The sequence below is a fragment of the Aeromonas sp. QDB68 genome, from assembly GCF_027707405.1.
GTDB lineage: Bacteria > Pseudomonadota > Gammaproteobacteria > Enterobacterales > Aeromonadaceae > Aeromonas > Aeromonas caviae.
The window spans coordinates 1-56,658 of sequence record NZ_JAPCIQ010000012.1; the positions used below are offsets into that span (position 1 = coordinate 1).

The window sequence follows — 56,658 nt, forward strand, 5'->3', positions numbered from 1 at the left end:
CGCGAGCAGCTATCACCCAGTAATGGGAATCCCCCTCCTGTGACGCGAAGCGCTAAGGTGGGGGAGGATGTCAACATGGCCATCCAGCACGAGTGTTATCACCAGTTCGAACCCGAGCCCCTCGAGGTGATGCAGAACAAAACCGAGCTGGCCCCCGCCTCCTGCTGGGTGGCCGAGCGTCAGGGCAAGGTGCTGGGTTACCTGCTCTGCCACCCCTGGCGTGCCCACCAGCCCCCGCCCCTCTCGGTGCCGATGAAGGCGCTTGCCGGTCACGACGAGTTCTATCTGCACGATCTCGCTGTCTCGAGCAAGGCACGCGGCCTGGGTGTCGGACAGCGACTGCTGGCAAGGGCGCTCGCTTTCGCGAGCCATGCAGGATATCGCCATGCAGGCCTGGTGGCGGTTCAGGATGCCCCCGCCTTCTGGCGCAAGCAGGGGTTTGTGCCCGCCGACACCGGCAAATCGCTGGTGGAGTATGGTGACGGGGCTGTCTATATGCGGTTGCCCCTGGCAGACAGCGGTCCAGAACCGGGAACCATCAGCAGAGTTCAATAAAAAGAATTCAATAAAAAGAGTTCAAAAAAGGCGCCTTTCGGCGCCTTTTTCTATTTCGCGTTGCGCTCCCCACAGGGAGATCAAGCCTTGAACTTGCTGAACACCAGAGAGGCGTTGGTACCGCCAAAGCCGAAGCTGTTGGACATGACGGTATTGAGGTCGGCCGCTTCGTATTCACGCACGATGGGCAGGCCCACGGCTTTCTCGTCCAGATTCTCGATGTTGATGCTGGGGGCGATGAAGCCGTGTTCCATCATCAGCAGGGAGTAGACGGCCTCGTGCACGCCGGCGGCGCCCAGGGCATGGCCGGTCATCGCCTTGGTGGCGGAGAGCTTGGGTGCATTGCTGCCAAACAGGGTCTGAATGGCTTCCAGCTCCTTGGTGTCACCAACCGGAGTAGAGGTACCGTGAGTGTTGATGTAGTCCACCTTGCCGACACCCTGCATCGCCATTTTCATGCAACGCACGGCGCCTTCACCGCTCGGTGCCACCATGTCGTAGCCGTCGGAAGTCGCACCGTAACCGGTGATTTCGGCGTAGATGTGGGCACCACGGGCCAGGGCGTGTTCCAGCTCCTCGACCACCAGGATGCCGCCACCACCGGAGATGACGAAGCCGTCGCGGTCCGCATCATAGGTGCGGGACGCTTTTTCCGGGCTGTCGTTGTACTTGGTGGAGAGCGCGCCCATGGCGTCGAACTGGATGGTGGAAGACCAGTCCAGCTCCTCGCCGCCACCGGCAAAGATGATGTCCTGCTTGCCAAGCTGGATCAGTTCCAGGGCGTGACCGATGCAATGGGCAGAGGTCGCACAGGCGGAGCTGATGGTGTAGTTGACACCCTTGATCTTGAACGGGGTGGCAAGACAGGCGGAGGTGGTGGAGGACATGGTACGCGGCACCATGTAGGGACCCACCCGCTTGACGCCCTTTTCACGGGCAATATCGGCAGATTCGGAGGTGTTCTTGCCGGAGGCGCCGCCGGAACCGGTCACGATGCCGGTACGCTCGTTGGAGACCATCTCTTCCGGCAGGCCGGCATCTTCGATGGCCTGCTGCATGGAGAGGTAGGCGTAGGCCGCGGCGTCACCCATGAAACGCATGACTTTACGGTCGATCAGTTCAGACGGATCGAGTTTGATGTTACCCCAGACACGGCTGCGCAGGTTGTACTGCTCGAACTGCTCGGAATAGGTGATGCCGGATTTGCCTGCTTTCAGGGAGGCCAGCACCTCTTCCTTGTTGTTGCCGATACTGGAGATGACGCCGATACCGGTGATCACTGCTCTTCTCATTAATTCATCTCGTCTGGAAAAACTGGCACCGAGTCTACCCGCTTTCGGCTGCCAAACTGGTCTGCTTTCACGTAGAATGCCCGCGATTTTGTGACGCGAGCCGAGGAAAACGTGAGTCAAACATCCTTACATCATGCCCGATTGGACTGGAACGAAGCGGGAACTCCAGTCTCCAGTGAGTTCGGGGATGTGTACTTTTCCAATGATAACGGTCTAAGTGAAACCCGCTACGTCTTTTTGCAGCAAAATCGACTGCCAGAGCGATTTTCGCACCACGATAGTGACAGTTTCGTGATTGGTGAAACAGGTTTCGGTACAGGACTTAACTTTCTGGCCACAATGGCCGTCTTTCTGGAACAGGCCCCCCTGTCCGGCAACGGATCCCGGCTGCACTTCATCAGCGTCGAGAAATACCCCCTTACCCAGGCCGATCTGCGCAAGGCCCTGGCCGCCTGGCCCGAGCTCTCCCACCTGAGCCAGCCTCTCATCGACCAGTGGCCGTTGCCGGTCTCCGGCTGCCATCGCCTGCTCTTTGCCGATGGCCGCATCCGCCTCGACCTCTGGTTTGGCGACATCAAGGAGATGCTGCCCCAGGTGCCCCATCCGGCAACCGGTCTGGTGGACGCCTGGTATCTGGACGGTTTCTCCCCTGCCAAGAACCCAGAGATGTGGACCCAGGATCTCTTCGACGATCTCGCTCGCCTCGCCCGCCCCGATGCCACCCTCTCGACCTTTACCTGCGCCGGTTTCGTGCGACGGGGGCTGATTGCCGCCGGCTTTGCCATGAAGAAGGTGAAGGGCCACGGCAGCAAGCGGGAGATGCTGGCGGGTGTTCGGGAAGGCAAAGTGCCGCAGCAGAGCATCGCCCCCTGGTACGCCCGCCCCGCAGGGCGGGAGGGAGAGGTGCTCATCATCGGTGGCGGCATCGCTTCCGCCATGACGGCGCTCTCTCTGGTGGAGCGGGGTCGGCACGTCACCTTGCTGTGCGAAGATGGCGAACCGGCCAGCGGCGCCTCCGGCAATCGACAAGGAGCCCTCTACCCCCTGCTCAACGGCGAGCACGATGCCCTGTCGCGCTTCTATTCGCTGGCCTTTGGCTTTGCCAGAAACCGGCTGCTGGCCCTGGCAAAGCACCACCCCGTCGCCTTCTCGCTGTGTGGCGTCACCCAACTCGGCTACGACGACAAATCCGCCGCCAAGCTTGCCAAGATGAGCCAGGGCCCCTTCCCCCCCGAGCTGATGCACCCACTCTCGGCAGCGGAGGTTGAGCAGGTGGTCGGCCTGCCCTGCGATGCGGATGGTGTGAGCTATCCCCTGGGGGGCTGGCTCTGTCCGGCGGATCTCACCCGCGCCGCCATCAGGGAGGCGCAGGCCAGCGGGCGGCTGGAAGTGCTGTTCAATGCCGCTGTAACGCGTATTGCCGAAGAGGCCGATGGCTGGCGAGTGGAGAGCCGGGATGGCCGCCAGTGGCACGCCCCCAATCTAGTGGTGGCGGCCGGGCATCAGTTGCCAGCCCTTCTCCCCTTTGCCGAGCTGCCGCTCTATCCGGTGCGCGGTCAGGTGAGCCATGTGCCGACCACGGCTGGCTTGAGCCAGCTCAAGACCGTGCTCTGCTACGATGGCTACCTCACACCGGCCCATAACGGCGCGCACTGTATCGGGGCCAGCTATGGCCGCAACCAGACCGATCTAGCTTACCGCACCGACGAGCAGGAGCAGAACAGGGCGCGGCTGCAAGCCTGTGTGCCCCAGCAGCGCTGGCCGGCCGAGGTGGATGTGAGCGGTGCTCAGGCCCGCATCGGGGTGCGCTGCGCCAGCCGGGATCACCTGCCGGTAGCCGGGCCCGTCGCCCGGTTGGCGGCGCTGGCGGATCATGACGTCAACGCCCCCGCGGATCAGCAGAGCGCACTACCCCTGCACGCCGGCCTCTACGTGCTGGGGGCGCTCGGCTCCCGGGGTCTGTGCTCGGCGCCCCTGTGCGGCGAGCTGGTCGCCAGCGAGATCTGCGGCGATCCCCTGCCGCTGGCCTCCGATCTGCTGGAGGCGATCCATCCCGCCCGCTACTGGGTGCGAAGACTGCGCAAGGGCAAGCCACTGCGCGACTAACTCCCCAGGAGCCGGGGCTGCCCGCCTCCACACCATTTGGCGCACCAACAAAAAACGGGCTCAGTCAGCCCGTTTTTTATGTTTCCCATGAGCGGCCATGGGCCTGTACACGTGTCATCAGCCAGCCCTGGGCCAGACGACCCCCAGCTTGCGCCCCTGATCGGTCTGGCTGGCCAGGGTGTCGAACCGCGCCCGGGTGGCCTCCAGCACCGCCTGCCCTGCCTGCCAGCCCTGATGCTCCAGGGTTGGGCAATCCCGGGTCACCGGCAACTGGGCGAGGCGCGTGCCAAGCTGGCTCACGCTCTCCAGCAGGATATCCTTGTGACGGCTCTCGTAGTCAAACATGGCGGCCACCAGCTTGTCCCACTTCTGGCGCTCCTTCGTGGGCGCACGGGACTTGTCCATCCAGTTGGGGACCCTGACCTGGATGCGGACACGGACGCTGGCCTGCTCCAGCTCGCAGCGTGTCGCCGTCGCCTTCGTCTGCAACTGCCAGGAGAGCTGATAACTGGCCTTGCCGATGTGCCCGTCCGCCTGGGTGGGCGACAAGGCGGTGATCTGGCGCATCACGGCCCCCACATCGGCCCCGGAGACCCGATAGAACTGGAAGTCGACCTTGATATCGGGGGCGACCTTCACACCGGCATAGTGGGAAGGTACAGCACCGATTGAGGCGGCATAAATGAGGGCCACCGTCACCCCTGTCTTGCTGAAGAGTCCCATCTGTCCGCGGCTTTGCTCCTTGTGAGTCCCGGCTTAATTTCAATTAATAATCAATGAATTAATAACCCGATTGGGAGATTACCCCTGATCCAGCCCCCTGTCATCCGCTCTTGGCACCCGGTTGCTGCAAACGTGCGAGTCATCACCCCGGCTCAGGCGGGGATTTGCAGTCGAGATCACAAGCTGCCATCGAATGGATGGTGAAATACTCCTTAGTGGGTAATATCCGCAGTGTTTTTGTTGGCCGATACCGGATAGTCCAGCGCAACCCTCTGGTGAGCCCTGGCAGGCCACCCCCTCACTTCAACTCTTGGGAAGGTTTTATGATAGAACTCCTGATCGGCACCCTGGTCACCCTGGCCGTGGGTCGCTACATCTTCAAGGGCTACTCCGCCACCGGGGTACTGCTCAGCGGCGGCCTGCTGCTGCTGGCGATCACCGCCCTGATGGGCAAGGCGGTGCTGCCGGCGAGCGTCCCCTCCACCGGCCACATGGCCACCGACATCTTCGAATACGTGCGCTTCCTGCTGGTCGACAGGGGGGGTGGCCTCGGCATGCTCATCATGGTGCTGTGCGGCTTTGCCGGCTACATGAGCCACATCGGCGCCAACACCATACTGGTGAAGCTCGCGAGCAAGCCCCTCGGTGTCATCAAGTCCCCCTACATCCTGCTGGTGGCCGCCTATCTGGTCGCCTGCGCCATGTCGCTGGCGGTGAGCTCCGCAACCGGCCTCGGGGTTCTGCTGATGGCCACCCTCTTCCCGCTGATGGTCAACATGGGGATCTCCCGTGGCGCGGCAGCGGCGGTGTGCGCCTCGCCGGCCGCCATCATCCTCTCCCCCACCTCGGGGGACGTGGTGATGGCCGCCCAGGCCGCGAACATGGAGCTCATCGAGTTTGCCTTCAAGCTGACCTTGCCCATTTCCCTGGTGGCCATCGCCGCCATGGCGGTGACCCACTTCTTCTGGCAGCGTTATCTGGATCAGAAGGCCGGGGAGCACAACGTCGCGGTCGCCCCGAGCGATCTCGTCACCGACGCCCCCGGCTTCTACGCCATCCTCCCCTTCACCCCCATCATCGGTGTGCTGCTGTTTGACGGCAAACTGGGGCCCAAGCTCGACATCGTCACCATCATCGTCATCTGCCTGGTGCTGGCCGCCCTGCTGGAGCTGGTGCGCAAGCGCAACGGCCGCGAGCTGCTGGACGGGCTGCAGGTGTGCTGGCGCAACATGGCCGACGCCTTCGCCGGCGTGGTGATGCTGCTGGTGGGTGCCGGGGTCTTTGCCCAGGGTCTGATGGGGCTTGGTTTCATCGCCAACCTCCTGGATCTGGCCCAGAGCTTCGGTACCGGCGGCATCGTCATCATGCTGGTGCTGGTGGTCATCACCACCCTGGCGGCCTTCACCACGGGTTCCGGCAACGCCCCCTTCTACGCCTTCGTGGAGCTCATCCCCCATTTGGCCACCAGCCTCGGCGTCAACCCAGCCTATCTGGTGATCCCCATGCTGCAGGCATCCAACCTCGGCCGCACCATCTCGCCGGTCTCCGGGGTGGTGGTCGCCTGTGCGGGGATGGGCAATCTCTCTCCGTTCGAGGTGGTCAAACGTACCTCGCTGCCGGTGGCCGTCGGCCTGCTGGTAGTGATCCTCGCCACCCAGATCATGGTTCCCGCCTGACTCTTTACCGGCCCGGCTGCCGCCGGGCTGGTATCCCCCCCACCCCATGCAGTAGACTCGGTGCTCTTTTTTCCTAAGGAGGACCGAGCCTTGAGTATGACGGTTCAACTTGCCCACTTCAGCGACTGCCACTCCCATTTCGATGGCGCCCCCATGCGCTTCTCCCCCGATGGCGAGTCCGAATGGCGCACCCAGTGCGGCGGCTATGGCCGCATCCTGACCCGGCTCACCGCCCTGCGCCAACAGGCCGAGGCAGCCGGCCAGACCTGCCTGCTGCTGCATGGCGGCGATACCTTCCAGGGGTCACTTTACTTCAACCGCTTCAAAGGGCGGGCCAATGCGGACCTGCTGGCCCTCTTGCGACCGGATGCCATGGTGATCGGCAACCACGAATTCGATCTGGGCAACGGGCCGCTGGTGGAATTTTTGCGCCAGCTCGATTTTCCGGTGCTCGCCGCCAACATCGACAACCGTCAGGAGCCCGCCGATGTCCCGCTGCGGCTGCAGGGACTGCCGCAGCTGTTTGACGCGAGCCGCCCCTGGCACAAGCGCGTCATCGACGACGTGCCCTTCGCCCTGCTCGGCATCACGCTGCCGCAGATGGCCGCCATCGCGAGCCCCGATCCCCACACCCGTTTCCACGGTATCGAAGAGACCTTGAGCCGCGCCCTCGAAGAGATCAAGGCCGCCGGCATCCAGCACATCATCCTGCTCAGCCACCTGGGTCTGGCGCAGGACAAGCGACTGGCGACCCGCTTCCCCGAGCTCAGCCTCATCGTCGGCGGGCACACCCACAGCCTGCTGGGGGATCTGGCGCCGCTCGGGCTCGACAGCGAAGGCAGCTATCCCCTCATGGTGAACGGGGTGGCCATCCTGCACGCCGCCCACAGCGCCCTCTGTCTCGGGGTGTGCGAACTCACCTTCGACGAGCAGGGACGCGTGTGCCAAAGCCGCGGCCAGCTGGAGTGGTTACCCTGGGATCCCTGGCCCTTTGCTTCCACGCCTCCTGCGGGGCTGCACTTCTGCGAACCGGCCCCCGAGCTCGAGCTGCATCTGGCCCGGCGTTATCGCCCCGAGCTCGAGACCATGACCCGCCGCATCGTGACCCGCCTCGCCGGGCCACTGCACCATCAGCGGCTGCCCGATGCCACCCAGCCCGCCGGCAGCCAGGTCGCCCCCCTGGTAGCGAGCGCCATGCTGGCCAGTGCCCGCGAACAGGTGGGTCAGGTGGACTTTGCCCTGCACAATGCCGGGGGCGTGCGCTGCTCCCTCGAGCCCGGCCCCCTGACCGAAGCAGACGTTGCCGGACGCCTGCTGCCCTTTGCCATTCCCCTTACCCTCTACCGGGTGCACGGCCATGAACTGGCCGAGGCACTGGAGGGGGCCATCGACAACGCCACCAACAACGGGGTGACGGGCAATGGCAGCGGCAGCTTCCCCTACACCGCCGGGGTGCGCTTCTGCTATCAGGCCGACAGGCCCAAAGGGGAGAGGATCACTCGCCTGGAATGGGAAGCCAGCCCGGGTCAGTGGCTGCACGTCGAGCCGGATGCCATCTATCGCGGGGTCTCCAGTGCCTATACCGCCTCCGGCAAGGAGGGCTACACGGCCCTTGCCCGCACCCTGACCCAGCACAATCAGGAGCTCGGCATCACCCTGGCGGATGCCTTCCTGCGCTGGGCACGCCACCTGCCGGAACTCAGCCCTCTGCCGGCCCTGGTGGAGTATCACGGCCAGTGAATCTGACACCGGCCCATCCCGGGTCGGTGCCGCCTTTCCACCGCATAGGGGAATCCTGATCCGCTCCCAGGCGCAGGCCCCCCTACCATGCAACCTCAGGCTGTGACGCCCGACTGCGCCTGCCCTGTCTTGTGATGGGGCCTGCCAGTGCAGCCAGAGGCGTGAAAACGATACTTTTACGAATTATTTCAGGTGCCTACACTTCTTCCATTGCATCGTGCAGCCCGGCTCGGCAAGATAAGCCCGCTTTTTCAGTCTTTCCCGCAGGAACAGGTCACCCATGAATCATGCCATCCGCTTTACCCCGCACCGCCACAATCCCGGGATCAGGCCGTCGGTCATCTTGCTCACCGCCCTGATGGCTCTGCTGTTCTGTCTACGCAATCCGTTGTTCCACGGCATGGCCCCGGGATTTGATGCCTCCCTGTTTGCGGTGATGGGCAAGATGTGGAGCGAGGGGGGCGTACTCTATCGGGACATGATCGACATCAAGGGTCCCATGATCTTCGCCCTCGATGCACTGGGCTATGGCCTTGGTGGCTTCTTCGGGATCTGGCTGCTGGAGTGGGTGCTCTGCTGGCTGGGCCTCATGGCGAGCTGGCAGGCTTTTTCGCAGCTCGGGCTCTCGGTGCGGGCGCGACTTGGCAGCATGCTGGCCCTGCTGGCGCTCTACAGCACTCGCTACTACTACGGCAACATGACAGAGGACTGGACATTCCATCTGGCCCTCATCGCCCAGTGGGCTTTCATCACCATGCTGCTGGACAAGCGATTCAGCTGGGGACCGGCCCTGGTCGCCGCACTCACCTTCGCCATCGTGGCCTGGATGCGCACCAACAACGGCGCCTTCTGGGGGGCCTGGTATCTGGTGCTCTTCTGTCACTGGTGCCTGCGTGAGCAGTGGCGCTGCGCCTTTGCCCTGCTCTTTTCCAGCCTGCTTGGACTGGCCCTCGTCGGCGGCCCGCTCTATGCCTACTTCCAGCACCACGACGTGCTGACCGAGTTCAAATACTACGCCTTCGGCATCTTCTTTGAAGGGAGCTACGGCAACGGCTTCTCTCCTGAGGTGGGCGCCGTCGGTCTGCTGCGCACCGGCCTCATCATGCTGCTGCCCGCCTTCCTCGTGCTGATGCTCGGGCGCCGCCAGGAGTGGTATCTCCCCGCGCTGTGCGCCACCCTGCTGGGGGTGCTGTTCACCCTGATCGCCAACTCGGTCTCCGGACATGTGTTCGATCACTATGACGTGCTCTATCTGCAGCTTGGCCTGCTGCCGCTCGCCTGCCTGCTGGACAGAAGCGAGCAGCGATCCGATGCCCTGGGGCTGCTTTGCATCTCCCTGGTGGTGCTGACCGCCAGCTGGCTGCTGGCCCAGCAGCTCGGTTACGGCTGGAGCACCAAGGAGTGGTCTCTGGAGCGGGTGCGCGAGGTGCTCGGCAACAGCCTGCTGTGGGCCTTGCCCGTGCTCATTCTGGTCCCGCTCTGGCGCGCCTGGGACGTGCGAAGCGCCACCCCCTGGCTCGCCTCGCTGGCCATGCTGGTACTGCTGGTCAACAACGCCTGGGAAGGCAATCTCAAGGGCAGGCCGTTCAATCCCCCCGCCCAGGTCAGGGTCGATCGTATCCTGGCCGAGACGGCGCCCACCGACAAGATCTGGGTCGATGGCATCCAGCCGCAATACTACCTCTGGACCGATCGCCAGCCGGCCTCCGCCTATCTGTTCTTTGCCAACGTCAACCCGCCCTACGATGTGCGCGAGCGGGTGCTGGCTGACATCCAGCGCCAACACCCCAAATTCATCATCGCCAAACCGGAGCGGGTGGCACAGGAGCTCAAGACTCCGACCTCCCCCTCCCACCTTGCCTTCTACCAGTATCTGACAGACCAGTATGAAGAGGTGGATCCGGGCCTGTACCGGCGCCGCTAATCAGGCACACAGAAGGGGCCATCCTGGTGATGGCCCCTTTTCGTTGCCGTCATAAAGAAGGGGCCGACCATATTCAAGGCGCCCCATCCTGACTACAATGGCGCTCTTTTTCGCGGCAGAGGAAAGAATCATGGCGGAGCTGACTTATCTGGGGGGCTATCCGGAGCCACTCAAGGCTCAGGTACAGCAGTTGATTGCGGCGGGCAAACTCGGCGAGATGCTGGCCAAACGCTACCCGCAAACCCACCTCGTCCAGAGCGACAAGGCGCTGCTCGCCTATACCATGGAGCTGAAGAACCGCTACCTGAAAAGCTCGGCGCCGCTTTCCAAGGTGATCTTCGACGGCAAGATCAACGTGATCAAGGATGCTCTGGGACTGCACACCTATGTCAGCCGGGTGCAAGGCAGCAAGCTCAAGGCCAAGAACGAGATCCGCATCGCCGCCCTGTTCAAGGAGGCCCATCCCGCCTTTCTCAAGATGATAGTGGTGCACGAGCTGGCCCACCTGAAGGAGAAGGATCACAACAAGGCTTTCTACCAGCTCTGCCAGCACATGGAACCGGACTATCATCAACTGGAGTTCGATCTCAGGCTCTGGCTCACCTGGCGTGACATCGAGCGTACCGCCCGCTGATCCCCTTGCAAGGAGGCAAGATGCGCCCATGGCACACACCTGTCCAGCCCGTTCGCCATGGGCACTGGTTGCTCCCGGGGCTGATGCTCTGGCTCTTCTCCCTGCCGCTGTCGGCCACCGAACGCTGGCAGCGTGATGACTACCTTGTCCAGAGCTTCATGGAAATCGCCATGAAACGGGAGTATGGCCATGAACAACAGGAGCACTTCTCCCGCTGGCCGGGCCCCGTGCGTCTCAAGCTCGTCAACGAATTCGGCGACAAGCCGCTGCAGGCCGAGGTCGTCAAGGTACAGACCCGTCACCTGAGCAGGATCACCGGTCACCCCATCGAGATTGTCAACGACAACCCCAATCTCACCCTCATCATGACCCGGCACAAACAGATGGCGAGCTGGGCTGCGCGCACCATGCGCCAGGACGAGTCGGTGCGCATCGCCCTCAAGGAGGGGATTTGCCTGGCCAATTTCGCCACCAACGCTCGCTACGAGATCACCCGTGCCACCATCATCATTCCGGTGGATTACAGCCGGGCAAAGGGTCGTTTTCTGGATTGCGTGGTGGAAGAGCTGAGCCAGGTGATGGGGCTGCCCAACGACTCGGACAAGGTGTTCCCCTCCATCTTCAATGACAGCAGCATCGACAGCTTTCTGACCGGGCTCGACTACGTGTTGCTCAAGCTTGCCTACCACCCGGCATTGCAACCGGGTATGACGGCGGACGAGGTGCGCGCAGCGCTCCCCACGGCCCTCAAGGCACTGCGTGTCAATGGCGACATCGCACAGGCCACCCAACGGGTGCAGGTCGACAGCCTCAAGCGCTGGGCGGGACTCTGAGCGCAGCCAGAAACATGACTCTTTCGCCTTTCGCCTTTCGCCTTTCGCCTTTCGCCTTTCGCCTTTCGCCTTTCGCCTTTCGCCTTTCGCCTTTCGCCTTTCGCCTTTCGCCTTTCGCCTTTCGCCTTTCGCCTTTCGCCTTTCGCCTTTCGCCTTTCGCCTTTCGCCTTTCGCCTTTCGCCTTCATGGTCATGCGCTTACCCCATCAACGCAACACGCAGCCCATGGCTGCGTGTTTTGAAGAGCGGTTCGGCAAAGCCGGTACAGGGATCATCACCCGACTGGAGGTTCCTCCTCGCGCCCTGGTGGATCACGACGATGCTTGCCGCTGAGAGCCTATCTTCAGGCCTCCAGAGCCTCTTCTTCCGGCATCCAGCTATCGGCGTTTTCCCACACCTCCTGCACCATGGCTTCGGCCAGCTCCTTGTCTTCCTTGCTGGCGCGACTGACCGTCAGCGCCATGGCACTACCCGGTGCCACCCGCACATGCAGATCGGGAAAGCGCTCACCCAGTTGCTTGAGCAGCTCCTGGCGCAAGGCCTCCATGGTCGAGGTGGGGATCTGGTGTTTTCTGTCGATGATGATTTCCAGGCGCATAAGGTACGTCTCCATGATAGTTTACTGTATTTTTATACAGCACTTTTAAAAAGTAAAGATGGTGGCTGCACATAGGCCCTCACCGCTCACACCTTCTCGCTGACGATGTGCAGCCGAACGGCCCCGATTTTCCCCCATCGCTGTCATCATGGAAAAAACAGTTGATATTGATTCTCATCCATCGCATTATTCACCTCTTGTTATAACATAACAAAAGAGGCAATCATGCGCCCCCATATTCACCCTGAATACCGCAAGGTTCTGTTCCGCGATCTCGCCAGCAATACCTACTTTCTGATCGGCTCCACGCTGGCCACCGATCGCACCAGAGAGTGGGAAGATGGCAACACCTACCCCTATGTGACGCTGGATGTCTCCAGCGCGTCCCACCCCTTCTATACCGGCAAACAGAAGCAGGTCGGCAAGGAAGGTCAGGTCGCTCGCTTCGGCCAGCGATTCGGTCAGTTCTTCAGCAAAGGAAAAGAGAAACAATGAAAGTCCTCGCCTCCCTGAAATCCGCCAAGTCGCGTCACCCGGATTGCCAGATCGTGCGTCGACGCGGCAAGCTGTTCGTCATCTGCAAGAGCAATCCCAGGTTCAAGGTTCGTCAGGGCTGATTGCGCATCCGCCCCTCATGGATAACAAAAGCCCTCGTCATGAGGGCTTTGTCATCTCTGGGCTCTGCTCACAGCGGGGTGGCGCACTTGCGGTATTCGGTGGGGCTGACCCCTACCCGCTTTCGGAACACCCGCGAGAAGTAGAGCTGATCGTCATAGCCCACCTGCTGGCCTATGGTGGCGACCGACAGCGGCGTGGTCTGCAGCAGCAGCTTGGCCCGCATGATGCGCTGATCCTCACGCCAGCGCACTATGCTCACCCCCACCTGCTCGCGAAACAGGTGCGCGAGGCGCGAGGGGGACAAGAACACCTGCTCCGCCAGCGCTTCCACCGAGATCTCGGCCGAGAGGGACTCGCTCAGGATCTGGCATGCCTCGTGGACCCGGTGATCGATGGCGGGATAGGCATTCTGGGACGATGCCTCGTAGCAGCGGATGAGCAACCGCTCCAAGAGGTTCATGGCCAGTTGCTCCGACATGGGCCGCAGCTGCTTGTGGGTCTCCTCGATGTCGAGGAAGAGGGCGTCGAATTCGGTGAGCAGCTGGTTGTCCGCCAGTTGCAGCCGCCCCACCTGCTCCGTCACCTGGGGCCACTTGAGCCAGTCAGCCCAATAGGCCCGCGGCCGGAAATAGACCCAGCGGTGATACCACTCCCGGGCATCCGGCGCCCGGCCGTAATGGTGCACCGCCGCTGGAGGAAAGAGCAGCAGGTCGCCGGGTTCCACGGTGAAGGCCTTGTCCCCCTGAAAGATCTGCCCCTTGCCCTTGATGGTCAGGTTGACGATGAACCCCTTCATGCCGTGGGGCCTGTCGATGGTGAAATCCAGCGCGCTCCCCTGCTCGATGGGAGTCATCCCCGAGACCAGGAAGACGTCGAAGGCATAGCCAGGCAGCAGGGGATTGAGTTGTTTCGGCTTCTCTTTTTGCATCGAGGACATGGCGGAAAACAGGGTTTCGGTAAAAAAGTCGACATGGGCCATTGTAGAGATCCGGCGTAGGAACCCCCTAAGTTCGCAAGCTGTGCGTTGTGAAATTGTTGAACTGGCTCACAGCTTGCCGGGGAAAACACCGGGCCGGCGCGAGGCCGACCCGGTGACGAGGAAAGACATCGCTCAGATACGGGCTTTGCGCACCTGCTTGTAGCGGTCGAACAGCACGGCGGCGAGCAGGATGAGGCCACGCACCACGTACTGGGCAAACGGGGAGATGTTGAGCAGGTTCATGGCGTTCTCCATCAGCCCCAGGATCAGCACCCCGGCGATGATGTAGGAGATCTTGCCGATCCCCCCCTTCATGGAGACCCCACCCAGCACGCAGGCGGAGATCACCACCAGCTCGAAGCCGATGGAGGTCATGGGCTGACCCGAGGTCATGCGGGATGCGAGGATGATGCCGGCGAGCGAGGCGATGAGCCCGGTCATGGTGAAGATGATGATCTTGGTGCGCACCACGTTGACCCCGGCCAGACGCGCCGCCTCCTCGTTGCCCCCCATGGCCAGGGTATTGCGCCCGAAGGTGGTCTTGTTGAGCAGCAGACCGAACAACACGAAGCAGACAGCCGTCAGCCAGATGGGCGTCGGGATGCCGAGCAGGGCGGAGTTGCCAAGCTCGAAGAAGCCCTCCTCCACGATGCCCACCGCCTTGCCGTCGGAGATGATGTAGCCCACCCCGCGCGCCATCTGCATGGTGGCAAGGGTGGTGATGAGGGCGTTGATCTTGAATTTGGCCACGACGATGCCGTTGATGAGGCCAAAGACAAGGCCCACCGAGAGACCGGCCAGAATACCGAGGGGGATGCTCTCGGTGGCGTTGATGCCCACCGCGCAGGCAACCCCGGAGCAGGCCACCACGGAGCCCACCGACATGTCGAACTCGCCGGAGGCGAGGCAGAACAGCATGCCGCAGGCCACCATGCCCGACATGGAGACGGCAAGCCCGAGCCCCCGCATGTTGATAAGGCTGGCGAAGTTGGGGACCAGCACGCAGGCGAGCAGAAACAGGATGGCGAAGATCACCAGCATGCCGTACTGATCCCAGATGCGGGTCAGTTGCAGGCGGGTACCGCTCGCCGCGGTGTCGTTGGCGGCTTGGCCGACCGAGGTCGTTGTTGTCATGGTATTTCTCCTGAAAATTCCGGGTGCTATCTCGTTGCGGTCAGCAGATCAACGGGCCGGCATGGCCAGATTGAGCGCCTTGACCTCGTTGGCCTCGTCGTGGGAAAGCTCGCCGGCGATCTCCCCCTCCCGCATGACCAGGATCCGATCCGCGATGCCCAGCACCTCCGGCAGCTCGCTCGAGACCACCACCACGGCGATGCCCACCTTGGCCAGATCGTAAATCACGTTGTAAATCTCGTTCTTCGCCCCGACGTCGATGCCCCGGGTCGGCTCGTCGAGCAGGATCACTTTCATGTCTTCCGACAGCCAGCGTCCCAGAATGGCCTTCTGCTGGTTGCCGCCGGAGAGGTTCATGATGGCCTGCTGGGGAGACGGGGTCTTGACCCGCATGTCGCGGATCCGCAGCCTCGCGTTCTCGTCCTCCCACTTCTGGTTGATCCAGAAGCCTCCCCACGCGTGGTGGCGGCGGGCGCTGATGTTGATGTTCTCCTGCACTGAATGGATGGGGATGATGCCGAGCGCCTTCCTGTCTTCGGTGCAGAGCATGATGCCGCTGCGAATAGCATCGATGGGGCTCTGAATGACCACCTGTTTGCCAAACACCGATATCTCGCCCCCTCGAGGTGTCTCGGCGCCGAAGATAAGCTTCATCAGCTCGCTGCGCCCGGCCCCCACCAGCCCGAAGATGCCGAGGATCTCCCCTCTCTTTACCTCGAGCGACACCGGCGCCTTGAGGCCGGGTCCCATCAGGTGTTCCACCTTGAGGCCCGCCTCGCCAAGCGGCCTTGGGCTGTAACCATAGATGTCGGTCAGCTCGCGCCCCACCATGGTCTTCACCAGCAGATCCCGGTCCACCTCGGCCATGGAGGCGAAGGTGCGCACGAACTGGCCATCCTTGAACACCGTGATGGCATCGCACAGGGCGAAGATCTCATCCATGCGGTGGGAGACGTAGAGAATGACCTTGCCCTCGTCCCGCAACTGGCGGATGACCCGAAACAGCTGCTCAATCTCGCGGGACGACAGGCTGCTGGTCGGCTCGTCGAAGGCGATGACGCTGGCGTCCCGGGTCAGGGCCTTGGCGATCTCCACCATCTGCCACTGACCCAGGGACAGGTACTTGAGCGGCGTCTCGGGGGAGACGTCCATCCCGAGGCGCGCCAGCTGCCTGGCTGCATCCTGATAGAGCTTCTCCCGATCGATGACGCCGCGCCGGGTCGGCAACTGCCCCAGGTAGATGTTCTCCGCCACGCTCATTTCAGGGACCAGGTGCAGCTCCTGATAGATGATGGCAATCCCGCTCTCAAGGGCATCGACCGTGTTTTGGAACACTTTCTCCTGACCCGCCAGCTTCACCACCCCGCGGGTGGGCGCCTGAAAACCGCTCAGGATCTTGAGCAGGGTGGACTTGCCGGCCCCGTTCTCTCCCATCAGCGCGTGTACCGTGCCCTGCTGGCAGGCGAAGGAGACGTTCTGCAGCGCCTTGACGCCGGGAAACTCCTTGCTGATGCCGCAAAACTCCAGATATGGAACTTGATTCATGAGATGACTCCAGCCAGCCGGCACGGCGCACTCCGCCATGCCGGCATGGGTATCAAGGGATGGGGATCACAGCCCTTTCTTTTGCAGCTCGGCCTTGAAGTTGTCGCGGGTGATGAGCACCACGTCGGTCACCTCGGTGAACTTGGCAGGCTCGGCGCCGTTGACGACCCAGTCATGGAGCATCTGGATGCTCTTGTAGCCGTGTACGTCCGGGCTGGGCAGCAGGGAGCCGAGGAAGCCGGTGGCGCTGGACTTGGAGAGCTCGTTCACCGCATCCACCCCGTTGATGCCGATGCCGATGACGCTCTCCGCCTTGAAGCCCTGCCCTTCGGTGGCGCGCACGCCGCCGAGCACGGTGTTGTCATTCATGCCGACGATGAGCCAGTTCTTGACCTCGGGGTGTTGCACCAGCATGGAGTTGGCGGCATCCAGCGCCCCCGGGATGTCGTTGCTCTTGGTGGGCGCGCGGAAGATCTGGCCCTCGGGGAAACCGGCGGCCTTGAGCGCGCCCAGGGAGCCCTCGACCCGGCGACGGGCGGTGTCGAGCTCGTCGGCGGTGATGGCGAGCACCCCGGTCGCCTTTACGTCCCACTGGCGCTTTTGCATCTCCTTGTAGAGCTCCTGCCCCTGACGCTCGCCAATCTTGGTGGCGGCCATCATCACCAGCGGCACCTGCTCCATGGGCTGGCCCTTGGCGTTGACGAACTGGTCATCCACCGTGATGACCTTCAGATCCATGCTGTTGGCCTTCGCCATGATGGCGGCACCGAGTTTGGGATCCGGGGTACAGATGACGAAACCCTTGGCGCCATTCGCCGCCAGACTGTCGATGGCATTGAGGGTCTTCTCCCCGTCGGGGACGGCTATCTTGATCACCTCGAAGCCCAGATCCTTGCCCGCCTTGTCGGCGAAGTTCCACTCGGTCTGGAACCAGGGCTCCTCGGGCTGCTTGACCAGGTAGCCCAGCTTCAGCGCTTCGGCCGAGAAAGCAGAATTTGCCATACCAAGGGCGAACCCCATCGCGATCATGCCTTTAACGATTTTGTTCATGCGAATGTCTCCAACGGTTCTATCAATCCATGTATCCACGCAGTGCTGCTCGTTGAGTCAATCAAGTCGCAGCCATATAAAAACATGCTTAAACAGGACGTTATTGTTGTTGCTGGTTGAGCGAACCAAGTTGTAATCGTTTTCACAATTAAAAATGGAGAGCAGGATCACGCCATGAGATTGCAGCCATTTCGTCTATATAATTAGCAATTTCGTCACATATTGAATTTTAGAGAGCCGTCACCCTGTCGCACTGACAGCGTTAAAATCCATATTTCCAGCAGCCAATGGCTAACCGCCCCTCCTGCCCATCTCCTATGGTTCCCCCCAGTCACCCCTCATTGATGGTCAGGAGCACTTATGTCTGAGCACATCGTCATCGGACTCGATTTCGGCAGCGACTCGGTCAGGGCACTCGCCGTGCGCTGCCAGGACGGCGCCGAGCTGGCGACCCATGTCGTCTATTACCCGCGCTGGCAGGCAGGCCACTACTGCCAGCCGGTCAACAACCAGTTCCGCCACCACCCCCTCGACTATCTGGAGTCCATGGAGCAGGCAGTGGTGGCGGTGGTGAGCCAGCTCACGCCGAGTCAGCGCACCGCCGTGCGCGGCATCGGGGTGGACAGCACAGGCTCGACGCCGGCCCCCATCGATGCAGAAGGGCGTGTGCTGGCCCTGCGTCCGGAGTTTGCCGACAACCCCAACGCCATGTTCGTGCTGTGGAAGGATCACACCGCCATCGAGGAGGCCGAGGCCATCACCGCCCTGTGCCACGGCGGCCAGTTCCCCGACTACAGCCGCTACATCGGCGGCATTTACTCCTCCGAGTGGTTCTGGGCCAAGATCCTGCACGTCTCCCGCGCCGATGCCGCCGTGCGCGCCGCCGCCTGCAACTGGGTCGAGCTGTGTGACTGGGTCCCCGCCGTCCTGAGCGGCACCCAGGCCCCGGCCACCCTCAAGCGCGGGCGCTGTGCCGCCGGCCACAAGTCCCTCTGGCACCCGAGCTGGGGCGGCCTGCCCCCCGCCGACTTCCTCAATGCCCTGGATCCCCTGCTGACGGAGGATCTCGACTTCCCCCTCTTTACCGGCAGCTGGACCGCCGATCTCCCGGTCGGCACTCTGACCCCGGAGTGGGCGGAGCGGCTGCACCTCTCCTGCGAGGTGGTGATCGCCGGCGGCGCCTTTGACTGCCACATGGGGGCGGTGGGAGCCGGGGCCGGCAACAATGCGCTGGTGAAGGTGATAGGCACCTCCACCTGCGACATCCTGATCGCAGATGAGGCCACCATCGGTGATCGGGCCATTGCCGGGATCTGCGGCCAGGTAGACGGCAGCGTGGTGCCGGGCATGGTGGGGCTGGAGGCAGGACAGTCCGCGTTCGGTGACATCTATGCCTGGTATCAGCGCCAGCTCGGCTGGCCCCTGGACAGCCTCGCCGCCCAGTATCCGGAGCTTCGCACCGCCATCGAGCGCCACAAGCAGGCCCTGTTACCCAGCCTCGCCGCCGCCTGGGATCAGCAGCGCGACCTGGCGCACCTGCCGGTGGTGCTCGACTGGTTCAACGGCCGGCGCACCCCCTATGCCAACCAGCGCCTGCAGGGCACCCTCACGGGGATCAACCTCGGCACCGATGCCCCCGATCTTTTCGGCGCCCTGGTGGCCTCCACCGCCTTCGGTGCCCGCAGCATCATGGAGTGCATGACCAGTCAGCAGGTGCCGGTGGAGCAGGTGATCGCCCTTGGCGGCATCGCCCGCAAGTCCACCACCGTGATGCAGACCTGCGCCGACGTGATGAACAGGCCTATCCAGGTGGTGGCCTCGGATCAGTGCTGCGCCCTGGGGGCGGCCATTTTTGCCGCCGTGGCGGCCGGGATCCATCCCGATGTGGCCAAGGCCCAGCACCACATGGCAAGCGCCGTGGAGCGCACCCACCAGCCACACCCCGAGCGGGTCGCCGAATACGAGCGCCTCTACCAGCGCTACCTCGCCTGGGGCGCCGCCGCCGAACCCCTCTACAACCGGGGGGTACCGGCATGAACCTCAAGACCCTCAAGGAGCAGGTGCTCGCCGCCAATCTGGATCTGCCGCGCCATGGCCTGGTGACCTTCACCTGGGGCAACGTGAGCGGCATCGACCGAGAGCGCAATCTGGTGGTGATAAAGCCAAGCGGCGTCAGCTATGAGCGGATGCGGGTCGAGGACATGGTGGTGCTGGATCTGGCGGGCAAGCAGGTGGAGGGGGACCTTCGCCCCTCCTCCGACACCGCCACCCACCTGGTGCTCTATCGCGCCTATCCGGAGCTTGGCGGCGTGGTGCACACCCACTCCACCCATGCCACCGCCTGGGCCCAGGCGGGGCGCCCCATCCCCATTTTCGGCACCACACAGGCCGACTACTTCCACGGCGAGATCCCCTGCTCCCGCCTGCTCACCCCGGGTGAAGTGGAGGAGGATTACGAGGGGCTGACCGGTCATCTCATCGTCGAAACCCTCAAGCAGACCCCCATCCTCACCATGCCGGGGGTGCTGGTGGCCAACCACGGCCCCTTCAGCTGGGGCAAGAGCGCCGAGGACGCAGTGCACAACGCCGTGGTGCTGGAAGAGGTGGCCCGCATGGCCTGGCTCACCGGCCAGATCAACCCGGGGGCCCGCCCCCTGCCCGATTACCTGCTGGAGAAGCACTACCAGCGCAAGCATGGCAAACACGCCTATTACGGCCAGACAAAAGCCTAAAAGAGGACAAACTCATGGAATTGATGAAACAGCTGGAAGTGTGGTTCCTGGTCGGCAGCCAGCACCTGTATGGCGCAACCACATTGAAGCAGGTGGCCGATCACGCCCACACCATCGCCAGCCAGCTCAACGAGGGGGCGAACCTGCCCCTCAAGATAGTGCTCAAACCCACCGGTACCACCCTGGATGAAATCAGCGCAGTGGCCCGCGATGCCAACCACGACCAGCGCTGCGCCGGGCTCATGGTGTGGATGCACACCTTCTCCCCCGCCAAGATGTGGATCCCGGCGCTGAGCCAGTTGCAAAAGCCCCTGTTGCAGTTCCACACCCAGTTCAACCGGGATCTCCCCTGGAGCGAGATCGACATGGACTTCATGAACCTGAACCAGACCGCCCACGGCGGACGCGAGTTCGGCTTCATGGGGGCCCGCCTGCGGCTGCCCCGCACCGTGGTGGTGGGTCACTGGCAGGATGAAGAGGCAAGACAGAAGATTGGCAACTGGATGCGCATCGCCGCCGCCATCCACGACAGCCGCCACCTCAAAATCGCCCGTTTTGGCGACAACATGCGCAACGTGGCGGTCACCGAGGGCGACAAGATTGAGGCCCAGATCCAGTTCGGCTATCAGGTGAACTACCACCCGGTCGGCGATCTGGTCAAGGTGATCGATGCCGTGCCCGAGAGCGACATCGAGGCGCTGCTGGCCGAGTATGAGGCGACCTACACCCTGACCGAGGCGGTGCAGGCGGGTGGGGGGCTTCGTGCCTCCCTGTATGAGGCGGCGCGCCAGGAGCTGGGGATGAAGAAGTTCCTCACCGACGGCGGCTTTGGCGCTTTCACCACCACCTTTGAAGATCTCTATGGTCTGCACCAGCTGCCGGGCCTCGCCTGCCAGCGCCTGATGGAGCAAGGCTTCGGTTTTGGGGCAGAAGGGGACTGGAAGACCGCGGCCCTCTTGCGCACCCTGAAAGTGATGGGATATGGCCTTGCGGGGGGCGCCTCCTTCATGGAGGACTACACCTACCATCTGGAAGCGGGCAACAACCTGGTGCTGGGGGCCCACATGCTGGAAGTCTGCCCCTCCATCGCCGCAGGCAAACCCGTGCTGGACGCCCAGCATTTAGGCATAGGCAAGAAGGCCGATCCGGCCCGCCTGCTGTTCGCGGCCCCGGCGGGCAAGGCGGTCAACGCCAGCCTCATCGATCTCGGCAACCGCTTCCGCCTGGTGGTCAATCAGCTGGAAGTGGTGGACCTGCCAGAGGCCATGCCGAAACTCCCGGTGGCCAGCGCCCTGTGGAAACCCCTGCCGGACCTGCAGACCAGCGCCGAGGCCTGGATCCTGGCGGGCGCCGCCCACCACTCGGTGTTCACCCAGGCGGTGGACATCGAGCAGCTGCGCACCTTCGCCGACATCATGGGTATCGAGTTTGTGGTCATCGACGAGCACACCCGCATCCCCGCGCTCAAGGAGCAACTGCGCTGGAACGAGGTCTACTACAAGATCTGCCAATGACCCTTTAATCGGCCAGCGGCCATCACCATGACAACAGCCCCGCCCGCGGGGCTGTTTCATTTCGCGTCCCCTCAGGGATGACCCTCCCCCTCCAGCAGCCAGTGACAGACTCGCTGCACCCCGTGGCGCTGGCTGTCGGGCCGGGCGATCAGGGCGTATTCGTGATCCGTCTCCAGCACGGGGGTGAAGGGAGCGACCAGGGCGCCGCTCTCCAGCTCCTCGGCCACTATGGTGGGATCCCCGAGAGAGAGGCCAAACCCCTGCAAGGCGGCATTCATCGCCAAGTCCAGGGTATCGAACAGCTGCCCCCCCTGGGGCTGCCAGGGGATGTCGAGGAAGGCGGCAAACCAGTTGCGCCAGTCCCGCCTATCGGCGCTGGCATGGATGAGAGGCAGCAGGGGCAGCTCGTTCAGGTCGCGCTCGAACAGACGATGCTTGGCAGCAAACGCCGGGGCGCAGACCGGGGTCAGCCGTTCCCGAAACAGGGGCTGACTGTGGGGATAGCGCCCCAGGCAGGGCTGGTAGACGATGGCGAGATCGAAGGGCTCCCGGGAGAAGTCGATGCCATGGCTGTGGCTGCCACGCACCTCCACCGCCTCCCCCTCGAACGCCTGCAACCGCCGCAGCAGCCAGCGGCTGGCGCAGGAGGGCACCTTGATGCTGATGGCCTGTTCGTGGGGCAGGGTCTGCAAGGCGCTGAGCCCCTCCCCCATGCGGGCCAGCCCTTCACGAACGAAAGGCAGCAGCCGCTCGGCGGCGGGGGTCAAGGTGAGACAACGGGTGCCGCGCACGAACAGCAGGTGGCCCAGGCGCGCCTCCAGCTGGGCGATCTGCTTGCTCACCGCCCCCTGGCTCACGCACAGCTCGTCGGCAGCCAGGGTAAAACTCAGGTGGCGGGCAGAACACTCGAAGACCTGCAGGCCATAGAGAGGCAACTGAGTACGCGGCTGGGTAGACAACATGACAAGCCTCCATGCTTGAGAAAAACTCATGCGTACCATGCCGAATAATCCGTTGTCCGGCAAGCCTTGGGGGGGCTAAAAAGGGACCTCTTTCACACACGCAGGTGACGGCCCCATGTCCATCCCCCAGGTTTCCAGCAAACTGCCCCAGGTGGGCACCACCATCTTCACCGTGATCGGGGATCTGGCCGCCCGCCACCCCAGCATCAACCTCTCCCAGGGGGCGCCGAGCTTCCCCTGCGATCCCGAGCTCATCCGGGTGACCCACGAGGCCATGCTGGCCGGTGAAAACCAGTACGCCCCCATGACGGGGCTGCCTGCCCTGCGCGAACAACTGGTGGCCAAGATAGCAGCCAGCTACGGCCATCACTATGACGCGGGCGACGAGATCACCATCACCGCCAGCGCCAGCGAAGCCCTGTTCTGCGCCATCACCGCCCTGGTTCACCCCGGCGACGAGGTGATCATGTTCGAGCCGGCCTTCGACAGCTACCGCCCCATGATCCAGTTGCAGGGAGCCACCCCTGTGGTGATCGCCCTCAAGGCGCCGGATTTCGCCATCCCCTGGGACGAGGTGGCCGCCCGCATCACCCCCCGCACCCGCATGATAGTGCTCAACACCCCCCACAACCCCACCGGCACCGTCTGGCAGGCAGGGGATCAGGAGCGCCTCGCCCGCCTGGTGCGCGGCACCGACATTCTGATCCTCTCGGACGAGGTGTACGAGCACGTGGTGTTCGACGGCGCCCTGCACCAGAGCGTCATCCGCTATCCGGAGCTGGTGGAGCGCTCCGTCGCCGTCTTCTCCTTCGGCAAGACCTTCCACGTCACCGGCTGGCGGGTGGGCTACTGCGTGGCTCCCCGTCCCCTGATGGAGGAGATCCGCAAGGTGCACCAGTTCGCCATGTTCGCCGCCGACACCCCCATGCAGTACGGCTTCGCCCACCTGTTGCAGCAACCGGCCCACTATCAGGGGCTGGCAGCCTTCTATCAGCGCAAGCGCGACCTGCTCGCCTCGGCCCTGGCGGATTCGCGCCTGACCCTGCTCCCCTCGGCGGGCAGCTTCTTCATGCTGGCGAGCTACGAGCGGGTAAGCGACGAGCCGGACAGCCTGTTCGTGCAGCGGCTCATCCGCGATCACGGGGTCGCCACCATTCCGGTCTCCGCCTTCTATCACGACGGCACGGATCAGCGGGTCATCCGCCTCTCCTTCTCCAAGGATGACGACACCCTGCTGGCGGGCGCCGAGCGCCTGTGCGCCGTCTAGGGGGCACCATGGATTCATTGCGCGTTGCCGTCCTCCAGATGGTCTCCGGGGATGACCTTGACCACAACCTGACCCAGGCCGAGGCGCTGCTGCGTCAGGCCGCGGCCGAGGGGGCAGAACTGGCCCTGCTGCCCGAATATTTCTACCTGATGCCGGTTGATGAGCGGGCGCGGGTGGCCCTGGCCGCCCCCGCTGGCGATCACCCCCTGCTGGCCTGGGTACAGAGGCTGGCCCGGGAGCTCGGCGTCTGGATCCTGGCCGGCACATTGCCGCTTGCCAGCCACGAGCCCGGCAAGATGCACAACAGCAGCCTGCTCATCGACCCGCAAGGGCAGCTCGCAAGCCGCTACGACAAGCTGCACCTGTTTGGCTTTTGCACCGGGCAGGAGCAGTATGACGAGGCCGCGACCATGACCCCGGGCCGGGAGGTGGTGAGCCATCCCCTGCCCTGGGGCGTGCTGCGCCTCGGGATCTGCTACGACCTGCGCTTCCCGGAGCTGTTTCGCCTGGGGCCCACCCCCGATTTCATCGCCCTGCCCGCGGCCTTCACCCACACCACCGGGCTCGCGCACTGGGCGCTGCTGCTGCGGGCCCGGGCGGTGGAAAACCTGGCCTTCGTGTTTGCCAGTGCCCAGGGGGGGCACCACCCCGGTGGGCGGCGCACCTTCGGCCACAGCATGATCATCGATCCCTGGGGCCGGATACTGGCCCAGGTAGAGGAGGGTCAAGGCATGGCCATCGCCACCCTGGATCTGGCAGCACAGCGCACGGTGCGCAGCCAGTTGCCGGCCCTCACCCATCGCAAGATAGCCGTCGGCCCTTGAGGCCGGCACCCTTTAGCACGCTAGGAATGACACCACACTTCAAGGGACTGACCATGAAACTCAACACCGCAATGATGCTGATGGCCCTGGCCACCGCCGGCCAGGCCGCCGCCAAACCCCTGGTGATCGCCACCGATGCCACCTATCCCCCCTTCGAGATGGTCGACAGCAACGGCCAGCTCGGCGGCTTCGAGGTCGATCTCGCCTATGCCCTGTGCGCGGCCATGAAGACCGAGTGCGAGGTGATCAACCAGCCCTGGGATGCCCTGCTGCCCGGCCTGCAGGTGCGCAAGTACGACGCCATCATGTCCTCCATGAACATCACCGACGAGCGGCGCCAGAAAGTGGACTTCAGCCAGGTCTACTACATGATGCAGAACCGCTTCGTGGGGCGCAGCGACAAGGCAGCCGACTTTGCAGACGATCCGGCCCACTTCAAGGGCAAGGTGATAGCAGTGCAGGAGGGCACTCCCCAGGACAACTTCATCACCGCCCGCTACGGTGAGGTGGCCAAGATCAAGCGCTACGTCAATGCCCAGTCCCCCATGCTGGATCTGCAGTCCGGCCGCGCCGACTACACCTTCGGCAACATGGTGCAGTTGAAGGTGGGCTTCCTCGACAAGGAGATGGGCAAGCAGTTCGCCTTCGTCGGTCCCCAGTTCAACGGCACCCAGGACAAGATCCTGGGAGAAGGGGTGGCGGTGGCCCTTCGCAAGCACGATGACAAGCTCAAGGCCCGCTTCGATGCCGCCATCGAGAGTGTCAAGGCCGACGGCACCTTCAACACCCTGCTCAAGAAGTACCAGCTCGAAGATCTGCTTTGATCCCGGCATGCCGGCCCCCTGGACAGTTGCAAGGGGCCACGGCAACAGGGCGGCCATTGGCCGCCCTGTGTCGTTTTCCCAGCCTCTCGCCGTTATTGGGCCAGGCCCAGGTGCCCGGCAATCTCCTGATACAGGGTCTGGTAGTTGTCGTCGAAGTGGTGGGAGCCCGGCAGGGTCACCGTCGTCACGTTCGGCTGCTGCAAGCGCGGACAGAGTTTGACCGGGGAGTCATCCTCCGCGCCCTGCACGCAGAGCAGCGGCAGAGTCTGAATGCGTGTCACCTCCGGCAGGGTGGGATAGCGGCCTCCCTTGTCGTGCACCACCATGTCGCTGACGTGGATCTCGAAATCCGACGCCGTCGAGGGGGAGAGCATCACGGCCCCCGCCAGGCTGTCACGATAGGCTGGCGGCAGACGATTGATGACGAAGGGCACTATCTCGGCACCAAAGGAGAAACCCACCAGCAACCAGCGCTGGCGCCCCCAACGGGACTGGTACTCGGTGAGGATGCGCACCAGATCCGCCGTCGCCTGCTCCGGCGTCTTCTTCTTCCAGTAATAGGAGAGCGAGCTCCAACCCACCACCGGCATGCCGTGGGCCTGCAACTGGGCGCTGAGCCCCTTGTCCAACGCCGCCCAGCCGCCATCCCCGCTCATGAAGACCACCATGGGGGCAGACGAGGCTTGCACTACCGGCAACTCCACCAGCCCCAGATCCGCGCCGACCCGCCCCGGCTGGGCGGCCACTGCCGGCAAGGTGAACGAAGAGACGAAACAGCAAATCAACAGCAACAACATGGCTCTCATGGGCCAACTCCTATTTCTTCATGAGCCCGAAGGGGCCGCGACTGATGAGGGAGACGAGGTGGGTCAAGGTGCGGGGCAGCACCAGATGACCGGTACAGAGCAGGTAGCGGGGCTCCCACCTTGGGCCGAACTTCTCCTTGTAACGCCGCAATCCCTGGAAGTTGTAGAAACGGCTGCCCCGGGTGAACAGGGTGTTGCCAAGGCGGGCCCAGTAACCGCCGAGGGGGTTGTCGTTGAAGCCTGACATGGGGGCCATCCCCAGGTTGAAGCTGGCATACCCCTCCTGCTTGCCCCACAGCAGGAGCTCGACAAACAGGAAATCCATGACCGGCGCCGCCCCCGTGTCCAGGCTGTAGCGCATCAGATCGATGGAGAGGCTCTCCTTGTTGTCGCTGGTCCAGAGGTTGGCAAACCCGACGATCTGCCCCTCCCGCCGCACCAGCGCCATCGGGTTGAGGGTGAGGTAGGCGGGATCGAAACTGCCCACGGAGAAGCCCTTCTCCCTGCCCTGCTTGCTGTGCAGCCAGCTGTCGGAGATCCCCTTCAACTCGGGCAGCAGGGGGGCAATCTCACCGGGGGCCACCACCTCGAAGCGCAGCCCTTCCCGCTTGCCCTTGGCGTGGCTCTGGCGCAGGTTGCGCAGGCGACTGCCGGCAAGTTCGAAGCTCGGCAGATCCACGATGGCCTCCTCCCCCAGCTTGAAGGGGATGAGCCCGAGATCCAGATAGACAGGCAGATATCGGGCCGACACCTGGTAGAAGACCGGGCTGACGTCGTGCTCGTCACAGCGCTCGCGAAACTGCCAGAGCAGCTCCTCCACCAGGGAGGGCTGGCCGACGGGATCCCCCATCACTATCCAGCTGCTGCCCTCGGCCCCGTACATGAGGAAGGCCTCGCCGCTTGGGTGGAACAGCAGGGACTTGTCCCCGAGCTGGGCCAGGTAGCCGTGGCCTCCCCCTGCCCGCATCACCAGCCCATGGGCACGGGAGAGCGCCTCGGCATCCGGCTTGCAGGCGGCGAGGCGCAAGGGCGCCAGCAGATGGGCCACCCCGACCACCGCCAGCACGCCGATGACGCTCCCCATGGCGCGCAGGGCACGGGAGGCGGCCCCGGGCCCGTGGGCCGAGACGTGCAGCCAGAGGGAGGGGTCGTACTCCACATGGCGGTAGGAGAAGAGCAGCAACCACAAGGCCCCCAGCAGCACGGCCCCCACCGACATCAGCCAGGAAGGGGTAAACCGGGCGTGAAGCAGGGAACCCTTGCGATAAAAGAGGGGGCGGCAGGGGGTGATGATGAGCAAGAAGCCCCCGAGCAGCAGGGCCGACTCCCAGTCAAACCCTTTGAACAGGGAGAACAGCATGCCAAGCCCCAGCAGCCACTGGGTGATCCTGAATGCCCCGTCATGACGGCGGTAGAGGCTGTGGGCCAGCAACAGCAGCAACACGCCGCTGACGCTGCCGAGCACATGGGAGAGCTCCAGCAGGTGCAGGGGCAACACCTGCAGGAAGGCTTCGATGCGCCCCTTCATGGTCGGGATCATCCCGGAGCAGAGCAGCAGGGTGCCCGCCGCGAAGGTCCCCATGCTCACCAGGGCGGGCACAAACTCCCGGGTCGCCATCATCACCCCCTGCAACCGGTGCAGGCGGGCCCGCTGTTGCAGCAGCTCCTGACCTGCGAACAGCAGCAGGGCACAGAGGAAGGGCAGGAAGTAGTAGGCGCAGCGGTAGATAAGCAGGGAGGCGAGCAGCTTGTCCACCGGCAGATAGTGGGTGAGCAGCAGGCTCATGCTCGCCTCGAAGACCCCGATGCCCCCCGGCACATGGGCCAGCACCCCGAGCAGGCTGGAGAGCACGAAGGCACTGAGCAGCACCGGATAGGGCACGCTGCCCGATGACAGCAGCACATAGAGCACGGCGGCGGCGGCCATCCAGTCGAGCAGGGCGATGAGCAGTTGCAGCAGGCGGTATCTGATGCGCGGCAGGAACAGCGGGTGCCCGCGCCAGACCAGGGCTGTCCCCGGCCACACCAGATACGCCAGCACCGTCAGCAGGGCCAGGCCCCCCGCCAGTTGCAACAACCCGGTCGCCCAGCGGGGCCAGTCCACCAGCAGGGCCGCCCCCTGCCCCAGCAGCAGGGCACTGCCTCCCCAGCCCAGCAGACCGAGGAAGAAGGTGATGGAGCAAAAGAGGATCACCCTGGCCACCTCCCCGGTGCCAAGCCCCAGGGAGGAGTAGAGCCGGTAGCGTACCGAGGAGCCGGTGAGCAGCGCAAAGCCCAGGGTGTTGGAGAAGGTGTAGGCGATGAAGGAGGTCATCCCCACCTGCTGCCAGGGCAATCGCTTGTCCAGCACCTTCAGGGCCAGCAGATCGTAGCAGCAGAGGCAGCCATAGCTGAGCAGGGTGAGCAGCAGGGCGCCCCCCAACTGCGGCAAGGGTTGTGACCAGATGGCCTGGCGGATGTCGTGCCAGTGCCACAGGTGGGTCAAATGATAGAGGACGGTCAAGGCCGTCCCCAGCAGCAGCAGGCTGCACAGGGGGCCTATCCAGATCAACAGCTGACGCCGCATTCAAGATTCCTGTCAAAAAGCGTGGAGAAAGAGAGGCTCCGAAAACGGGCGGACAAGGCGCCCTCCCGGAGTGACTCCCCCACAGGCGGCGCGTGACGCCGCACGTTCACGGGGGCAATCCTATGATTTACCAGGCCCTGCCCGCTCGCCACTTTTCTTCTGTAACCTTATGTACAGGCAGACAAAACATCCCCGTCCGGGATAGAGGCAGGAGACGCCATGACACCCTCCCCCCTGATAAGACGCTTCCCCCAAAACACCCTGGGGCGCGATCTGGCCGTCGGCGATATCCACGGCCACTTCGCTCTGTTGCAGCAGGCCCTCGACACCCTGGATTTTGATCCCGCCCGGGACCGTCTCTTCTCCGTGGGGGATCTGACGGATCGCGGGCCCGAGTGCAGCGAGGTGATCCACTGGTTGGCCAGGCCATGGTTTCACCCGGTCTGCGGCAATCACGACGACTACGTCTGCCGTTACAAGAGTTGCGATCGGGAGAACTGGGTCCGAAACGGCGGCGGCTGGTTTCAGCAGCTGACCCCTGCCGAGCAGGCGGCGTTCGCCGTCTACTACCGCAGCCTGCCCCTGGCCATCGAGGTGGCCACCCCGGCCGGTCCGGTCGGGCTGCTTCACGCCGATTGCCCCTTCTCCTCCTGGCAGGGGCTGCTGGACCAACTCGATGCCGGGGTGAGCGGCGGACGGCCTCGGGCCATCAAGAACGTCTGCCTCTGGTCAAGGCGTCGTATCGAACGGCTGGACGAGGACGGGGTCGCGGATCTCGCCGCCCTGGTGGTGGGCCACACTCCGGTGAGGGTGCCGGTGCGCCTTGGCAACGTCCACTACATCGACACCGGCGGCTGGTATCCCGAGGAGGGCGGCTACTTCACCCTGCTGGACCTCAATACCCTGACCCCTCACTTTCCCCTGCCCTGAGCCGGACCGATGGGATGACCAGGCTCACGGACAACGCCCACTGCCCATTAAAGCGCCAGGCGAACGCCCCGGACTTCGCTCTGCCAGCGCGATGGTTTACCATGCAGGCAATTGCGGTGCATGGCACCCCCACCCAGGCGCCAGGCGCCGCCGTCATCGGATACTCCTTTCGAGCAACATGAGCACATCAGCGCACCCGGCCAGCGGGCCCACGTTCTACTTCCACGACTACGAGACCTTCGGCATCAGTCCGGCCAAAGACAGGCCGTCGCAGTTTGCGGGCATTCGCACCGACGGGGATTTCAACGTCATCGGCGAGCCGCTGGTGATTTACTGCAAGCCGCCGGCGGATTACCTGCCGGAGCCGGAAGCCTGCCTCATCACCGGCATCACGCCGCAAAAGGCGATGAAGGACGGACTGTGCGAGGCGGACTTCATCCGCCAGATCCACGAGCAGTTCGCCACACCGGGCACCTGCGTGCTCGGCTACAACAGCATCCGCTTCGATGACGAGGTGACCCGCTACACCCTCTATCGCAACTTCTATGACCCCTATGCCTACGCCTGGCAGAACGGCAACTCCCGCTGGGACATCCTCGACATGCTGCGGGCCTGCTACGCCCTGCGCCCGCAGGGGATAGAGTGGGCGTTTGACGAAGAGGGCAAGCCGAGCTTCAGGCTGGAGAAGCTCACCGTGGCCAATGGCGTGGCCCACGCCAACGCCCACGATGCGCTCTCGGATGTGCTGGCCACCATCGAGATGGCCAGGCTGGTGAAAAAAGCCCAGCCCAAGCTCTTCGAGTACCTCTTTGATCTTCGCAACAAGAACAAGGTAAAGGCCCTCATCGACGTGGTGACCATGAAACCCCTGGTGCACGTCTCCGGCATGTTCTCCCCCTGGCAGGGGTGTGCGAGCTGGGTGTCGCCGCTCGCCTGGCACCCCAGCAACCAGAACGCGGTGATCATGGTGGATCTGACCCGTGACCCGACTCCGCTTATCGAGCTCTCCTGCGAGGAGATCCGCGAGCGCCTCTACACCAAAAAAGAGGAGCTGGGGGATCTGGCTGGCATTCCGGTCAAACTGGTGCACATCAACAAGTGCCCGGTGCTGGCCCCGGCCGCCACCCTGACGCCGGAGCGGGCGGACGAACTGGGCATCAATCGGGCTCAGTGCCGCAAGAGCCTGGATCTGCTGCGGGCCCACCCCGAGGTGCGGGAAAAACTGGTGGAGGTGTTCAACCAGGAGTTTGCCGGCAGCACCGACGGCGACCCCGACACCCAGCTCTACGCCGGCTTCTTCGGCCACGGCGACAAGTCCACCATGGATCTGGTGCGCGCCACTCCGGCGGATCTGTTGGGGGAGCGGGAGTTTGCCTTCACGGATCCCCGTCTGCCCGAGATGCTGTTCCGTTACCGCGCCCGCAACTGGCCCCACACCTTGAGCGAAGCGGAGCAGAAGCGCTGGCGCCTGCACTGCAGCGACTACTTCAGCCGCCGCCTGCCGGATTATGTGCCGCGCCTGGAAGCCCTGGCGGAACAGAACCAGGGGAACGAACGGAACTTTGCGATTCTAAAGAGTCTCTATCACTACCTTGAAAATCTGTGAGATGTGAGCCGTTTCACAGTTAAAAACCGATGCGTTTCCCCGGCTCGCGACATAATGGGCAGGGAGCCCAAGCTCCTGATAGTGTGAATATTTAGATGCGCTGACGGCATGGATGCCGTGCTTTCGACTGTTGGGGAACTCTCGTTTTATGCGTTCAGCTCTGCCTGCTTTGACACTCGTCACCTGTGCCCTGCTGCCCCAGGCCGCCCTCGCTGGCGCCCGGTTCGAGGTGCCAGACTACCTCCTGCGCCTGCCGGAGCAGACCTACCGGCTCATCGAGCGCAATTTCAGCACCCTCTACCAGCAGACCGACTTCACCCCGCAAATCACCAACAGCTATTTCAACCACTCGGATCTCTACCGCTTCGCCGGCATTCCCCTGGCCATCACGCCGCAAAACGGCTTCCAGATGGAGGTGTTCGGCCAGCTCTACAACAAGTCGTCCCAGATCTATGCCCAGATGAGCCAGGATCTCTCCCTCTATCGCACCCTGCGGGTGGACATGATGGGGGATCAGAGCGACGAGATCGCCATCGGCATGGGGCTCGGCATCCCCCTGACAACCCGCCTCACCGTCAAGGCACTCGCCTCCAGCAACGAGATCCCGGGCTATGGCTCCGCCAATTACGCCATCGGGATGGAGTGGCACTTCTAGAGACCATTTCGCCATGTAAAAAAGGCTCCCGAGGGAGCCTTTTTGCAGTGCAACGCCATCAGGGGTAGCGGATCACCGCCCCCTGCCCCCCTTGCAGCACCAGGGTGCTCCCCAGGGGCGTCTCGTCCCAGAAGTCCGTGCCCCCCGGCGTCAACGGGAACTCGCAGGCGTGCTCCCCCCAGTTGAACAGGCAGAGCAGCTCGCCGCCCCCGTGCAGCGCCACCCGCCCGCGCTCGAATGTCATCCCCTCGAAGCGGGCCGCCGGGGTACGCGCGGCGCACAGGGCGAGCAATTTGCCAAGGCGCGCCCCTTGCGCCTCGTCCAGATCCTGCAATCTGTCCCCCGCCAGCACCATGCCACCGCTCGCCACCAGGGCGGCCAGGTGGAAGTCGTACTCGGCGCGGCTCCCGTGCTGGCCCGGGATATCCCGCAGGCAGACGCAGTCGGGGTCCAGCACCCAGAGCCGCTCGTGCTGCCAGGCGCGGCAGAAGGCTTCTCGCGCTATCTGGCGAAAACGGGGGCCCTGGCGCTCCACGTCATCGCTCACCCGCATGCCGTGCACCAGGCCGAGGCTCGGCCACAGCGGCGCATTGCAGCCGAGCAGGAAGGACCCCTCCCCGGCGCCGCGCAGGATGGCGGCCATGCCGCGCCGATAGGCCTCCACCCTAGTGGCGGCGGGGTCGTGGAAGCGACCACCGTGGATGGCCCCCCAGAAGTTGGCATCGAGCTTGAAGTAGTGAATGCCCCACTGGGTACGCAGGGTGCGAAATACCTGCTCCAGGTGCGTCTGCACCTCGGGGTGGGTGCCATCCAGCACGTACCAGGGGGTGCAGCGCCAGCCCCCGTAGGTGACCCGCTCCGAGGGGAGCGGCAGGCCATCCTCCCCTTTCACGAACCAGTCAGGGTGCTGCTGGAACACCCGGGAGCCGGGCTCGGCGATAAAGGGGGCGACCCAGAGCGCCGGCTCGCAACCGGCGGCGCGGATCTCCCCTGCCAGGGCCGCCACCCCCTCCTCGAACTTGGCGGAAGGGGTGAGCCAGTCTCCCATCCTGGCCTGATAGCCATCGTCTATCTGCACGTAGCGCAGGGCCGGGAAACGCTCGGCCCGCACCGCCAGGTTCTCGCGAATGTCCGCCGCGCTCACGTTCGCGTAGTAGTGATACCAGGAGCACCAGCCGCTCGGGCGCGTGGGCACCTCCCCCACCAGGGAGCCGTGCTCGGCGGCGATATGCTGCGCCAGCGTCGCGAGCAGGGCCTCCCTGTCCGACCCCTCCAGGCAGATCAGCGCCTCGCTCTGCCAGTGCGCACCCGGCGCCAGGGTGCGCCCTTCGGTGTTCATCACGATCTCGAGGCGCCCGTCGGGATGGAGGCGAAACTCCCCGCCAAAGCGCTGGCAGCTCGCAAAGGCCAGCAGCAGCCAGCCCCCCTCCTGCGCCACCAGAAGCAGGTTGTGCACCGTGTGGTAGCCATGGTCGGCGGTGATGCGATAGACAGACGCATCGGGGCAGCGGCCCAGGTGCTCGGGGGCATTCCAGCGCCCCCCGGTCTGGGCCAGCATCTGGAACCCCTCTCCGTAGATGGCCGCGTCGGGCGCAAGTCCGAGATCCCCCTCAAACAGCCGCCAGTGGTGGACGGCCTCGGACTGCTTCCCGGTGTTGTCGAGCCTCACCCGGCAAAGCGGCCCCTCCCACTGGCGGGTTTGCAGCAGGGTGTCAGGGAAGGCGGGATCGGCGGGCAGTTGGCGCAACCGGGCCAGGAGAGAGGGGGTCGACATGGGAACTCCTTCTTGTGAATGGGGTTGAAGCCGGGCCATTGTATCCCCTGCGGGCCAGTTGACCCTGTTCCCTCCCCCCCGTGCCTGTTAAACTGCGACCTTGCTCACACTTGCCAAGATGAGGCCCCCGTGCTGCTGCAACGCACCCTGCGCTACCTTCGTGATTTTCTGGTCATCATCGCCTGTCTGCTGGCAGGCAAGGCCGTGGCGGCCATCCTGCCCTTCGCCTTCCCCGGCAGCATCATCGGCATGCTGCTGCTGTTCGTGCTGCTCTCCTTGCAGCTCGTCCGCTTCTCCTGGGTCGAGCTGGGGGGCGGCCTGCTGCTGCGCCACATGGGGGTGCTATTCGTGCCGGTGGCGGTGGGCCTGGTGGCCTGGCTCGAGCCCCTGCGCCAATCCTTCGGTCTCATCATGCTCTGCGTCGTGCTCGGCATCGTGCTCATCCTGGGCGCGGTCGGCCACCTCTATCAAAGGATGAACAAGCCATGATCCTCTGGTTCGCCCTGCCCCTCACCCTGGCCCTCTATTTCATGACCCGGGCCCTCTACCGCCACCTGCCCTGGCCCGTCATCAATCCGGTGCTGATCCCCACCGCCGTCATCATCGGCCTGCTGCTCTGGCTCGATCTGCCTCTGGATCAGTACCAGCAGGGGGCTTCGCCCCTGACCGCCCTGCTGGAACCCGCCGTGGTAGCCCTGGCCCTGCCGCTTTACCAGCAGGCGCGCCAGATCCGCGACAAGCTCACACCCATCCTGGCCTGCACCCTCACCGCGGTGCTCATCTCGGTCTGCACCACCCTGGGGGTCGGCCACCTGATGGGGGCGGATCCGGCGCTGCTCGCCTCCATCGCCACCAAGTCCATCACCACGCCGCTCGCCATGAGCGTCAGCCAGTCCCTCGGCGGCATTCCCGCCATCGCCGCCGCCGTGGTGGTGGTGGTGGGGATCCTGGGGGCCCTGGCGGGCTACCCCCTGCTCAAGCTGATGCGGGTCACCGACCCCGAGGCCCAGGGGCTCGCCATGGGAGCCTGCGCCCACGCCATCGGCACCGCCGCCTCCGCCGAGCAGGGGGTGACCCAGGGCGCCTTCTCGTCGCTGGCCATGGTGGTGTGCGGTGTGCTGACCGCGGCCATCGCCCCCCTGCTGTTCACCCTCTACCACTGGCTGACCTGATCCCCGTTGCCATGGCCGCCCCTGCGGCCATGGCCTCTGTGCCCTTTCACCGTTTCCATCCGATACCCTCGCCTCCCTGATGCCGGGAGCTGGCGCACAGATTGCGAAAGACAAACGTTTCCTTTACCATCCCCGCCCCTTTGCCCATCAAGGCGTGAGCGCGCTCACACAATTCGACGCGCTTGCTCCCTACAATGGCCCCCCAATTGGCCTTTGAGGACACAGTATGCATCCCCGCTTTGCCAAGCCATTCGAGACCCTTTCCGCCCCGCTCCAGGCCGCCCTGCTGCCCATGCTGGGGGACGATTTCCAGGCCCGTTTCACCCCGGACCAGGTCGCGACCCTGAAAGCCGCCACCGGGCTGGATGACAGGGCCCTGCGTCTGGCCTTGCTGCCGCTGGCGGCCGCCTGCTCGGTGGCCCCCATCTCCAGGTTCTTCGTCGGCGCCATCGCCTGCGGCCTGAGCGGCACCTGGTACTTTGGCGCCAACATGGAGTTCGCGGGCCAGGGGCTGTTCCACTCGGTCCACGCCGAGCAGTCCGCCATCTCCAACGCCTGGCTGGGTGGCGAGACCGGGATCTCCGAGATCACCGTGAACTACACCCCTTGCGGCCACTGCCGCCAGTTCATGAACGAGCTGAGCACCGCCAAGACCCTGAAGGTCTCCCTGCCGGACGATCTCAGCGAGCTGCAATCCTTCCTGCCCCACTCCTTCGGCCCCGCCGATCTCGAGATCACCGATGCCCTGATGAGCCCCCAGGCCCATGACGAGCTGGTGCTCGAGAGCGACGACCCCCTGTGGCAGGCTGCGCTCGCCGCCGCCCGCCAGAGCTATGCCCCCTACAGCCAGGGCTATGCCGCGGTGGCGCTGCAGTTCGAGGACGGGCGCATCTTCTGCGGCCGCTATGCCGAGAACGCCGCCTTCAACCCGAGCCTGCCGCCGATGCAGATGGCCTGCGCCCACGCTGTGCTGGGTGGCGAGGATCTCGCCACCGTGCGCCGCGCCGTGCTGCTGGAGAGCAAGGATGGCCAGATCAGTCAGCGGGATTCGGCCCAGTCCACCCTGAAGGCCCTGGGCTCGGTCGAGCTTGAGTACAAAGCCGTCTGACCCCGGCATCCACCAACGGGAAGGGGAGCTGCGGCTCCCCTTCTTGCTCTCTGCGGCTCTCATCCTGCCCCTCACCCCCTTTCTCTGCGCCTCTGGCGCCGTGCATCAGATGCCCCCCTGCCCCATGTGAGGGCGGTCTCCCTCCGATGACCTTATTGGCAGACCTCCTCTGCGGCAGCGGGAAGCGTCGGTGAAGGGGTCAATGCCCTGCCCTCGCCTCTTGCGGCCCCCGTGTGTGACCCCAAGATTCATTTGCCAAGCCACTGGGATCCCGCCTTTCCATGGATTTTGCAAATGCCTTTCCCTGCCTGTTCCCTCGCCGCGGGGCGGCATGGCGGCAGCAGGAAACGTCGGTGAAGGGGTCAATGCCCCGCCCCCGCCCCTTGCGGCCCCCGTGTGTGACCCCAAGATGCATTCGCCCAGCCACTGGGATCACCCCTCTCCATGGATTTTGCAAATACCTTTCCCTGCCGTTCCCTCGACGCGGGGCGGTATGGCGGCGGCGGGAAGCATCGGAGAAGGGGTCAATGCCCCAGCCCCGCCCGCCCCCTGTCGGCTTGCTTCCCCCTGAAATACAGCGGGGGAGCCACTGGCTCCCCCGACTGTCATTGATGTGGCCCATATGGCGGCACCGACCCCTGTCAGGACTCCCACAGGATGCGCTGGCTGCCGGACCAGCGCTCGCCGATGTCCGCGTATTTTTGTTCCAGCAGGTGGCGGCGGATCTTCATGGTGGGGGTCAGCACCCCGTTCTCGATGTTCCAGGGGCTCTTGACCACCAGGATGCCCCGCAGGCGAGCATGGGATTCCAGCTTGTCGTTGACCCGATTGAGGGCAGCCTCCAGCTGGGCCTCCACCCCGGCCTTGTTCCCCTTCATGGCGCTCTCGGCGAGCTGCACCAGGGCGACCGGCTGCGGCATGCCGTAGCCGATGACGCAGAGCTGCTCGATGATGGGCTCCTGCCCGAGCATCCCCTCGATGGGCACCGGGGCCACGTACTTGCCCTTGGCGGTCTTGAAGACGTCCTTCATGCGGCCGGTGATGGTGAGGTAACCCTCCCTGTCCAGCTTGCCCATGTCACCGGTGTGCAGCCAGCCCTCGGCGTCGATGGCCTCTGCACTGTGCTCGGGATCCTTGTAGTAGCCCACCATCATGCCGTCGCAGCGACAGAGGATCTCCCCCTCGTCGGAGATCTTGATGGTCACCCCGGGCCCGGCCTTGCCGACGGTGCCTATCTTGTCCGCCCGGAACGGGTAGTTGAGAGTGGAGTAGGCGTGGTTCTCGGTCATGCCCCAGGCCTCGGTGATCTCGAGGCCGATGCTGTGGTACCACTCCAGCAGCGCCGGGGCCACCGGCGCCGAGCCGCAGCCCAGCACCCGCGCCTGATCCAGCCCCAGCCCCTTTTGCAGCTTGCTCTTGATGAGGCTGGAGACGAGGGGGATCTTGAGCAGCAGCGCCAGCTTTTTCTGGGGCAGCTTCTCGTGGATCTTGATGCGGAACATGGCCCAGAGCCGCGGCACCGAGATGAAGACGGTGGGACGGCAGCGCTTGACGTCCTCGATGAAGGTGTCGAGGGACTCGGGGAAGGCGATGGTGGCACCGCTGAACAGGCTGCCGCCGTAGATGTAGACCCGCTCGGTGATGTGGGCAAGGGGCAGGTAGGAGAAGCCGCGATCCTCGGCGGTGAGGGAGACCGCCTCCACCAGCTTCTCGCAGGACCAGGCGTAGCGCTCCACGCTCAGCATGGCCCCCTTGGGCTTGCCGGTGCTGCCGGAGGTGTAGACCAGGCTCAGCAGGGCATCCGGCGCCTGCACCGGGCTGTCCGGGATGGGGTCGTATTGCGCCAGCAGATCGTCCCACTGGTGGGCGGCCGGCATGGTGTCGTAAGGCAGGGCGATACGCAGCAGATCCCCGGGCACCCCCGCCTCCTGGCTCTTCCAGTCGTCCAGCTTGCCGACGAAGATCGCCCTGGTTTCGCTGTGGCGCAGCACGTATTCGATGGTGTCGACGTTGGCGGTGGGGTAGATGGGCACGCTCACGTATCCCCCCATCTGCATCGCCAGATCGGCGATGAACCACTGGGCGCAGTTCTTGGAGAGCAGGGCCACCTTGTCACCGGGCACCAGGCCCAGGGCGCGCAGTGCCGTCACCATGCGCCGCGCCTCGTCGGCAACCTCACCCCAGGTGAAGTCGACGTATTCGCGGTGGATGGTCTGACGCAGGTAGATTCGGTCGGGACACTGCCGCTCCCAGTGATAGAGCATCTCGAGCGGCAGTCTGGTGGCAATGCGTGAGGTGGAGGCCATGGTTTAATCCCTGAAACAAAAGGCGAGCCTCATTATTAACCTTTTGATAACACTCAGGGAAGCAGATTACTTAAACTTGTGTTTGAACTGCGAATGGGATCAAGCTTCCGCCTGGGCCTGCAGACGCTTCCACATCTCCTGCACCAGCACCTCGTCCTGCTCGGAGAGCTCACCCTGCAAGATGGCCTCGTTCAGGCTGCGCAGCACATAGCTCTTGACGTCCCGCACCAGGGTCTTGCCCTCCAGCTCGGCGCGCGCCACCGCAAGGGAGATGTGCCCTCGCAGATAGCCACCCGCAAACAGCTCGTCTTCGCTGGCCGTGGCGACCATGGCGTCGATCAGTCCCAACAACTTGTGTTCAAAATCGTGAATCGTCATTTAACGCAGCCTCATTTCCGGGGTTGCCGGCAAAAAATTCGGGGAGTGGAACCGCGATCCGGTTGATCGCGGCTCTCTGGCGCCAGGCCAGCCGCATCCTTGATGTCCTATTCCGGGTTGGCCACCGGGTAGATGACCTGATCCTTGTATCCCGTGGTTATGCGCAGATAACCACTCAACGACCGGTTCAGTGCCGGATCGTCGGTGTCCACCAGCAGCGGACGGCCTTCTAGCGCCGCCAGCTTGGCTTTGGTGGCGAGCACCTGGATATGCTCGCGCCCGACGGCCCGGATCACGTCTGGACTCAATTGCTGATTTCCGCGCCCGAACAGATGTCCCTGACCGCCGATCAGGGTGATGATCAGACGGCAGCGACGGCCGCGGATCCGGGTCAGGATCTCGGCGGCGCTGAGATCCTGCCCGATAAGTTGGCCATTTTCCACCAGATCCACACCGAGCAAGGTATTTTCCAGACCCAGCTCACCCATGCAGGCGGCCACCGTGCTCCCCGACCCCATCAGGTAGAGGGTATCGAGCTCCATCTGCTCCACCACACCGGCGGCAAGATCGGCGAGCACCAGCTCCTCGGACTCCCGCCCCCCCTGCTTGACCGCCTGCACGTAGCGCAGCTCCCCGGGCACCAGCAGCTGCCCGTAGTGGCGGGCGCGCACCTTGCCGGCGCGAAACGCCTCCTCGTCGATGTCCATCACCTCCGCATCCACCAGGCTCAGGAGCTCCCCTGCGATCATTCTGGCCGCCACCCGGCCGCTTGCCGCCGGCGTCACCCCGTAGACCCCGGAGTGGATTTTGCACCCCGCCGGGATGCCGAGCACATGGCAGGACTCCCCCACCGCCGCGCAGATGTCACGGGCGGTGCCATCGCCACCGGCGAAGAGCAGCAGATCCACCCCGGCATCGCGCAGGGCCAGGGCGGCGGCCCGGGTATCCTCGGCGCTCGTCTGCGCCCCGGCAGGCCGATGGACGATGCGATGGGGCAGCCCGAGCTCTGCGGCAAGCGTCTCCCCCATCTCACCGGCCACCGTCAGCAGCTCGAATGACGTGGTCAGCTCGCACAGGGGCAACAGGGCCTGGCGGGCCCGCTCCCGGGCCTTGGGGACGGCCCCGCGCGCCAGCGCCTCGGCGACCATACCGTCACTGCCCTTGAGACCGACGGCCCCGCCGATGCCGGCGACGGGGTTGATGATGAGCCCTAATCGAAACATGTTTCCCTCCTGTTGGATCGCCGCCATTTTTATCTTTTCCCGCCACTGGGACAAGCCATGACCCCCTGCTAAAATGCGCGGCTTCTACCTCAATCACTGTTCAACCAAGGTTCAATCATGCTGGAATGGATTGCTGACCCCTCCGCCTGGGTCGCGCTCGCCACCCTGACCCTGCTCGAGATCGTGCTCGGCATCGACAACATCATTTTCATCTCCATCCTGGTGGGTCGCCTGCCGGAAGCCCAGCGCCAGAAAGCGCGCATCCTGGGGCTGGGGCTCGCCATGGGCACCCGCATCCTGCTGCTGCTCTCCCTAGCCTGGGTGATGCGCCTCACCGAGCCCCTCTTCACCGTGCTGGGGGAAGCCATCTCGGGACGGGATCTCATCCTGCTGGTGGGGGGTCTGTTCCTCATCGCCAAGAGCACCCACGAGATCCACCAGAGCCTGGAAGGGGCCGCCGAAGAGGCGGGTGTGGTGAGCAAGACCGCGGGCTTCCTGTCCACCCTGGTGCAGATCGCCATCCTCGACATCATCTTCAGCCTGGACTCCGTCATCACCGCCGTGGGCATGGCGGATCATGTCCCTGTCATGGTGCTGGCCATCATCATCGCCGTCGGCGTCATGATGTTTGCCGCCAAGGCCATCGGCGACTTCGTCGATACCCACCCCACCATCAAGATGCTGGCCCTCTCCTTCCTTATCCTGGTCGGGGTGGCGCTGATGGCCGAAGGGCTGGATCTGCACATTCCCAAGGGTTACATCTACTTCGCCATGGCCTTCTCGCTGGTGGTGGAGATGATCAACATCCGCCTGCGCGGCCACCAGGAGCGGGCCAAGTAAACCGCGACCTGCCGAGAGATGGCCAAACAAAAAGCGCGACCCAGGGTCGCGCTTTTTTATTGCCCCGCCAACGGGGCGCCTTGGGCTCAGAGGGCGTTGCGAGCGGCCACGGCGTCCGCCAGGTTGCGCAGCAGCACCTCGGTATCGGCCCAGCCGATGCAGGCGTCGGTGATGCTCTGGCCGAAGGTGAGCTCGCACCCGTCCACCAGATCCTGACGCCCTTCCACCAGGTGACTCTCCACCATGACGCCGAACACCGCCTTGCTGCCGGCACGCAGCTGACCGGCCACGTCCTCGGCCACCAGCATCTGGTTCTTGAACTGCTTGCTGCTGTTGGCGTGGCTGAAGTCGATCATCACTTTCTGGGGCAGACCCGCCTTGTCCAGACCACTCACCACCTCATCCACGTGACGGGCGCTGTAGTTGGGCTCGCGGCCACCGCGCAGGATGATGTGACAGTCCGGGTTGCCAGCGGTCGAGACGATGGCGGAGTGGCCGTACTTGGTCACCGACAGGAAGTGATGCGGGGCGCTGGCGGCGCCGATGGCGTCGATGGCCACCTTGATGGTGCCGTCGGTGCCGTTCTTGAAGCCCACCGGGCAGGAGAGACCGGAGGCCAGCTCGCGGTGTACCTGGGATTCGGTGGTACGGGCACCGATGGCACCCCAGCTCATCAGATCCGCCACGTATTGCGGGGTGATCATGTCGAGGAACTCGGAGGCGGTCGGCAGCCCCATGTCGTTGAGATCCAGCAAGAGCTTGCGACCCAGGCGCAGGCCGTCATTGATCTGGCAGCTGTTGTCGAGGTAGGGATCGTTGATCAGCCCCTTCCAGCCCACTGTGGTACGGGGTTTTTCGAAGTAGACCCGCATCACGATCTCCAGCTGATCTTTCAGCTCGTCGCGCAGCACCTTGAGGCGTTTGCCGTATTCCAGGGCGGCGACCGGATCGTGGATGGAACAGGGGCCGATCACCACCAGCAGGCGATCATCGTCGCCGGCCAGGATGTTGTGGATGGCCTGACGGGATTCAAACACGGTGGCCGAGGCGGTGTCGGTCGCCGGAAACTTCTCAAGCACCGCAACCGGGGGCAATAACTCTTTGATTTCACTGATACGAACGTCGTCGGTTTGATGCTGCATGACCAAGTTTCCTGCTAGATGACTGCGATAAAGAGATCTCAATCTAGCCCTGTGCCGGGTCGGTGTAAATAGAAAATTACATTCTTCGACAAGGAATTTTATTATCGCACCTTGCAAGTTTGCATAATGCTGCTAGGAGGCATGAAAAAAGCGGGGGCAGAGATGAAAAGGCCCGCACGAAGCGGGCCGAAAGGGCTCAGGCCTGACTGACGCTGGCCAGCTTGTCGAAGTAGTCCGGGAAGGTCTTGGAGGTGCAACCCGGATCATTGATGGTGACCGGCGTATCGGAGAGTGCCACCAGGGAGAAGCACATGGCGATGCGGTGATCGTTGTAGGTGTCGATGGCCGCGTGTTTGAGCTGTGCGGGCGGGATCACGGTGATGAAGTCGTGCCCCTCCTCCACTTCCACGCCCAGCTTGCGCAGCTCGGTGGCCATGGCGTGCAGGCGGTCGGTCTCCTTCACCCGCCAGTTGTAGATGTTGCGGATAGTGGTGGTGCCCTCAGCAAACAGCGCCGTGGTGGCGATGGTCATGGCCGCATCCGGGATGTGGTTCATGTCCATGTCGATGCCGTGCAACGGCCCCTGCTCGGCCTCGATGAAGTCATCGCCCCAGGTGATGCGGGCCCCCATCTTCTCCAGTACGTCGGCGAAGTGGATGTCCCCCTGGATGCTGTGCTTGCCGATGCCGGTAACCCGCACCTTGCCCTTGATGGCGCCCGCCGCGAGGAAGTAGGAGGCGCTGGAGGCATCCCCTTCCACCAGGAAGTCCCCCGGGCTGACATAGGTCTGGTTGCCCTTGATGTAGAACACCTTGTAGTCGTCGTGCTCGATGACCACCCCGAACTGCTTCATGATGTGCAGGGTGATGTCGATGTAGGGCTTGGAGACCAGCTCCCCCTTGATGTGGATGCGGGTGTCGCCGGCCGCCATGGGGGCCGCCATCAAAAACGCCGTCAGGAACTGGCTGGAGACGGAGCCGTCGATGTGGACATCGCCACCCCAGAGCCCCTTGGCATCCACCACCAGAGGCGGATAGCCATCTTTCTTCAGGTACTGGATGTGGGCACCCGCTTCGCGCAGGGCATCCACCAGGTGGCCGATGGGGCGCTCTTCCATGCGCGGCTCGCCGCCCAGGGTGTACTCGCCGGAGCCCAGGCACAGGGCGGCGCACAGGGGGCGCATGGCAGTACCGGCATTGCCGAGGAACAGGTTGACCGGTGCCGAGACCGCGAAGCTGCGACCCAGACCGTGCACGGTGCACTCGGTCTTGTCGGCGGAGAGCTTGTACTTGACGCCGAGCTGGGTCAGCGCCGCCAGCATGTGGCGGATGTCATCGCTGTCGAGCAGGTTGGTCAGCCGGGTGGTGCCCCGGGCCAGGGCCGCCAGCAGCAGGGCCCGGTTAGAGACACTCTTGGAGCCGGGCAGATTGACCACCCCGGCCACGCTAGAAATGGGTTCCAAACGCAACGAATTCATAGACTTCCTGTTCGATCTCAATTAAATCACCTGACCGGACGTTAACAGCCCGCGTCCCCCGCGGCAAGTTCGACAGTGGCACGACCGCGGGAGAGGGCGGCCTGGGTCAGGATGGGTCTGAAAAACAGACGCCGGGGAGTCCCCGGCGTCTGGCAATGGGGAGACACGCCTCAACCGTGGCGTTTGGCAAAGTCATCCATAAAGCTGACCAGGGCCTTGACCCCTTCCAGGGGCATGGCGTTGTAGAGGCTGGCGCGCATGCCACCGACGATGCGGTGTCCCTTGAGGGCCAGCAGACCGGCCGCTTCCGACTCCGCCAGGAACAGCTTGTCCAGGGCCTCGTTCTTCAGCTGGAAGGGCACGTTCATGCGGGAGCGGCAGGCCACATCCACCTTGTTGCCATAGAAGTTCGACTGATCGAGGTAGCCGTAGAGGAAGTCGGCCTTCTCCTTGTTGCGTGCTTCCATCGCCGCCAGGCCACCCTGCTCCTTGAGCCACTCGAACACCAGACCGGCCAGATACCAGGCGTAGGTGGGGGGCGTGTTGAACATGGAGTCGTTCTTGGCGGTGAGCTGGTAGTCGAAGATAGACGGCACATCGGCGCGGGCCTGGTTCAGCAGGTCGTCGCGCACGATGGCGATGGCCAGACCAGAGGGGCCGATGTTCTTCTGGGCACCGGCGTAGAGGATGCCGAAGCGGCTCACGTCGAGGGGACGGGAGAGGATGGTGGAGGAGAGATCCGCCACCAGGGGCACATCGCCGGTGGCCGGGATGTCGAACATCTCGATGCCATCGATGGTTTCGTTCGGGCAGTAGTGCACATAGGCGGCATCGGCGCGAAACGCCGGCGTCGGCAGCAGGTGGGAGACCCCCTGCTCGTTCTTGGCCACCCCCTGGAAGGTCTGGATGTCACCGTATTTCTGGGCTTCATCCACGGCGCTCTGGGCCCAGACGCCGGTCACCAGGTAATCCGCCTTCTTGTTGGCGCCACCCAGCAGGTTCATGGGCACGGCGGAGAACTGGCCGCGGCCACCGCCGTGCATGAAGAGCACCTTGTAGTTGTCCGGCACCGCCAGCAGGTCGCGCAGGTCCGCTTCGGCCTTCTCGGCGACCGCCATATAGGGCTTGCCGCGATGGGAAAGCTCCATGACCGAGGCTCCCAGCCCCTGGAAATTACAAAATTCGCGCTGGGCGCGCTCCATGACTTCAACCGGCAACATGGCAGGGCCGGCGCAGAAGTTGTAAATCTGTTTGCTCATGACGCTTTCCGTGAATGGATGTGTGTGATCGGTGACTCGAACGTTTTTACACGACAGCCCCCCGTGGGGGCAAAGGCTTTTTGGGATCCAGCGCAACCTTTTGCCCCGGCGCCACCGGGCACCCATCAGACAAAAGCCCTGAACGGGCCAGGGCTTGCAGAGAATATGCATGGAAACGGGGGCGAGACAGCACGGACGGCTTTGTTCGCCCCTTTGTGGCAAATTTACAGCTTGGCGGTGAGCTCCGGCAGCAGGGTGAAGAGATCCCCAACCAGACCGTAGTCCGCCACCTGGAAGATGGGGGCCTCCGCGTCCTTGTTGATGGCGACGATCACCTTGGACTCCTTCATCCCCGCCAGATGCTGGATGGCCCCCGAGATGCCCACCGCGATGTAGAGCTCGGGGGCCACCACCTTGCCGGTCTGCCCCACCTGCAGGTCGTTGGAGACATAACCCGCATCCACGGCGGCCCGCGATGCCCCGACGGCAGCCCCCAGCTTGTCCGCCAGGGCGTCGATGAGGGCAAAGTGCTCTTTCGAGCCGAGTGCCCGCCCGCCGGAGACCACCACCCGGGCCGCCCCGAGCTCGGGTCTGGCGGAGCGCACCGCACGCCGCTCGATGAGCCGGGTACGGCAGCGCACCTCGGCCACCGGCAGCGATTCCATCACGGCACGCTCCTCCCCGGACCCGGCCTTGGCGAACGCGGTAGGCCGCACGGTGAGCACCTTGACGGGGGCGCTGCTCGCCACCCGGGCGATGGCGTTGCCCGCATAGATGGGACGCAGGAAAGTGTCGGGCCCCTCGATGCCGGTCACCTCGGCGATCATCTCCACCCCGAGCCTGGCCGCCACTCGCGGCAGCAGATCCTTGCCCTGGCTGCTGGCCGCCATCAGGCAGTGCTGGTAGTCCCTGGCCACCTCGGCGAGCAGTCTGTCGACCCCGTCGTTGAGCCCCTCCGCCAGCATGGGATGTTCTGCCAGCAGCACCCGGTTTACCCCCGTGAGGGCGGCGGCCTGCTTCCCCGCCTCCGTCAGCCCCTGCCCCAGCAGCAAGAGGTGCACCTCGCCCCCCAGGCGCCCCGCCGCCGTGACCAGCTGGGCCAGGTTGTCGGCGATCCGCCCCTGATGATGTTCCGCAATCACAAGTACGCTCATGGCAGCACCTTCATGTCATCCATTGATCCCTTGCTCCCCGGGGCCGCTGCCCCATGCATGGCGCTCACGCCTGCGGGAGGCATCCCTCTCATGCCCCTGCCCATCAGAGCACCTGGGCTTCGTGCTTGAGCTTGTCCAGCAGCTCGTCCACCGAGCCCACCCTGATGCCGGCGCTGCGCACCGGCGGCGCCATCACCCCGAGCTGCCGTGTCTGGTCGGCCGGCACCACCCCGAGGGCGGCGAACGGCTGGCTCTCCAGCGGCTTGCGCTTGGCCTTCATGATGTTGGGGAGGGAGGCGAAGCGCGGCTCGTTGAGGCGCAAGTCCACGGTCACCACGGCGGGCAGCGCCATGCCGAGGGTCTCGAGGCCACCGTCTATCTCGCGGGTCACCTGCAATTCCCCCTCCACCAGCCTGATGGCGGAGGCGAAGGTGGCAAGCGGCCAGTCATTGAGGGCGGCGAGCATCTGCCCCACCTGGTTGTTGTCGGAATCGATGGACTGTTTGCCGAGCAGCACCAGATCGGGCTGCTCCTGCCCGCACACCGTTTGCAGGGCCCGGGCCACGGTGAGCGGAGTCAGGGTCTCGTCGGTAACATAGTGCAGCGCCCGATCCGCCCCCAGCGCCAGGGCATGGCGCAACTGCTCGGCCGCCGCCTCGGGGCCGAAGGTCACCACCACCAGCTCGGATGCCACGCCGGCTTCCCGCAGCGTGACCCCCTCCTCCACCGCGATTTCACAAAACGGGTTGATGCCCATCTTCACATTGGCGAGCTCCACATCGGAGCCATCCCCCTTGACCCGGATCCTGACGTTGTAATCAACGACCCGTTTGACTGCGACCAGCAGCTTCATGGCGGTCATCCCTCATACCTGTTGTGTGGGTCCACCTTGTCGTCACTCACTTTTCTGCTGACAAAGTGGTTTACGTTTACGTAAACTACCAGCACTACCCTAGGCCAAGTCGAGCACAGAGGCAAGATGGAACGCGAAGCAATGGAATTTGATGTCGTCATCGTGGGTGGCGGCCCGGCAGGCCTGAGCGCCGCCATCGCATTGAAGCAGCAGGCCCCGGCCCTCTCGGTCTGCCTGCTGGAGAAGGGGGCCGAGATCGGCGCCCACCTGATCTCCGGCGCCCTGCTCGATCCCGTCGCCCTCAGGGAGCTGCTGCCAGAGAGCTGGCAGGAGGCCCCCCTCGGCGTGCCGGTGACGGATGATCAGGTCCATCTGCTGCAAAGCGACAGCCGCTCCCTGCAGCTGCCCCACTGGGCGGTGCCACCCCGCATGCACAACGACGGCAGCCACATCATCAGCCTCGGCACCCTCTGCCGCTGGCTCGGCAAGCAGGCCGAGGCCCTCGGTGTCGAGATCTACCCGGGCTTTGCTGCCAGCACCCTCATCGTGGAGGAGGGCCGGGTGCGCGGGGTGGTGACCGGTGATCTTGGTCTCGACAAGGAGGGCAACCCCAAGCCGGATCACGTGCCCGGCATGGCCCTGTATGGGCGCTATACCCTGTTTGCCGAAGGGGCGCGCGGCCACCTCGGCAAACAGCTGATCGCCCGATTCCATCTGGAAAATACCGCCCAGCCGCAGCATTACGCCATCGGCTTCAAGGAGGTGTGGCAGGTGCCAGCGGGACAATCCCATCCTGGGCGGGTGCTCCATGGCAGCGGCTGGCCCCTTGGGGAGGGAAAGGGCAACAAGAGTCAGGGGGGCTTCTATCTCTATCATCTGGCCCAGGATCAGGTGGCGGTCGGCCTTATCGTCGATCTCAACTACCAGAATCCCTGGCTCAGCCCCTTTGACGAATTCCAGCGTCTCAAGCACCACCCCCTCATCGCGGCAACGTTGCAGGGGGGCGAGCGCATCAGCTACGGCGCGCGGGCCATCACCAAGGGGGGCTGGCACTCATTGCCGCGCATGCACTTTCCCGGCGGTCTGCTCATCGGTTGTGACGCGGGCACCCTGGACTTCTCCCGCATCAAGGGGATCCACACTGCCATGAAGTCCGGCATGGTGGCGGCCGCGACGGTCGCCATGGCACTGCGAGGAGGGGATGAAGGGGGACGGGATCTGGCCGAGTTTCAGGACGCGCTGCTGCAAAGCTGGCTGACCCGGGAACTGAAGAGGGCCCGCAACGTCGGGGCCGCCCTGCACCGCTTCGGCCCCTGGCTCGGCGGCGCCTTCAACTGGCTGGAGCAGCGACTCTTTGCCTTGACCTCTCCTTTTACTCTGCTGGACAAGGAGCCGGATTACCGCCAGCTGCGCCTGGCCAGCCGTTGCCAGCCCATCGACTACCCCAAACCCGACGGCAAGCTCAGCTTCGACAAGCTCTCTTCCGTCTATCTGGCCAGCACCAGCCACGACGAGGATCAACCCTGTCACCTGACCCTTCAGGACGCGCGCATTCCGGTCGAGGTCAACCTGCCCACCTGGGCCGAACCCGCCCAGCGCTACTGCCCGGCGGGGGTGTTCGAGATCCTTGATGGGGATACCCGGCCAAGGCTGCAGATCAACGCCGCCAACTGCATTCACTGCAAAACCTGCGACATCAAGGATCCCAGCCAGAATATCGTCTGGACGCCGCCCCAGGGCGGCTCGGGCCCCAACTATCCCAATCTGTAACAGGCTTGCCCACGCACACCAGAGCAGATAACAAGGAGACGCAGCCCCGGAACACCGCCCGGAGACCGTTTCCTGCGCTTGGCCGGGGGCTGTCGCAGGGCGACCAGCAACCCGCCATTCCCGCCGGTGAGCCCGGGCCCTCCCCCACACCAGGGCGAACAAAGAAGGCGACGCCGGGATCGCCCGCATCGGGGTCGCCACGGCTGATCCGACCTCGCCGATTTTTTGAGCGAACAGGCTGAACCCCTGATGAATAGGCCCTGACAAGCGGGTCCCGCCCCTGTATAGTTCGCCGCATTCAGGTTGTCCATCGGCCTCGTTATGCTATTTCATGGGATCGCTTTCCGTGCGATCTAAGGCCGCATGAACCTGTGCAACCATCCCTGATTACCCATGACTTCTTAAGGGGGGACAGATGATCACCGCCTACATTCTCAACAACAAGGTGCTGGACATAGTCACGCTCGGGCCGGATGACATCGTTCCCGACAACACCGTCTGGCTGGATGCCTACAAGCCGGACACAGCGGAGCGAGAATGGTTGACGGGCCTGTTCTTGGAGGAGGTGCCGGACAAGGAGGAGCTCGATGACATCGAGGCATCCGCCCGCTTCTACTGGGACACCGACGGTCTGCACATCCACTCCCTGTTTCCCCAGCGCATCGGTCGCGACACCAAGGGTGTGCACGTCTCTTTTACCTTGCGCAACAACCTGCTGATCAGCATCCGCGAGGATGACATCGGCCTGGTGCGTTTGCTGCGCCACTACATGCGTCAGGACAGACTGGAGGTCGAAGATGCCCTCGACATCCTGCTGGAGGTGCAGAACCTCAAGGTGGAGTACCTCTCAGACCTGATCGAGGATGGGTACAAGACCCTGGAGAACACCGCCGATCAGATCTTCGAGCCGGACCAGATCAACCCCATGCTCAAGGAGCTGATGGCCCAGGAAGAGGCCAACGGCCAGATCCGTCTCTCCCTGCACGATACCCGCCGCGCCCTGCGCTTTCTCAAACGCAGCCTGCGCCAGCGCATGACGGGGGAGCAGAACAAGTGGATCGACGAGATGCTGCACGACGTGGAATCCCTGCTGCCCCATACCCAGTTCCTGTTCGACAAGATCAACTTCCAGCTGGAGGCCTCCATGGGGGTGACCAATCTGGAGCAGAACAAGGTGATCAAGATCTTCTCGGTAGCCGCGGTCATCTTCCTGCCGCCGACCCTTATCGCCAGCATCTACGGCATGAACTTTGGCCGCATGCCGGAGCTCGCCTGGGAATACGGCTATCCCCTCTCCCTGGTGCTGATGGTGATGTCATCGCTGGGCACCGGTCTCTTCTTCAAGCGAAAAGGCTGGCTGTGACGCCGGAACCCGGCAACTAAAGACTGCGGATTGGGGGGCATGGCCCCCCGATTAATTCCCGGCCGTTGCCGGCCTTGTAATGGCCTGCCCTGTGCCCCATATCCCCTTCATCACTCGCACTGCATGAATGGATACCGGGCCACCATGACCCTCTACCCCGAACACCGTTACGACGATCACGGCCAGTTGCGCCCCCCGCTCTGGTTCTGGCCCATCGCCCTCTTGCTGACCCGCTCGGTCTGGCTGTTTCTGATGGCGGGGGTCACCCGGGAGAGTGGCAGCGCCATCCTGACCCTCTTCTACCCGGACAAGCTCACCCTCTATATCAGCCTGCTGACGGACGTGCCCGCCATGCTGGCGCTGCTCGCCTGCGGCGGCACCCATCGCCAGACCCACAGTGCCAGAGCCTGGCTCAGACGCCACAGTCCCTTGCTGCTGCTCTGCTCTGCCGTCAGTGGCCTGCTGATGCAACTGCACAGCCTCAATCTGCAGCAGTGGTCGTTCAACTGGCCCACCGCCCTGGTGCTCATCGCCAGCCTCTGGGCGCTCTGGTATCTGCTGAGAAGCCGCCAGTTGCGGGATTATGCTCTGGATCAGCCCCACTGACAGGCTGGTTCACTGGCGCGTGACCCGGATCTGCAGAGTCTGGCGTTCGCTGCCGCTGGCCCCGCCCATGCCTGATGGATTGGCGATCGCGGCCTCCCGGCTGCCTTGGGTTGTGGAAAGCTCCCCCACCGTCAGCCACTGGCCCGGGGCGCCGCTCACCTCGGTGGCACTCTGGCCGGTGTGTATGTTGCCTCGCTCCACTCTTGCCTGTTCACTGCTGAGGGCCACCTGCACCCTGTCCCCTATCAGGGTCGCGGTGGCGTAGAGACCGTTCATCAGCGGCATCATGCCCACCACCCTTCCCCCCTGCCACTGGTAAAAGGTGACCGGCTGATAGGACCCCATCTGCAACAACACGGGCCGTCCGGAGAGGCCACGCACCTGCCAGTTGTCACTCTGGCTGCGTTCATAGTGCCGGGCATCCCCCTCCAGCAGCCACTGCCGTTTGGCATCCAGGCCCAGCCCCACTCCGGCCTGCTGACGGCTGGAGGCGCCATCCACCCGCCACTCGATGAGCAGGCTTTGGGGCGGCTGGTTCACTTGCGCCAGGGTACGCTCGGCCTCCTGCAACTGGGCGGGGGTTCCGCTCAGTACCAGCTGGTTGCCCATGGCGCTCACCCCGAGATCCGGGTAGATCTCCTTGAGCGTCTGCACCGCGGCATCCGCCTCGAATACCGGTATGACCTTCACTTCGGCCCTCAGGGGCAATGCCAGCAACAGGCAGCACCCCAGCCCCCAATACCCTGATCCAGCGCGCATCTTCTCCTCCCGGCGTTCACCGCCACCCTCTCGCTTCCTGCCATCATGGTCCATGACGCCCCGATTGCAACGGGCCTAGTATGCAACCCCACACAGAGGCACCTGATAAAGACTCGTTAAGATACCAATCAATACAAATAAAAATGGTTATCATTTGTTGTCACAACAAAAACCCTCGGATACAATTCGGACTCATTTTTTCGAGTCAGCCTCTGATGAAGCCAGAATCCGTCGCATCCACCCCTGCCGCCATCCACCTTGCGCTGCTCATCAACATGCTCTCCATGGGCTGCATGATGATGGTGATGCCCCTTGGCCCGGAACTGGTAACCCGCCTGGGGATGCTGCCGGAGCAGACAGGTTACTTCAGCGGCGGCGCCACCCTGGGAGCCGCCCTGCTGGGCCTCCTGGCCGCCCCCTGGCTCGATCGGGTCAACCGCAAACCCGCCCTGCTGGTACTGCTGGTCCTGCGCTTCCTGCTCTTGATGGCTTGCGCCCTGGCCGAGGATAGCCAGACACTGCTGCTGCTTTTCATCCTGTCCGGCTGCGTGGCCGGCCCCCTGGGGGCCATCCTGATGGCGGCGGTGCTGGATCTGGTACCGCCCGCCGAGCGGGGCCGCCGTCTCGCCTACGTGGGCATGGCGTTTTCCCTGGCCGCCATTCTGATCGTGCCCGCGGCCCTCGTGCTGGCCCAGTGGTCTGGCTGGCAGAGCCCCTTCCTCTTGTTTGGTGCAGGCGGCCTGCTGCTGGCCCTGCTGTGTGCCATCTGGCTGCCGTCCCTGCCGGTCAACCGGGCCCCGGCAGGCCAGGGGATGCGCCAGTTGCTGGGGTCACCGCTCTGCCAGGGAGCCCTTTTCATCCTCTGCCTGCAGATGTTCGGCCACTTCCTGCTCATTCCGCACTTTGCCAACTACTTCCAGTTCAACCTGGGTTTCCCGCGCGAGCAGATCGCCAGCCTCTATCTGTGCGGCGGCCTTGCCAGCATGGCCACCATGCGCCTGTGCGGCGGCTGGATCGATCAGGGCCGCGCCCAGGGCGCCATCCTGCTCACTAGCTTGGCCCTGGCCCTGATCACCCTGGTGGGCTTTGCCTTGCCGGCAGGCCTGCCTCTCTATCTGCTGTTCACCCTCTTCATGGCCCTGAGCTCCGCCCGTGCCAGCACCACCCTCGCGGTCACGGCGGCCATTCCGGCCCCCCATCAGCGCGCCGCCTTCATGTCTTTCCAGGGCTCGGTCACCAATGTGGCCGCGGGCCTAGGCAGCCTGTTCTCCGCCAGATATCTGGTCTCCGACGAGGGGGGCGCCCTGCACGGTTTCCCCACCCTGGCCTGGATCAACATTGCGTGCACCCTGGTGGCCTGCGCCGGTGTCTGGTTCCTCATCCGGGGCCTGAAGAGCACAAGAGATAACAATAATCCTGCCTCTGGCACCGCCAGACAAGGAAGTCAGTGAGCACCGGATCAGAAGAATCCGGACCCCATAACCTCAGTTATATCCATGGAGTTTTTGACAATGCAGTTGCAGCACGGCCTCTTTAAACTGAACCCCATTCTGCTCTCCCTTGGTCTGCTGGCCGTACCGGGCCTGGCCCAGGCCGAGTCCGTCAAGGCCAACGAGACGGTGGTGGTCACCGCCACCCAGACCAAGCACACCGAGCTGACCGCCCCGGCCAGCGTCTCCGTGGTCACCCGCGCCGATCTGGACAAGATGAACGTCAACAACATCGGCGATGCCCTCAAGCACGTGCCCGGTGTCAACATCATCGGCACCAACCCCACGGGTCGCAACGAGATCAAGATCCGCGGCATGGGCGGTGACTACACCCTGCTGCTGGTCAACGGCAAGCGGGTCAACGCCCGCGAGACCCTGGGCAGCTCCTTTGGCAACGACTTCGACTTAAGCTCCATCCCCATGGCCGCCATCGAGCGCATCGAGGTGATCCGCGGTCCCGTCTCCTCCCTGTACGGGGCCGATGCCCTCGGCGGCGTGGTCAACGTGATCCTGCGCCAGGCCAAGGAGAACACCGAAGCGGCCGTCGGCTACACCCACACCATGCCCACCAAGGGGGATGGCGGGGATGCCAACCAGGGTAGCGCCTTCGTCTCCGGCGCCCTGATCGACAACAAGCTGCTGGGCAGCGTGGTGGTGGAAGGCTATCAGCGGGATCGCTGGAAGAGCGAGCAGTCCAACAACCCGGATGCCGACGCCCTGGAGAAACGGGAAGTGGTCAACGTACTCTCCAGCCTGAAGTGGCTGGTGGCCGACAACCAGGACATCGACTTCGATCTGGGTTACAACCAGAACGACATGGACAGCTACTTCAACAACGTGCCCCGTGCCCCGACCGCACCGGCCACCCCCCACAACGTGCAGAAACTCGATCGCCTGAGCCTGGGGCTGACCCACAACGGCCGTTGGGAACACTTCGACAGCCGCGCTCGTTACTACTTCGAGCAGACCGATCTGATGGATGACTCCCAGCTCAACGGTGGCGCCGCCGACATCACCCAGACCAACAACACGGTGGATGGCCAGTTGAGCGGCTACCTCGGGGATCACCTGCTGACCTCAGGTGCAGAGTTCCGCAAGACCGAGCTGGAGCACAGCCGCAGCATCCAGAACGGCAGCGTGGATGCGAGCCAGAGCGCCCTCTACCTGCAAGACGAGTTCGGCTTTGGGGATTTGGCCCTGACGCTCTCCGGCCGTCTGGATCACCACGAGACCTATGGCAACGAGTTCAGCCCCCGTGCCTACGCCCTCTACTCCCTGAGTGACGAGTGGGTGATCAAGGGCGGCGCCGGCAAGGCGTTCAAGGCCCCGACCCTGGCCCAGTCCAGCGAAGGGTTCGCCACCACCGCCTGCCGCGGCGCCTGCAAGGTGATCGGCAACCCGGATCTGAAGCCGGAAACCTCCGTCAGCTACGAGCTTGGCACCGCCTACAACGCCGATCGCTTCGGCGCAGGGGTGACCGGCTTCCACAACGAGATCGAGGATCTGATCCAGAGCGATCAGTGGGGCCCGGGCTACCGTCCGACCGTCATGACCTACCTCAACGTCAAGAAGGCCCGCATCAAGGGGCTGGAGCTGACCGGCTGGTTCGACGTGCTGGACAACGTGCAGCTGACCGGCAACCTGACCCTGCTGGACTCCGAAGACAAGAGCACGGGTGACGATCTGGCCAAGACCCCGGATCACACCGGCAACATCGGCCTGGACTGGAAGGCGAGCGACGTGGTCAGCGCCAACCTGGCCTGGCAGTATGTCGGCAGCCAGGTGATCAAGGTGCCGGCCCGCAACGCCCAGGCATTCACCTCCAAGCACTACCAGACCCTGGACGTGAACACCAAGTGGACCGTCACGCCGGCCCTAGACTTCAAGCTCGGCATCACCAACCTCACCAACACCCAGCGTGACGAGGTGGCGACCGACGCCGACTTCATCCTGGAAGGTCGCACCGTCTACGCAGGGGTCGATTACAAGCTGTAATCCATCCTGTATGCGGGAGCCCCGGTCGCGGGGCTCCCTTTTTGCGTTTCTGCCTCCCCGAATTCAAGGAGTCATTGAGTGCTCAGATACCAAGCTCGGCTGTTCTGGCTCGGCGTGCTGCTCCTCTTCCTGCTGATTTGTCTGTCACTGGCCACCGGGGCCGGTGTCTATGGTGGCCGCGAGGTCGCCGGTTTCCTGATGGGCGATCCCGCCTTCGTGGCCGATGAAAAGCTCGCCATGATAGTCCATACCCTGCGCCTGCCCCGTACCCTGGCAGCCCTGGTGGTGGGGGCGTCACTCTCCCTGGCGGCCTCCATGCTGCAAAGTGCCACCCGCAACCCTCTGGCCGAACCCGGCCTGCTCGGGGTCAATGCTGGCGCCGTCTTTGCTCTGGTGATCGGCCTCACCTGGTTTGGCGTCGAATCCGCCTACGGCTATCTGCTCTGGTCCGGCATGGGGGCCCTGCTCGGCAACCTCATCGTGCTGGGCCTCGGCCTCATGGTGGGGCGCTCCAACCCCCTCAAGCTCATCCTGGTAGGGGTCGCCCTCTCCGCCACCTTCGGCGGTCTTTCCAACTTCCTGCTGCTCTCCAACCGGGTGGTGCTGGAGCAGTTCCGCTTCTGGAACTTAGGGTCCCTTGCCGCCTCCAGTCTGGAAGCGGTACTCACCGTGGTCCCCTTCGCCCTGGCCGCCCTGCTGCTGACACTGGCGCTCTGTCGCCCTCTCACCCTGATGCAGATGGGGGATCACCAGTCCAGGGCCCTCGGCATCCGCCCCACCCGGGTGCGGATCGGCGTGCTCCTGGCCGCAACGCTCTCCACCGCCTGCGCCATCGCCATCGCTGGTCCCATCGGCTTTGTCGGCTTCCTCGCCGCCTACTGCGCCCGCCTGGTGGAGCCGGTTCGCCTCGCCATCCAGGTGCGCTTCTCCGCCCTGTTCGGGGTGCTCTTTCTGCTCGGAGCCGATGTGCTGGCCCGCTGGCTAATCCAGCCCTACGAGCTGCCCAACGGCGTCATTCTGGCGCTCATCGGGGCGCCCGTGCTCATCCTGGTGGTGCGCAGCGGCGGCTTCCGCTCCCTGCTGGCCGTCAAATAAGGTGCCACGCCCATGAAGAACTCTCTCTCACTCCCGAGCGGCACCCTCTGCCTTCGCCTTGGCAGCCACACCCTGTTGCTGCACCGCCGCGCCTGGCTCATCACCCTGGGGCTCCTGGTCGCCCTCACCCTGCTCTCCCTGCTGGCCCTCACCCTGGGTTCCGGCAAGATCACCATGATGGGGGTGATCCAGACCCTGCTCGGGGAGGGAAGCCGACTCGATCAGGTAACCGTCTTCAAGATCCGACTGCCGCGCCTGTTGGCGGTGCTGGTGGCCGGCGCCGCCATGGGACTCTCGGGCTGCCTGGTGCAGACCCTGGTGCGAAACCGCCTCGCCACCCCGGACATGATAGGGGTCAACGAGGGGGCATCCCTTGCCATCATCATCTTCTCCCTCTATCTGACGCTGGGCACCTGGCCCTGGTGGGCAGCGCCGTTCGGCGCCCTGTTTGCCGCCGCCGTGCTCTATGCCCTGTGCAACAAGCCCGGGGAGCAGGGCTACCTGTTCGTGGTGATCGGCATCGGGGTCTCCGAGCTGATGAACGCCCTCGGCCAGTTCGTCATGTCCACCCAGTCCCTGGTGCACCTCACCAGCCTCTATCTGTGGAACATGGGCAACTTCGTCGGTCAGGGCTATGGCACCCTGCTACCGGTGAGCCTGCTGCTCCTGCTCATATGTCCCTGGACCGTCTGTCTCTCCCGCTCCCTCGGCGTGCTGCGCCTGGGACCGGTGACGGCCAGCACCCTCGGGGTCAACGTGAACCGGGTCCAGCTCGGGGTGCTGGCCCAGGCCATCATCGTCG

50 protein-coding genes (1 of these 50 only partly in view) are annotated in these 56,658 nt (G+C 64.1%); 30 read left to right on the top strand and 20 right to left on the bottom strand.

Going from position 1 to position 56,658, the window contains the following annotated elements:
* Window positions 1-75 precede the first annotated feature (75 nt).
* The gene (locus PG892_RS06065) at window positions 76-555 is read left to right on the top strand and encodes a GNAT family N-acetyltransferase (protein ID WP_270825240.1); all 480 of its coding nucleotides are present in this window, start codon (window positions 76-78) and stop codon (window positions 553-555) included.
* An 80-nt stretch (window positions 556-635) separates the two neighbouring features.
* Here the strand turns inward: PG892_RS06065 and fabB are convergent, their stop codons facing one another.
* Window positions 636-1,847 carry a beta-ketoacyl-ACP synthase I gene (fabB, locus tag PG892_RS06070; RefSeq protein WP_045524722.1) on the bottom strand — a complete coding sequence of 404 codons (1,212 nt, stop codon included), beginning with the start codon at window positions 1,845-1,847 and terminating at the stop codon, window positions 636-638.
* Window positions 1,848-1,937: 90 nt separating this feature from the next.
* On the opposite strand from fabB, the gene mnmC reads away from it, so the two are divergent.
* Window positions 1,938-3,953: a bifunctional tRNA (5-methylaminomethyl-2-thiouridine)(34)-methyltransferase MnmD/FAD-dependent 5-carboxymethylaminomethyl-2-thiouridine(34) oxidoreductase MnmC gene (mnmC, locus tag PG892_RS06075; protein WP_270825227.1), complete on the top strand. Its 2,016-nt coding sequence runs from the start codon at window positions 1,938-1,940 to the stop codon at window positions 3,951-3,953.
* 117 nt (window positions 3,954-4,070) lie between these two features.
* On the opposite strand, the gene PG892_RS06080 is transcribed toward mnmC, so the two are convergent.
* Window positions 4,071-4,676 (bottom strand): DUF922 domain-containing protein, encoded by a 606-nt coding sequence (locus PG892_RS06080; RefSeq protein ID WP_052815290.1) that lies wholly within the window; start codon window positions 4,674-4,676, stop codon window positions 4,071-4,073.
* A 323-nt stretch (window positions 4,677-4,999) separates the two neighbouring features.
* On the opposite strand from PG892_RS06080, the gene dcuC reads away from it, so the two are divergent.
* From dcuC to PG892_RS06110, 6 genes are all read left to right on the top strand, one after another.
* Complete coding sequence (dcuC, locus tag PG892_RS06085) at window positions 5,000-6,352, top strand: anaerobic C4-dicarboxylate transporter DcuC (RefSeq protein WP_052815289.1); 1,353 nt, start codon at window positions 5,000-5,002, stop codon at window positions 6,350-6,352.
* Window positions 6,353-6,442: 90 nt separating this feature from the next.
* Complete coding sequence (locus PG892_RS06090; RefSeq protein ID WP_270825229.1) at window positions 6,443-8,092, top strand: bifunctional metallophosphatase/5'-nucleotidase; 1,650 nt, start codon at window positions 6,443-6,445, stop codon at window positions 8,090-8,092.
* Window positions 8,093-8,372: 280 nt separating this feature from the next.
* Window positions 8,373-10,016: a hypothetical protein gene (locus PG892_RS06095; RefSeq protein WP_266139701.1), complete on the top strand. Its 1,644-nt coding sequence runs from the start codon at window positions 8,373-8,375 to the stop codon at window positions 10,014-10,016.
* A 130-nt stretch (window positions 10,017-10,146) separates the two neighbouring features.
* Window positions 10,147-10,650, top strand: coding sequence for a M48 family metallopeptidase (locus PG892_RS06100; RefSeq protein WP_010674483.1), 504 nt, complete (start codon window positions 10,147-10,149; stop codon window positions 10,648-10,650).
* Between the two features lie 83 nt (window positions 10,651-10,733).
* The gene (locus tag PG892_RS06105; RefSeq protein ID WP_081331906.1) at window positions 10,734-11,483 is read left to right on the top strand and encodes a DUF2927 domain-containing protein; all 750 of its coding nucleotides are present in this window, start codon (window positions 10,734-10,736) and stop codon (window positions 11,481-11,483) included.
* 14 nt (window positions 11,484-11,497) lie between these two features.
* Window positions 11,498-11,815, top strand: a complete 318-nt coding sequence (locus tag PG892_RS06110; protein ID WP_270825230.1) for a hypothetical protein — start codon at window positions 11,498-11,500, stop codon at window positions 11,813-11,815.
* A gap of 10 nt (window positions 11,816-11,825) precedes the next feature.
* On the opposite strand, the gene PG892_RS06115 is transcribed toward PG892_RS06110, so the two are convergent.
* Window positions 11,826-12,080 (bottom strand): DinI family protein, encoded by a 255-nt coding sequence (locus PG892_RS06115; protein ID WP_010674481.1) that lies wholly within the window; start codon window positions 12,078-12,080, stop codon window positions 11,826-11,828.
* 225 nt (window positions 12,081-12,305) lie between these two features.
* Between PG892_RS06115 and PG892_RS06120 the strand changes: the two genes are divergently transcribed.
* Both PG892_RS06120 and ykgO read left to right on the top strand, forming a co-directional pair.
* Entirely contained in the window at window positions 12,306-12,575 is a 270-nt protein-coding gene (locus tag PG892_RS06120) for a type B 50S ribosomal protein L31 (RefSeq protein WP_010674480.1), read from the top strand.
* Window positions 12,572-12,697 (top strand): type B 50S ribosomal protein L36, encoded by a 126-nt coding sequence (gene ykgO, locus PG892_RS06125; RefSeq protein ID WP_270825231.1) that lies wholly within the window; start codon window positions 12,572-12,574, stop codon window positions 12,695-12,697. Before PG892_RS06120 ends, ykgO begins: the two co-directional genes overlap by 4 nt.
* Window positions 12,698-12,765: 68 nt before the next feature.
* Here ykgO and araC read toward each other — a convergent pair whose 3' ends face one another.
* The 4 genes from araC to PG892_RS06145 form a co-directional block, all read right to left on the bottom strand.
* Complete coding sequence (araC, locus tag PG892_RS06130) at window positions 12,766-13,677, bottom strand: arabinose operon transcriptional regulator AraC (RefSeq protein WP_039040092.1); 912 nt, start codon at window positions 13,675-13,677, stop codon at window positions 12,766-12,768.
* A gap of 132 nt (window positions 13,678-13,809) precedes the next feature.
* Window positions 13,810-14,811: an L-arabinose ABC transporter permease AraH gene (gene araH, locus PG892_RS06135; RefSeq protein ID WP_010674477.1), complete on the bottom strand. Its 1,002-nt coding sequence runs from the start codon at window positions 14,809-14,811 to the stop codon at window positions 13,810-13,812.
* Window positions 14,812-14,859: 48 nt separating this feature from the next.
* Complete coding sequence (gene araG, locus PG892_RS06140) at window positions 14,860-16,356, bottom strand: L-arabinose ABC transporter ATP-binding protein AraG (RefSeq protein ID WP_010674476.1); 1,497 nt, start codon at window positions 16,354-16,356, stop codon at window positions 14,860-14,862.
* Between the two features lie 66 nt (window positions 16,357-16,422).
* Window positions 16,423-17,406 (bottom strand): arabinose ABC transporter substrate-binding protein, encoded by a 984-nt coding sequence (locus PG892_RS06145; RefSeq protein ID WP_041215304.1) that lies wholly within the window; start codon window positions 17,404-17,406, stop codon window positions 16,423-16,425.
* Between the two features lie 360 nt (window positions 17,407-17,766).
* Here PG892_RS06145 and PG892_RS06150 point away from each other — a divergent pair, with 360 nt between their 5' ends.
* Genes PG892_RS06150 through araA form a run of 3 tightly spaced genes read left to right on the top strand, consistent with a single transcriptional unit; the run spans window position 17,767 to window position 21,652 of the window.
* Entirely contained in the window at window positions 17,767-19,443 is a 1,677-nt protein-coding gene (locus tag PG892_RS06150; protein ID WP_270825232.1) for a ribulokinase, read from the top strand.
* A complete protein-coding gene (locus tag PG892_RS06155; RefSeq protein WP_039040096.1) occupies window positions 19,440-20,138 on the top strand; it encodes an L-ribulose-5-phosphate 4-epimerase in 699 nt (232 codons plus the stop codon). Before PG892_RS06150 ends, PG892_RS06155 begins: the two co-directional genes overlap by 4 nt.
* 14 nt (window positions 20,139-20,152) lie before the next feature.
* On the top strand, window positions 20,153-21,652 hold the full coding sequence (araA, locus tag PG892_RS06160; protein WP_167826327.1) for an L-arabinose isomerase: 1,500 nt from the start codon (window positions 20,153-20,155) through the stop codon (window positions 21,650-21,652).
* Between the two features lie 71 nt (window positions 21,653-21,723).
* Here the strand turns inward: araA and PG892_RS06165 are convergent, their stop codons facing one another.
* On the bottom strand, window positions 21,724-22,614 hold the full coding sequence (locus PG892_RS06165) for a LysR family transcriptional regulator (protein WP_139739397.1): 891 nt from the start codon (window positions 22,612-22,614) through the stop codon (window positions 21,724-21,726).
* 115 nt (window positions 22,615-22,729) lie between these two features.
* On the opposite strand from PG892_RS06165, the gene PG892_RS06170 reads away from it, so the two are divergent.
* The 3 genes from PG892_RS06170 to PG892_RS06180 are packed head-to-tail and all read left to right on the top strand — an operon-like array spanning window position 22,730 to window position 25,529.
* Window positions 22,730-23,881 (top strand): methionine aminotransferase, encoded by a 1,152-nt coding sequence (locus tag PG892_RS06170; protein ID WP_270825233.1) that lies wholly within the window; start codon window positions 22,730-22,732, stop codon window positions 23,879-23,881.
* Between the two features lie 8 nt (window positions 23,882-23,889).
* Window positions 23,890-24,705: a carbon-nitrogen hydrolase family protein gene (locus PG892_RS06175; RefSeq protein ID WP_270825235.1), complete on the top strand. Its 816-nt coding sequence runs from the start codon at window positions 23,890-23,892 to the stop codon at window positions 24,703-24,705.
* A 53-nt stretch (window positions 24,706-24,758) separates the two neighbouring features.
* Complete coding sequence (locus PG892_RS06180; protein ID WP_198497936.1) at window positions 24,759-25,529, top strand: ABC transporter substrate-binding protein; 771 nt, start codon at window positions 24,759-24,761, stop codon at window positions 25,527-25,529.
* Between the two features lie 92 nt (window positions 25,530-25,621).
* Here PG892_RS06180 and PG892_RS06185 read toward each other — a convergent pair whose 3' ends face one another.
* Entirely contained in the window at window positions 25,622-26,335 is a 714-nt protein-coding gene (locus tag PG892_RS06185) for an AcvB/VirJ family lysyl-phosphatidylglycerol hydrolase (RefSeq protein WP_198497937.1), read from the bottom strand.
* 10 nt (window positions 26,336-26,345) lie between these two features.
* A complete protein-coding gene (mprF, locus tag PG892_RS06190) occupies window positions 26,346-28,901 on the bottom strand; it encodes a bifunctional lysylphosphatidylglycerol flippase/synthetase MprF (protein ID WP_198497938.1) in 2,556 nt (851 codons plus the stop codon).
* A 219-nt stretch (window positions 28,902-29,120) separates the two neighbouring features.
* Between mprF and PG892_RS06195 the strand changes: the two genes are divergently transcribed.
* From PG892_RS06195 to PG892_RS06205, 3 genes are all read left to right on the top strand, one after another.
* Window positions 29,121-29,831, top strand: coding sequence for a metallophosphoesterase (locus PG892_RS06195; protein ID WP_198497939.1), 711 nt, complete (start codon window positions 29,121-29,123; stop codon window positions 29,829-29,831).
* Between the two features lie 178 nt (window positions 29,832-30,009).
* The gene (sbcB, locus tag PG892_RS06200; protein WP_223915800.1) at window positions 30,010-31,437 is read left to right on the top strand and encodes an exodeoxyribonuclease I; all 1,428 of its coding nucleotides are present in this window, start codon (window positions 30,010-30,012) and stop codon (window positions 31,435-31,437) included.
* A 148-nt stretch (window positions 31,438-31,585) separates the two neighbouring features.
* Window positions 31,586-32,092, top strand: a complete 507-nt coding sequence (locus PG892_RS06205) for a hypothetical protein (protein ID WP_128274340.1) — start codon at window positions 31,586-31,588, stop codon at window positions 32,090-32,092.
* A 58-nt stretch (window positions 32,093-32,150) separates the two neighbouring features.
* On the opposite strand, the gene PG892_RS06210 is transcribed toward PG892_RS06205, so the two are convergent.
* Window positions 32,151-33,866, bottom strand: a complete 1,716-nt coding sequence (locus PG892_RS06210) for a glycoside hydrolase family 36 protein (protein WP_270825238.1) — start codon at window positions 33,864-33,866, stop codon at window positions 32,151-32,153.
* 129 nt (window positions 33,867-33,995) lie between these two features.
* Between PG892_RS06210 and PG892_RS06215 the strand changes: the two genes are divergently transcribed.
* The 3 genes from PG892_RS06215 to cdd all read left to right on the top strand — a co-directional run bounded on the left by PG892_RS06215 (window position 33,996) and on the right by cdd (window position 36,146).
* Window positions 33,996-34,355, top strand: a complete 360-nt coding sequence (locus tag PG892_RS06215) for a CidA/LrgA family protein (protein ID WP_223915795.1) — start codon at window positions 33,996-33,998, stop codon at window positions 34,353-34,355.
* Window positions 34,352-35,038, top strand: a complete 687-nt coding sequence (locus PG892_RS06220; RefSeq protein ID WP_223915793.1) for an LrgB family protein — start codon at window positions 34,352-34,354, stop codon at window positions 35,036-35,038. The genes PG892_RS06215 and PG892_RS06220 overlap by 4 nt, the downstream gene beginning before the upstream one ends.
* A 226-nt stretch (window positions 35,039-35,264) precedes the next feature.
* Window positions 35,265-36,146, top strand: a complete 882-nt coding sequence (gene cdd / locus PG892_RS06225; RefSeq protein ID WP_010674459.1) for a cytidine deaminase — start codon at window positions 35,265-35,267, stop codon at window positions 36,144-36,146.
* 641 nt (window positions 36,147-36,787) lie between these two features.
* On the opposite strand, the gene PG892_RS06230 is transcribed toward cdd, so the two are convergent.
* The 3 genes from PG892_RS06230 to PG892_RS06240 all read right to left on the bottom strand — a co-directional run bounded on the left by PG892_RS06230 (window position 36,788) and on the right by PG892_RS06240 (window position 40,053).
* Window positions 36,788-38,452, bottom strand: a complete 1,665-nt coding sequence (locus PG892_RS06230; protein WP_223915513.1) for an AMP-binding protein — start codon at window positions 38,450-38,452, stop codon at window positions 36,788-36,790.
* Window positions 38,453-38,551: 99 nt separating this feature from the next.
* A complete protein-coding gene (locus PG892_RS06235; RefSeq protein ID WP_010674457.1) occupies window positions 38,552-38,830 on the bottom strand; it encodes a YfcL family protein in 279 nt (92 codons plus the stop codon).
* A 107-nt stretch (window positions 38,831-38,937) separates the two neighbouring features.
* The gene (locus PG892_RS06240) at window positions 38,938-40,053 is read right to left on the bottom strand and encodes an ATP-NAD kinase family protein (RefSeq protein WP_223915516.1); all 1,116 of its coding nucleotides are present in this window, start codon (window positions 40,051-40,053) and stop codon (window positions 38,938-38,940) included.
* Between the two features lie 117 nt (window positions 40,054-40,170).
* Between PG892_RS06240 and PG892_RS06245 the strand changes: the two genes are divergently transcribed.
* On the top strand, window positions 40,171-40,893 hold the full coding sequence (locus tag PG892_RS06245; protein ID WP_010674455.1) for a TerC family protein: 723 nt from the start codon (window positions 40,171-40,173) through the stop codon (window positions 40,891-40,893).
* Between the two features lie 86 nt (window positions 40,894-40,979).
* Here the strand turns inward: PG892_RS06245 and aroG are convergent, their stop codons facing one another.
* The 5 genes from aroG to PG892_RS06270 form a co-directional block, all read right to left on the bottom strand.
* Window positions 40,980-42,035 carry a 3-deoxy-7-phosphoheptulonate synthase AroG gene (gene aroG / locus PG892_RS06250; RefSeq protein WP_041212942.1) on the bottom strand — a complete coding sequence of 352 codons (1,056 nt, stop codon included), beginning with the start codon at window positions 42,033-42,035 and terminating at the stop codon, window positions 40,980-40,982.
* Window positions 42,036-42,231: 196 nt separating this feature from the next.
* Window positions 42,232-43,512: a 3-phosphoshikimate 1-carboxyvinyltransferase gene (gene aroA, locus PG892_RS06255; RefSeq protein WP_049636217.1), complete on the bottom strand. Its 1,281-nt coding sequence runs from the start codon at window positions 43,510-43,512 to the stop codon at window positions 42,232-42,234.
* A 170-nt stretch (window positions 43,513-43,682) separates the two neighbouring features.
* Window positions 43,683-44,771, bottom strand: a complete 1,089-nt coding sequence (gene serC, locus PG892_RS06260) for a 3-phosphoserine/phosphohydroxythreonine transaminase (RefSeq protein ID WP_113724858.1) — start codon at window positions 44,769-44,771, stop codon at window positions 43,683-43,685.
* A gap of 224 nt (window positions 44,772-44,995) precedes the next feature.
* On the bottom strand, window positions 44,996-45,925 hold the full coding sequence (locus tag PG892_RS06265) for an electron transfer flavoprotein subunit alpha/FixB family protein (RefSeq protein WP_119197721.1): 930 nt from the start codon (window positions 45,923-45,925) through the stop codon (window positions 44,996-44,998).
* A gap of 103 nt (window positions 45,926-46,028) precedes the next feature.
* A complete protein-coding gene (locus PG892_RS06270; protein WP_223915518.1) occupies window positions 46,029-46,778 on the bottom strand; it encodes an electron transfer flavoprotein subunit beta/FixA family protein in 750 nt (249 codons plus the stop codon).
* Between the two features lie 126 nt (window positions 46,779-46,904).
* On the opposite strand from PG892_RS06270, the gene PG892_RS06275 reads away from it, so the two are divergent.
* The 3 genes from PG892_RS06275 to PG892_RS06285 all read left to right on the top strand — a co-directional run bounded on the left by PG892_RS06275 (window position 46,905) and on the right by PG892_RS06285 (window position 50,517).
* Window positions 46,905-48,548 carry an electron transfer flavoprotein-ubiquinone oxidoreductase gene (locus tag PG892_RS06275; protein WP_042863730.1) on the top strand — a complete coding sequence of 548 codons (1,644 nt, stop codon included), beginning with the start codon at window positions 46,905-46,907 and terminating at the stop codon, window positions 48,546-48,548.
* Between the two features lie 415 nt (window positions 48,549-48,963).
* Window positions 48,964-49,911, top strand: coding sequence for a magnesium/cobalt transporter CorA (gene corA / locus PG892_RS06280; RefSeq protein ID WP_005301617.1), 948 nt, complete (start codon window positions 48,964-48,966; stop codon window positions 49,909-49,911).
* Window positions 49,912-50,055: 144 nt separating this feature from the next.
* Window positions 50,056-50,517 carry a DUF2919 domain-containing protein gene (locus tag PG892_RS06285; RefSeq protein ID WP_039038891.1) on the top strand — a complete coding sequence of 154 codons (462 nt, stop codon included), beginning with the start codon at window positions 50,056-50,058 and terminating at the stop codon, window positions 50,515-50,517.
* A gap of 9 nt (window positions 50,518-50,526) precedes the next feature.
* Here the strand turns inward: PG892_RS06285 and PG892_RS06290 are convergent, their stop codons facing one another.
* A complete protein-coding gene (locus PG892_RS06290) occupies window positions 50,527-51,276 on the bottom strand; it encodes a hypothetical protein (RefSeq protein ID WP_103259986.1) in 750 nt (249 codons plus the stop codon).
* A gap of 215 nt (window positions 51,277-51,491) precedes the next feature.
* Between PG892_RS06290 and PG892_RS06295 the strand changes: the two genes are divergently transcribed.
* The 4 genes from PG892_RS06295 to PG892_RS06310 all read left to right on the top strand — a co-directional run.
* On the top strand, window positions 51,492-52,727 hold the full coding sequence (locus PG892_RS06295; protein ID WP_103259985.1) for an MFS transporter: 1,236 nt from the start codon (window positions 51,492-51,494) through the stop codon (window positions 52,725-52,727).
* Window positions 52,728-52,787: 60 nt separating this feature from the next.
* On the top strand, window positions 52,788-54,761 hold the full coding sequence (locus PG892_RS06300; RefSeq protein WP_010674445.1) for a siderophore amonabactin TonB-dependent receptor: 1,974 nt from the start codon (window positions 52,788-52,790) through the stop codon (window positions 54,759-54,761).
* A 78-nt stretch (window positions 54,762-54,839) separates the two neighbouring features.
* Window positions 54,840-55,856 (top strand): amonabactin ABC transporter permease subunit 2, encoded by a 1,017-nt coding sequence (locus PG892_RS06305; protein WP_223915520.1) that lies wholly within the window; start codon window positions 54,840-54,842, stop codon window positions 55,854-55,856.
* Between the two features lie 12 nt (window positions 55,857-55,868).
* Window positions 55,869-56,658, top strand: partial view of an amonabactin ABC transporter permease subunit 1 gene (locus PG892_RS06310; protein WP_043155877.1) — the 5' portion only. It continues 260 nt past the right edge of the window; 790 of the gene's 1,050 nt are visible here — the first part of the coding sequence; it begins with the start codon at window positions 55,869-55,871; its stop codon lies off the right edge, out of view.

Excerpts from the sequence above, each read along its gene's own strand:
- fabB (WP_045524722.1), bottom strand. The coding sequence starts at position 1,847 with ATGAGAAGAGCAGTGATCACCGGTATCGGCGTCATCTCCAGTATCGGC.
- PG892_RS06265 (WP_119197721.1), bottom strand. The coding sequence starts at position 45,925 with ATGAGCGTACTTGTGATTGCGGAACATCATCAGGGGCGGATCGCCGAC.
- PG892_RS06120 (WP_010674480.1), top strand. The coding sequence starts at position 12,306 with ATGCGCCCCCATATTCACCCTGAATACCGCAAGGTTCTGTTCCGCGAT.
- PG892_RS06165 (WP_139739397.1), bottom strand. The coding sequence starts at position 22,614 with ATGTTGTCTACCCAGCCGCGTACTCAGTTGCCTCTCTATGGCCTGCAG.
- aroA (WP_049636217.1), bottom strand. The coding sequence starts at position 43,512 with ATGAATTCGTTGCGTTTGGAACCCATTTCTAGCGTGGCCGGGGTGGTC.
- dcuC (WP_052815289.1), top strand. The coding sequence starts at position 5,000 with ATGATAGAACTCCTGATCGGCACCCTGGTCACCCTGGCCGTGGGTCGC.
- PG892_RS06115 (WP_010674481.1), bottom strand. The coding sequence starts at position 12,080 with ATGCGCCTGGAAATCATCATCGACAGAAAACACCAGATCCCCACCTCG.
- ykgO (WP_270825231.1), top strand. The coding sequence starts at position 12,572 with ATGAAAGTCCTCGCCTCCCTGAAATCCGCCAAGTCGCGTCACCCGGAT.
- PG892_RS06170 (WP_270825233.1), top strand. The coding sequence starts at position 22,730 with ATGTCCATCCCCCAGGTTTCCAGCAAACTGCCCCAGGTGGGCACCACC.
- araH (WP_010674477.1), bottom strand. The coding sequence starts at position 14,811 with ATGACAACAACGACCTCGGTCGGCCAAGCCGCCAACGACACCGCGGCG.
- PG892_RS06185 (WP_198497937.1), bottom strand. The coding sequence starts at position 26,335 with ATGAGAGCCATGTTGTTGCTGTTGATTTGCTGTTTCGTCTCTTCGTTC.
- PG892_RS06270 (WP_223915518.1), bottom strand. The coding sequence starts at position 46,778 with ATGAAGCTGCTGGTCGCAGTCAAACGGGTCGTTGATTACAACGTCAGG.
- PG892_RS06105 (WP_081331906.1), top strand. The coding sequence starts at position 10,734 with ATGCTCTGGCTCTTCTCCCTGCCGCTGTCGGCCACCGAACGCTGGCAG.
- corA (WP_005301617.1), top strand. The coding sequence starts at position 48,964 with ATGATCACCGCCTACATTCTCAACAACAAGGTGCTGGACATAGTCACG.
- PG892_RS06145 (WP_041215304.1), bottom strand. The coding sequence starts at position 17,406 with ATGAACAAAATCGTTAAAGGCATGATCGCGATGGGGTTCGCCCTTGGT.
- PG892_RS06245 (WP_010674455.1), top strand. The coding sequence starts at position 40,171 with ATGCTGGAATGGATTGCTGACCCCTCCGCCTGGGTCGCGCTCGCCACC.
- PG892_RS06240 (WP_223915516.1), bottom strand. The coding sequence starts at position 40,053 with ATGTTTCGATTAGGGCTCATCATCAACCCCGTCGCCGGCATCGGCGGG.
- PG892_RS06195 (WP_198497939.1), top strand. The coding sequence starts at position 29,121 with ATGACACCCTCCCCCCTGATAAGACGCTTCCCCCAAAACACCCTGGGG.
- PG892_RS06230 (WP_223915513.1), bottom strand. The coding sequence starts at position 38,452 with ATGGCCTCCACCTCACGCATTGCCACCAGACTGCCGCTCGAGATGCTC.
- araG (WP_010674476.1), bottom strand. The coding sequence starts at position 16,356 with ATGAATCAAGTTCCATATCTGGAGTTTTGCGGCATCAGCAAGGAGTTT.
- araA (WP_167826327.1), top strand. The coding sequence starts at position 20,153 with ATGGAATTGATGAAACAGCTGGAAGTGTGGTTCCTGGTCGGCAGCCAG.
- serC (WP_113724858.1), bottom strand. The coding sequence starts at position 44,771 with ATGAGCAAACAGATTTACAACTTCTGCGCCGGCCCTGCCATGTTGCCG.
- PG892_RS06210 (WP_270825238.1), bottom strand. The coding sequence starts at position 33,866 with ATGTCGACCCCCTCTCTCCTGGCCCGGTTGCGCCAACTGCCCGCCGAT.
- aroG (WP_041212942.1), bottom strand. The coding sequence starts at position 42,035 with ATGCAGCATCAAACCGACGACGTTCGTATCAGTGAAATCAAAGAGTTA.
- PG892_RS06180 (WP_198497936.1), top strand. The coding sequence starts at position 24,759 with ATGAAACTCAACACCGCAATGATGCTGATGGCCCTGGCCACCGCCGGC.
- cdd (WP_010674459.1), top strand. The coding sequence starts at position 35,265 with ATGCATCCCCGCTTTGCCAAGCCATTCGAGACCCTTTCCGCCCCGCTC.
- PG892_RS06110 (WP_270825230.1), top strand. The coding sequence starts at position 11,498 with ATGACTCTTTCGCCTTTCGCCTTTCGCCTTTCGCCTTTCGCCTTTCGC.
- PG892_RS06080 (WP_052815290.1), bottom strand. The coding sequence starts at position 4,676 with ATGGGACTCTTCAGCAAGACAGGGGTGACGGTGGCCCTCATTTATGCC.
- PG892_RS06150 (WP_270825232.1), top strand. The coding sequence starts at position 17,767 with ATGTCTGAGCACATCGTCATCGGACTCGATTTCGGCAGCGACTCGGTC.
- sbcB (WP_223915800.1), top strand. The coding sequence starts at position 30,010 with ATGAGCACATCAGCGCACCCGGCCAGCGGGCCCACGTTCTACTTCCAC.
- PG892_RS06295 (WP_103259985.1), top strand. The coding sequence starts at position 51,492 with ATGAAGCCAGAATCCGTCGCATCCACCCCTGCCGCCATCCACCTTGCG.
- PG892_RS06175 (WP_270825235.1), top strand. The coding sequence starts at position 23,890 with ATGGATTCATTGCGCGTTGCCGTCCTCCAGATGGTCTCCGGGGATGAC.
- PG892_RS06275 (WP_042863730.1), top strand. The coding sequence starts at position 46,905 with ATGGAACGCGAAGCAATGGAATTTGATGTCGTCATCGTGGGTGGCGGC.
- mprF (WP_198497938.1), bottom strand. The coding sequence starts at position 28,901 with ATGCGGCGTCAGCTGTTGATCTGGATAGGCCCCCTGTGCAGCCTGCTG.
- PG892_RS06220 (WP_223915793.1), top strand. The coding sequence starts at position 34,352 with ATGATCCTCTGGTTCGCCCTGCCCCTCACCCTGGCCCTCTATTTCATG.
- PG892_RS06235 (WP_010674457.1), bottom strand. The coding sequence starts at position 38,830 with ATGACGATTCACGATTTTGAACACAAGTTGTTGGGACTGATCGACGCC.
- PG892_RS06205 (WP_128274340.1), top strand. The coding sequence starts at position 31,586 with ATGCGTTCAGCTCTGCCTGCTTTGACACTCGTCACCTGTGCCCTGCTG.
- PG892_RS06290 (WP_103259986.1), bottom strand. The coding sequence starts at position 51,276 with ATGCGCGCTGGATCAGGGTATTGGGGGCTGGGGTGCTGCCTGTTGCTG.
- PG892_RS06300 (WP_010674445.1), top strand. The coding sequence starts at position 52,788 with ATGCAGTTGCAGCACGGCCTCTTTAAACTGAACCCCATTCTGCTCTCC.
- PG892_RS06095 (WP_266139701.1), top strand. The coding sequence starts at position 8,373 with ATGAATCATGCCATCCGCTTTACCCCGCACCGCCACAATCCCGGGATC.
- araC (WP_039040092.1), bottom strand. The coding sequence starts at position 13,677 with ATGGCCCATGTCGACTTTTTTACCGAAACCCTGTTTTCCGCCATGTCC.
- PG892_RS06155 (WP_039040096.1), top strand. The coding sequence starts at position 19,440 with ATGAACCTCAAGACCCTCAAGGAGCAGGTGCTCGCCGCCAATCTGGAT.
- PG892_RS06065 (WP_270825240.1), top strand. The coding sequence starts at position 76 with ATGGCCATCCAGCACGAGTGTTATCACCAGTTCGAACCCGAGCCCCTC.
- PG892_RS06100 (WP_010674483.1), top strand. The coding sequence starts at position 10,147 with ATGGCGGAGCTGACTTATCTGGGGGGCTATCCGGAGCCACTCAAGGCT.
- PG892_RS06285 (WP_039038891.1), top strand. The coding sequence starts at position 50,056 with ATGACCCTCTACCCCGAACACCGTTACGACGATCACGGCCAGTTGCGC.